Source organism: Natronorubrum halobium (assembly GCF_051351675.1).
In the GTDB taxonomy this organism is placed as follows: Archaea; Halobacteriota; Halobacteria; order Halobacteriales; family Natrialbaceae; genus Natronorubrum.
Genome location: NZ_CP195595.1, coordinates 4,167,912 through 4,223,602 on the forward strand (window position 1 = coordinate 4,167,912; position 55,691 = coordinate 4,223,602).

The window sequence follows — 55,691 nt, forward strand, 5'->3', positions numbered from 1 at the left end:
AGGATGACGGGGACCACCGAAAACCTCGGCGGGGGTGCCGCACCCACGGTCCTGATCGCTGCCGGGATTTTTCCTCATTGTTTCACCCGCAGGTGCAGAGATCGCTTAAAAGGTGGGGTTATACCAGAAGACCATTCTATGACTAAATCCTTGGAACGGTCGTACGAACAATGCCAGCATCAATTGCGTTGGACGACCGGCTATGGGAGACGCGAGGGGACGTTTCGGTTCGCGGGCGCGGCTTTTACAACGGTGAATATGTCGATACTACGAGCATCGCAGAACTAGTCGAATCCACGTCAGGTCGTACGGAACTTAAATCGCTCCTCTCCTCGATAAACGGCTTCTACGCGGTAGTCGTTGTTCGGAATCCGGAAACGATCCTCGCTACCGATCGGATGCGCTCGTGTCCGCTCTTTTACGCTATGCGTGGCGACACGATTCTCGTCTCAGACGATTGTGGATGGCTTATCAAGAAGACTGACGTTCAAAATCGGTCCAAACAATCCCAAATCGAATACGAAACTTCGCGATTCGTCATGGGTTCGAACACACTCTACGAAGACGTCTATCAAGTTCAGGCGGGAGAGTTGGTCACACACGATACATCGAGGGATGACCTCATAAGGGAGCCATATCGTTTACACACCGTGACCGAACAGCAGTACACTACTGATGGTCTCCGCAATCGCTTTTTGTCCGTCCTTGACGCGGCTTTCAAAAGATTGACCCAGGTCGCGGGGGGCCGACCGATCGCAGTCCCGCTAAGCGGAGGATACGACTCACGGTTGATCGCGGTTATGCTCAAACGAATCGGATACGATAAAGTCATCACCTACTCTGTCAATACCGGTGAGGACATTACCGTTGCGAGAGACGTCGCAGAGAACCTTGATTTACCGTGGGTCACGGCCGGGTTAACGCACGACGATTGGCGCTCCTTCTACGACTCGCCTCGCTGGAACCGCTACTTTGATCGGGCAGGGTGGATTGGAAGCCTTCCTAGTCCGACCCATGTCCTCGCGCTTAATCATCTCGTTGAGCAGGGCAACCTTCCAACAAACGCTCTGTACGTCCCTGGTGAATCCGCGCTCGACACGATGAAAGCCACGCCGACAGGCCTAGAGGGTGAACGCAAAATCGACCTGCAAACACTCACTTCACTCATCCTTGACCAACATTTCAAGTACAACGAATGGACGACGATTCCCCGCGACGAATTCACAGCACGAGTCGCGGAAACCATCGAACTCGGGTCGTCTGCTGAGCCTCAATCCATGGTCGAGGCGTTCGAACGTTGGCGATTGAAGGAACGACGGGCGAAATTAATCGTCAACGGTGTCCGTTCCTTCGACTTCTGCGGACACGGCTGGTGGCTACCCTTGGAGGATCACCGACTGTACGAATTCTGGCGTCGCGTCCCAATCGAACAAAAACGCCACCGTCACTTCTACGAATCATTTATCAAGGATCTGTACGCCACGGTCGCCGATGTAGACGAAACCACGGCAAGCACCGTCGCGGATACGACCTTTCGATCGAGAGTCGCGTCCCGCGTTCGCGGCCGGTATATTTGGCCTTACGCGAAGCGCGCCTACAAAGTCTGGGATCGAAGTTGGCTAAAACGACTGTACCTGCGGCGAGTTTGCGGCGACGATATTTACAACAAGGACCCGCGATTCGGCATTATGAGCAAGACGACATTTCGATCGGTGTACAAGGGGCAGTCGTATCCCTTCTTCTCGCTGCTCGCAGGTGAAACGACGGGATCAATCGAGTTCGAGACGTGATGACGGTATGACCACCATGAGAGGGTAGGACATCAGACGGCACCCGAGGTTACGGGACAGTGCTCCTCGCCCAACGGTACGATACGCCCTCAACTAAAGGTTCCCGGTCGCATTTATACCCGTGGCAAGCGCATCGGGAGATATGATCTCCGATCAAATTTCAGTTTGCGATGATACGAAAGGGACTTGTTTCGTCCTCTTTGAATCATCACGTTTGAGAGATTGGAATCTACATCAATTGAAATTTGTGATTATTATGACCGAAAATCTGTACGTTTGAGATGTCCCGGTTAATACTTGAAGGAGTATGACGGAATGAATCGCAGTTCTATGTTAGAATTCACCTACTTGGGTAGACCCGGTGTCAACATTCAGTTAGTCTTTGCAGGGTGCGAGCAGACACTGTGTGAACTTATGCGATCGAGTAATCAGCTATGCGGCTTCCCCTTTTGGAGATACTACCCTGGAAAGTTGAGCAATTCCTCTCACTAGAGGTAACCGAGTTGCTCGAGACGATCTTCAACCGACGCTGTATTCGAAACGGTCTCGAGACCGGGCGCTTCGGGATCGTACTCGCCTTGATCCTCCGACATCGTCTCCACCCACGGAACGCGACGCATACACGGGATCGGACACCCGATGACGTGCCTGTAGAAGCCGTACTCGCCGAACGCCTCCCCGTGGTCGGCGGTGATGACGACGTTATCCCGGTCGAGATTCTCGAGGAGAATCTCGACCTCGTCCAGCACGAACCGAAGGTTATCGAGGTAGGCCTCCCACACTGTGTCCCTGGAGACGGTTCCGTTCTTGAGCGCGTCGAACGGTTTCTGGAGTGGGCCATCCTCGAGCGGGAACGGATCGTGCGGGTACATGTAGTGGACGATCAATCGATCTACGTCGGTGGTGCGCCCGACGTCGATAGCGCGGTCCGTCGCGTATCGTGGGTGGACACGTCGCCCATCTCCACTCCCGACGGACCACTCTGCCGTGTCCTCGAAGTCCGCTCGCCACAGCTCCTCGAGGTAGCCGAAGTCGGCAGACGCTACGGTATCGTAACTGCTCGGACCGAACGGAATCGCGGCGTTACCGGTGTGACCGTCGTCGTCGAAAACCCGTTCCGTGTACCCGTTACCCGTCACGTATCCCGTTTGTTGGGTTTCCTCGAGGTATTCCGCAGAGAAGGTGTGGTTCAGCCACTCGAACGACGTGCTCCCGATAGAGGTAATCGAGTCGACCTCGCCGATGAATTCGTACTCGTCGGCCACTTCTTGCATCGCGTCGACGCGACAGGCATCGAGGATAACGAGTAGATCCCAGTCGCGCTCGAAGACGTTTGTTCCGTATGGGTACCGATGAGTCACAGTGAGGAATCCGCCGACGTATAGGTTGTATAGCGGACGGAGGAGACGTGCGGGCAGCGAGCGATCGCCGGATCTGAGCGTAGAGAGGCTCTCCGAGATCCACCCAGAGAAACTAATCGTCATGGTGGAAGGTGTCGCGAGTAATCACTTATATTTGCCGTCCCCGCTCGAGTCCGGTTTACGCGTAGCCGAGGGCCTCTAACCGTTTCTCGATGGCGACCTCGGCGTTCGATTCCGACTCCAGATCCGGCGTTCGCGTCTCCAAATCCTCCGCCGAGGCCTCGATCCATGGCACTTTCTTCACAACCGGGTGCGGGAATCCTTCGGGGTGGCCGTACGCGCCGAACTCTCCGAACGCCTCGCCGTGATCGGCCGTGATCGCGACGGTCTCGGCGTCGACGTTCTCGAGTAGGACCTCGATTTGATCCAGAACGACTCGCAAGTTGTCGAGGTACAACTCCCAGATCTCAGCCCTGCTCGCCTCGCCGTCCCGGAGACTACGCCAGGCGCCGGATTCGATCTCGTTCGGCTCCTCGCCAGTCTGGACGGCGTTCGCGATGTAGGGGCCGTGGGGTTGCATGTAGTGGGCGATGATTCTCGTGGCCTCATTCGAGCGTCTACGATCGATCACGTGATCGGTTACGGCGTGGGGTGGCGTCACGCCGAACGTGTCGTTGCGGTGAGTGTCCCAGACATCGACGACCTCTCGAAACGCGTCGCTGTCGACGACGTCCCAGTCCGTCCAGTAGAACGGTACGTCGATCCGGTCCGGCGGCAGTCGCCGATCGCGAAACACGAATCCGGAGTGGAAGTTTGCGGTAACGTACGTCGTCTCTGCAATTTCTTGAGACCACGCCTCCGAGAACGTCTGTGCAAGCCACTCGTGAGAGTTGCTCCCGACGGAGACGATGCTATCGACTTCAGTAATAAATTCGTACTCGTCAGCGATCTCGCGCATCGCGTCGACGCGACAAGCGTCGAGCACGACGAGGAGATCCCAATCGCGCTCGAAGACGTTCGTCCCGATCGGATACCGGGAGGTGGCGGTGTACCAAAGCCCTTGGTAAGGTCGAATGAGGGCTTCCTTGAGCGCCCGGGTCGGGTCCTCGAACAGGAGTCGGGCGCTCGAGCGGGAAGGCAGATTGAAACCGACGGCCATACTCGAGGTACAGATGATTACGTTATAAGTTAGTTGGATCAGAAAAGACGGCAACTACGAATGAGAATCGGCCAGACCTCAGCAATCCATTTCGCTTCCAACATGCTCGCGTCGGCGATTTCGTTCGTCGCCGTCATCTATTTCGCGCGCGAGGTCGGCGCAGATATCCTTGGACAGTACTATCTCGTTATCGCCCTGCTCGCCTGGCTCAAGATCGCCGGTAAACTGGGTGTCGGCACTGCGATCACTAAACGAGTGAGCGAAGAACGGGACCAGGAAGAGTTTATCGTGGCGGGCGGAACTCTCATCGCCGCGCTCTTCATTGTCATGGCGATCGGGTTGTTCGTCTTTCGCGGCTACGTCGACCGATACGTGGGCGCGGACGTAACCGAGTTCGTCGTCCTGCTGCTGTTCACGTCGCTGTTCTACTCGTTCTTTACGTCGGTTCTCAACGGGAAACACCTCGTCCACGTCGCCGGAATGCTCTCGCCGGTCCGAATCACGACCCGGAGCCTCTTCCAGATCGGCGCGGTGTTCGCGGGTCTGGGGCTAACCGGGATGCTGACCGGCTACGCGATGGGGTGGATTCTTGTCGCCCTCGTCGCGGTCTTCGTCGCCGGTTTCACGATTACTCGGCCGCGAAAGCGCCACTTCGTGAGCCTAATCGAGTACGCGAAGTACTCTTGGCTCGGGAGTGTCCAGTCGAAAACGTTCAACTGGATCGACGTCGTCGTCCTCGGATTCTTCGTTCCGTCGGGGTTGATCGGCATCTACTCGGTCGCCTGGAGCATCGCGATCTTTTTTCTGCAGTTCAGCCACTCGGTCAGCGCCAGCATCTTCCCCGAAATCAGTCGAACCGCCGTCGACGAAAATCGAGAACAAATTTCCAACCTCGTCACCGACGCGTCCGGTTACACAGGCGTTATCTTGATCCCCGGATTCGTCGGAGGTTCAATTCTCGCTGATCGCGTGTTACGGATCTACGGCGAGGAGTTCGTCGAAGGTGGCGTCGTTCTCATGATCTTGATCGCCGCGGTCCTCGTCTACAGCTACCAAAAACCGCTACTGATGACCCTCAACGCGCTTGATCGTCCAGATCTTGCCTTCCGCGTAAACGGGGCGTTCATCCTCACCAACGTCGTCCTCAACGTCGTGCTCGTCTATTTGCTCGGGTGGCTCGGTGCCGCCGTCGCGACGGGGATCTCGGCCATTGTCGGTCTGGCCGCTGCGTACGTGTACCTCTCGAGCCTACTCGAGTTCTCGATCCCATACCGGGAAATCGTTTGCCAGTGGATCGCAGCAGCCCTCATGGGAGGTGTCGTCTACGGCGGCCTTCGGATCGAGGAAACGCAACGAATCCTTGGCCACAACTCCGCTACCGTCCTTACCTTGGTTGGAATCGGAACCGGGATCTACTTCGGCACATACCTCGTCATCTCGAGCACATTCCGAACAACAGTAACCAATAACCTCCCGTTCGACATTCCATTCCTCGCCAACTAATCTCGTAATCGCTCACAAAGTATATGTCGCCCCACCAGAACCATTGCAGACATGCAAGCAGTCGTCCTAGCAGCCGGAAAGGGGACCCGGCTTCGCCCACTCACCGAAGACAAACCGAAGGTGCTCGTCGAGGTCGACGGCAAGCCACTCATCGAGGACGTCTTCGACAACCTCCTCGAGATCGGCGTCACCGAACTGATCGTCGTCGTCGGCTACCAGAAAGAACAGATCATCGAGCGCTACGGCGACAAGTATGAAGGTGTGCCGATCACCTACGCCCACCAGCGAGAACAGCTCGGACTCGCCCACGCGATTCTGCAGGCCGAGCCACACATCGAGGACGATTTCGTGCTCATGCTCGGGGACAACGTCTTCCGCGGGAACCTCGGCGACGTGATCAACCGTCAGCGAGAGGATCGCGCGGACGCCGCGTTCCTCGTCGAGGAGGTGCCCTACGAGGAGGCCTCCCGGTACGGCGTCCTCGATACGAACGAGTACGGCGAGATCGTCGAGGTCGTCGAGAAACCCGACGAGCCGCCGTCGAATCTCGTCATGACCGGCTTCTACACCTTCACGCCCGCGATCTTCCACGCCTGTCACCTCGTGCAACCGTCCGACCGCGGCGAGTTCGAACTCCCGGACGCGATCGACCTGCTGATCCAGTCGGGCCGGACGATCGACGCGATCCGCATGGACGGCTGGCGCATCGACGTCGGTTATCCCGAGGACCGAGACAGGGCCGAAGAACGGCTCGCCGACGACGAATCCGCCACCACAGAACAGAAGGCGTAGGCCGCTACGGTGAGTCCCCGGAGGAAGAACGTTCTCCATGGGGATATCGTCTGGAGAGGGCGAACTATCGATACTCAGAGTACATTGCAGCAGTTCGTCTCCGGAGGAAGAACTCGTCGCGGTGCTCTCGCGTCGGTGAGTTACGGCCCGAGCGTCTCTGCCGCCCATCGAGACAGTCGCGCCCATCCCGAGTCGCGCTCCGTGCGTTCGATGTAGCGCTCGAGAGTCATCTCCGGGTTTCGAACCCACTCGGATGGGATCGCACCGGCGAGACCGTAGTCGTACTGCGTTTCGGGTTCTCGAAAGACGGTATCGGTCGTCTCGTCGTAGTAGTCGAGATAGCCGTCCGCACGAGTACCGATGAGTCGGAGTTCGGAGTCGTCGGTCGCGGTCATTTCAGACCATCGCTCCGTCGGGTCCAGTCGTGTCTGCCATGAGCGTTGTCTCCCGTCTGGTGTAATCTCTCAAAGGCTTTCTGGAACGGAACGCCGAGGGAGGCGGACCGAGGTCGTGAGCGACGGACGAAAGGAGAGAGGGTTTCAGGATGGTTGCAGTGTCTCAGCGAACGATCGATCCGTTCGCTCACTAATTCTCCGAAGAAACATCTCTGCAGGTGAAGAGCAACAGATCGTATGCAAGCAGCGTGCTGGCCGCGGGCAAGGGCACCCGTCTCCGTCCGCTGACCACCAACAAGCCGAAGGCGCTCGTCGAAGTCGTCGAGAAGCCCGACGACCCGGCATCGAACCTCGTCATGACCGGCTTCTACACGTTCACGCCCGCGACCTTTCACGACTGTCACCTCGTTCAGCCGAGCGACCGCGGAGAGTACGAACTCCCGGACGCTATCGACCTGCTGATCCAGTCCGGCCGGACCATCGATGCGATCCGGATGGACGGCTGGCGGATCGACGTGGACTACCCCGAGGACCGCGACGCTGCGGAGGAGCGACTGCAGGACGAAGCCGAGGCCGTCGCCGAACAGTAGACCGACTTCGGTACGGACGAGCGTAATTCTCGACGAGACGTTGGAACTGACTGACTGGAACGAGTTACTCGAGTCCGTTTACTACCGGATCAATTCCATCGAGCCCGGAAACGAAGAAACCCTCCTAAACCGTCGAATCAGCCCTACCAGGGCTCGTTCTTCAAGCCGAGTTTGTAGGCGATCATGTTCGTCGCCACGTGTAGAATCGGCGTCAGAATAACGACGACGGCGATGACCTCCCACGTGAACACGTCGAAGAACCACTCGCTTGCCAGCAGTGCAGTCAGTGGCAGCGAGACGACGACGAAGTCGAGCTGATCGAGTCCGGGGAACATCGCTCCGCGCTGCCGACCGGTCCGTCGCTTCAGGAACGACGCGAGGATATCGCCGAGCATCGCTCCGGCGGCGAGACCGAGCGCAGCGAGCAGTGTGAATTCGGGGACGTCCACACCGGTTGCGGACCTCACCTCGCCGGCGAAGAGACTCAGAAAACCGGCGAGCGCGAGCCCAGTGACGATCCCGGCGGCGGTGCCGCGCCAGGTCTTGCCGTCGCCCAGCATGCGCTTATCGCCCCACGTTCGACCGCCGTCGATCGGCCGGCCGCCGCCGGCCAGCACCGCGGCATTGTTGGGCACGTATGCGGGTAACATCGCCCAGAACGCGATCACGATCGTCTCGAGTATTGCCATATCCGCGGCAACGAACCCCCGTGTCTTAACCGCCGGTGGTTCGGAACGAGGATCCAGCAGCCGCGATCGGAGAGTCGCGAACGCCGTTCGAACGGGTCTGGAGTCGATATCACATGCCGCTGTACTCGACTACTCGGTCGCTCGAGCACCCGTCCTATCTGTAAACAGTATCTGTATCTACTATACACGAAAAACTTTTAGCACTCCTGATCGATTTCCTTCGCAGGGCCTGTTATCATGTCACGAGATGTCTTCGACGAGGCGGAGTACGAACGCCGGGTCGCTCGGGCGAAAGAGCGATTGCACGAGGCGGACCTCGACGCGATCGTCGTGTCCGATCCGGCCAACATGAACTACCTGACGGGGTACGACGGCTGGTCGTTCTACGTCCACCAGGCCGTCGTGGTCACGGCCGAACGGGACGAACCCGTCTGGGTCGGCCGCGAGATGGACGCGGGCGGCGCGCGGGCGACGACCACCCTCTCCGAGGAGAGCATCCGCTTCTACAGCGACGATCACGTCCACTCGCCGCACGACCTTCACCCGATGGATTACGTCGCGGGCGTCCTCGAGGATCTCGAGGTCGCGGACGGCCGCATCGGCCTCGAGATGGACGCCGCTTACTTCACCGCGAAGTCCTACACCCGACTCCAGCAGAACCTCCCCGACGCCGAGTTCGAGGACGCGACGCTGCTGGTCGGCTGGGTCCGGATCAAGAAGTCCGAGCAGGAACTCGAGTACATGCGCGAGGCCGCCCGCATCTCGGAGAACGCGATGCGGGCCGGTCTCGACGCGATCGAAGAGGGCGTGCCGGAGTACGAGGCCGCGGCCGCGATCTACGAGCAACTGATCCGCGGAACCGACGAGTACGGCGGCGACTACCCGTCGATCGTGCCGCTGATGCCGTCCGGCGACCACACGGACACGCCCCACCTGACCTGGACCGACCGCCCGTTCGAGGACGGCGACCCGGTCATCATCGAACTCTCGGGCTGTCGCCACCGGTATCACTCCCCGCTGGCGCGGACGACGTTCGTCGGCGATCCGCCCGAAGAACTCGAGCGCACCGCCGATATCGTCGTCGAGGGAATCGAAGCCGCGCTCGACGCCGTCGAACCGGGCGTCACCTGCGAGTCCGTCGAGAAGGCCTGGCGCGATACCATCGCACAATACGGTCTCGAGAAGGAGGACCGCATCGGCTACTCGATGGGACTCGGCTACCCGCCGGACTGGGGCGAGCACACCGCGAGCATCCGTCCCGGCGACGAGACTATCCTCGAGGAGAACATGACCTTCCACATGATCCCCGGCATCTGGACCGAGGCGGTCGGCATGGAGATCAGCGAAACGTTCCACGTCACGAGCAGCGGCGCGGAGACGCTGGCCGACTTCCCCCGGAAGCTGTTTACGGCGTAGTCCACGATTCACGTCCACACCCAATTCACAATGGCTACGACACCGACCCAGGAAGAAGCCGAACCCGAAACAGAGTACGACTCAGCGCTCGTCACCGCTCGACGCCAACTCGAGCGCGCGGCGACCCACGTCGACGTCGACGAGGGCGTCATCGAACGGCTGAAACACCCGACCAAGGTCCAGCAGGTCTCGGTTCCGCTCGAGCGCGACGACGGCGAGGTCGAGGTCTTCACCGGCTACCGCGCTCAGCACGACGACGTCCGCGGGCCGTACAAGGGCGGTCTCCGCTACCACCCCGAGGTCACCGCCGAGGAGTGTACCGGGCTCTCGATGTGGATGACCTGGAAGTGCGCCGTAATGGATCTCCCGTTCGGCGGCGGGAAAGGCGGCATCGCCATCGATCCCAAGTCCCTCTCCGCGGACGAAACCGAACGGCTCACGCGCCGGTTCGCCGAGGAACTGCGCGACGTCGTCGGCCCGACGAAGGACGTTCCGGCACCGGACATGGGTACCGACGCTCAGACGATGGCGTGGTTCATGGACGCCTACTCGATGCAACAGGGTGAGACTATCCCCGGCGTCGTCACCGGCAAGCCCCCCGTCATCGGCGGCTCCTACGGTCGCGAGGAGGCACCCGGTCGCTCGACCGCGATCGCGGCACGGGAGGCGATTCAGCACTACGGCAACGAGGTCTCCGAGATGACCGTCGCCGTCCAGGGCTTCGGCAGCGTCGGCGCGAACGCCGCCCGCCTGCTCGAGGATTGGGGAGCCACCGTCGTCGCCGTCAGCGACGTCAACGGCGCGATCTACGACCCCGAGGGACTCGAGACCCACGAGGTCCCGACTCACGAAGAGGAACCGGAGGCCGTCCTCGAGCAGGACGCCCCCGAAACGATCTCCAACGCGGACGTGCTCGAACTCGACGTCGACGTGCTGATCCCGGCCGCCGTCGGCAACGTCATCACCGCTGACAACGCGGACGCCATCGAGGCCGACATCGTCGTCGAGGGCGCGAACGGGCCGACCACGTTCGCCGCGGACACGATCCTCGAGGAACGCGACGTGACAGTCATCCCGGACATCCTCGCCAACGCCGGCGGCGTGACGGTGAGCTACTTCGAGTGGCTCCAGGACATCAACCGTCGCCAGTGGACCTTAGAGGAGGTCAACGAGGAACTCGAGGACAAGATGCTTTCGGCCTGGGCCGACGTTCGCGAGGAGGTCGAGTCGAAGGAGCTGACCTGGCGCGACGCCGCCTACGTCGTCGCGCTCTCGCGAATCGCCGAGGCGAAGGCGACGCGCGGGCTCTGGCCGTAGGTTAGCGGCAGTTTTCCGTTTTGCGTTCAGTTCGTCGAACGTTCCCCGAGTTACTCGTCGTCTGTATCGGATTCCGCCGCTGCAGCCAGCCATTCTTCGCGATCTTCGTAGCCGACTCTCTCGTTGAGAGACTGGACCGTCGAGTGGAAGGCGAACGCATCCCGAACCCGCTCGAGAGTACCGATCCTCCAAGTGGATTCCTCCTGCCGGACGAGACCAGACGATCGAAGTCGATCGAGAACCGGCCGAACGGAATTCTCGTCGAGATCCGTGTTGTCGGCGATTTCAATCGCTTCGAACGCCTGATCACGGTTCTCGGCGAGGAACAGAAGAATCCGTTCCGCATCCGTTTCGTGGTCCTTTGGCATATTCCTGTGATCGGACTCGTCGTGGTCGGTCGGCATGGGAGACTTCCGATGACAGACAGTAACGATCGGTGTCGGTATAATCCTTCACAATGATCAGTAGAGATGCGAATTGAGCAGTATGTTCGAGACGAGGTGCGTGAACCGAAGCAAAGCGTCCTGCTAGCGTGGCAACAGGGAATCGCCACGTCCTCCCCAGCCGATTCGCTCGCTCCGCTCGCTCATCCCTCGCGTGAGTTCGTGCCGCGGTTCGCTCTGCGCTCACCCCGGCACAGCACGCGCCACCGTACGCCGGTTGCTCGGCCGAGCGGTAGGTAGATCGCCTGTATGGATCATTTCGAAGTTCGTGCGAAGACTTCTCTGACCCGCTCCTACATGCGGTGGCGTGCGCTGTCGGCTGGGGAGGACGTGGCAATTCCTAGTGGCCACGTGAGCAGGACACGCTTCTTGAACAATCCGACTTTACAATCCGAAGACCGTTTCACTCAACCGAAATTCGAGTCGATACAATAGCGAAAAGAACCTACCACCTTACTCCGACGAAAGCGCCGCAGCAACCTTCTCGATCGGATGCGGCGGATCGTCGCAGCCGTCGTATTCCGACAGCTGTGACCGACAGGACGCACCGGGCGCAACGACTGTCTCTCCGTCACTCCCCTCGACCTGATCGAACAGCACGTCCCCGATCTTTCGGCTCAGCGAGTAGTGTTCGGCCTCGTAGCCGAACGAACCGGCCATTCCGCAACAGCCCGAGTCCAGCGCGTCGACCTCGTAGCCGACGGCCTCGAGCACCGTCGCCGCGTGGCCGTCCTTCTTCGTCGCCTTCTGGTGGCAGTGGCCGTGGTAGGTCAGCCGCTCCTCGGTGCCGTCGGACCCGCCAGTCGGCAGTCCACCGGCCAGATCGAACTGATCGAGGTACTCGCAGACGCTGTAGGTGTTCGCGGCGACGCGCTCGACGTCGCGACCCGAGAGCAGGTCCAGATAGTCCGACTGGAACATGACGGCGTCGGAGGGCTCCACGAGCACGACCTCCCAGTCGTCCTCGAGTTCGGGCGCGAGGGCGTCGACGTTCGTCCGCGCTCGTTCGCGCGAGCGGTCGAGGAACCCCTTCGAGTGCGCCGGCCGTCCCGTCGACGTCACGCCCTCGGGAATCCGGACGTGGACGCCGGCCGTTTCGAGGACCTGCACGGCCGCCTTCCCGGCCCGCGGGTGGTTGTAGTTCGTGTAGGTGTCGGGGAACAGCAGGACCTTCCGGTCGGCCTCCGCTTCCGAAACCCGCGGCCCGCGCGTTGCGAACCAGTCTTCGAAGCTCTCGTTCGCGAACGTCGGCAGATCGCGCTCGCGGGCGATCCCCACGGTCTTCTCCGCCATCGTCCCTGATCCGGGCAGCGACGCGGCCCAGTTCGAGAGCGGCGCGAGCGCGGAGCCGACGGCGTTCAGCCGGTCGACGTTCGCGAACAGCTTGTCGCGGAGGCTCGAGCCGTTCTCCTGGTGGTTCGCGTGCTCCACTTCGGCCTTGAGCTTCGCCATGTCGACCTCGCTCGGGCAGTCCCGCGCACAGCCCTTGCAGCCGATACAGAGGTCCATGATCTCCGCTAAGAACTCCTCGTCGGTGGCCTCGGCCTCGAGTTCGCCGTTCATGGCGCTCCGGAGCATGTTCGCCCGGCCGCGAGTGCTCAAACTCTCCTCCTCGGCCGCGCGGAAGGTCGGACACATCACGCCGCCGGTCGTCTCCTGATCGCCGCGACAGCCGCCGCAGCCGTGACAGAGTTCGGCCATGCCCTGGAAGCCGTTCTCGGTTTGCCACTCGAGGGCGGGCTCGAAACCGGCCTCGAATTCATAGCTGGGATCGAACCGGAGGTTCTCGGTCATGTCGTGGTCGCCGCAAACGTTCCCCGGATTCAGGAGCCAGTCCGGATCGAAGACCGTCTTCAGCTCCCGGAAGAGTTCCCAGACGTCGTCGCCGTAGAGTTTGTGGTTCCACTGGGTGCGGGCGCGGCCGTCGCCGTGTTCACCCGAGACGCTCCCGCCGTACCGGACGACGAGGTCCGTGACGGCGTCCGAAATCCCCTCGAACTCCTCGAGTCCCGCCTCGCTCTTCGTGTCCACCAGCGGCCGCATGTGCATACAGCCCGGCCCGGCGTGAGCGTAGAAGCTGGCGAAGGTGTCGTACTCCTCGAGGACCGCCTGAAAGTCCGCGACGTAGTCCGCGAGGTTCTCGGTCGGGACGGCCGTGTCCTCGATGAACGAGATGTGTTTGGCGTCCGAGGTTCGCGAGAGAAGGATCGGCGCCGCGCTCTTGCGGAGTTTCCAGAGTTCGGCGATGCCTTCTGGGTCGTGGGCCTCGAGGGCGTCGAACGCGCGGACGGGGTCGGTCTCGCCCCCGGACGCAGTTACGTTGCCGTCTTCGTCCGCCTCGGCCGCGTCGGCCGTCGGATCCGGCACCTCTTCGTCCGGCAATCGGTCGGCGAGCAGGTCCGCGACCTGCTCGCGGCCGTGGTCGTCGTCCTCGGCGTAGAACTCGACGAGCAGCGCGGTTTCGGTGCCCGCAGGCAGTCGTTCGACGAGTTCGGCGAACTCTTCGGTGTTCTCCGCGAGTTCGATCAGGACGTCGTCGATCGCTTCGACCGCTGCCGCGTCGTGATTTCTGACGATGGTGTCGACGTCGGCCATCGCCTCGAGCAGGTCGTGGTAGGTCAGGAGGACGACGGACGTCGTTTCCGGCACGGGCTCGAGCGAGACGGTCGCCTCCGTCACCACGCCGAGGGTCCCTTCGCTGCCGGCGAAGACGCGCGCGAGGTTGACCGTCGCGTCGGGATCGGGCTCGGCGCCGTCGTCGATCGCGGCCGAGTCGCCCGCGTTCTCGTCGAATGCGTCGGGCTTCCCGTGGGCCTCCGCGACCAGCCGATCGAGGTTGTAGCCCGAGACGTTGCGCTTCAGTTGGGGGAAGACCTCGCTGATCGCCTCGGCTTCCTCGTCGACGACGCGGCGCAGGGCGTCGTAGATTCGCTCGAGCAACTCCCCCTCCGGATCGGCCCGCTCGCGAAGCTCTCTAACCGTCATCTCGCCGAAGCGTTCGACGGAGCCGTCGGCGAGGACGACCTCGCAGGCCTCGACGTAGGCGTCGGTCTTCCCGTACTGCAGCGAGTGTGCGCCGGTCGAGTTGTTCCCGATGGCGCCGCCGATCGTGCTGCGATTGCCGGCGGCGGGGTCCGGTGCGAACTTCAGTTCGTGCGGCGAGAGTTCGTCGTTGAGGTCGGCGAGCACCGTCCCCGCCTCGACGGTCGCCTGCCGCTCGTCGGGGTCGACGGAGAGCAGATCGCCCATGTGCGTCGTGAAATCGAGGACGACGGCCTCGTTGACCGCCTGCCCGGCGAGACTGGTGCCGCCGCCGCGCGGGAGCACCGGGATCTCGTTGTCCGCACAGTATTCGACGACGCTCGCGACGTCGGCCGTCGAGCGCGGTAACACGACCCCGATCGGGGTCATCTCGTAGGCGCTGGCGTCGGTCGCGTACAGCCGACGGGAGTACTCGTCGAACCGGACCTCGCCGTCGATTCGCTCCCGGAGCGCGGAGACGAGTGCCGGTCGGTCGACGTCGCCGCCGACGTAGTCGTAGGTGGCTCGCGAATCCGCTGCTGGATCACCCTCGCGCGGATCGTCTGGCGGCCCGAGATGGGCTTCGTCCGGGGTCGACGTCTGGTCGCTGTGGTCGGTCGTGGACCGCGAGTCGTCGGTCGCGGACGGCGGGTTGTCGGTAGCCATCGGTCTCGTCAGTTCGACTCCGGCCGATAGACGGCGTTCTCGAGGTCACTCCCCGTGCCCTCGTCGAGCACGCCGACGTTGTGCGCGACGATGTCGGACAGCCGATCCCAGTGTTTCGGCGTGTGGCCGCCCGTGTGGGGCGTGATGAGGCAGTTCTCGAGATCCCAGAGCTCGTGATCGTTCGGGAGCGGTTCGGGATCGGTGACGTCGAGTGCGGCGCCGCGGATGCCGTTGAACTGCAGGGCGGAGACGAGCGCGTCGGTGTCGACGATGCCGCCCCGGGCCGCGTTGACGACCACGGCGTTCGGCGGCAGCGTCGCTAGCGCGTCCTCGTCGACGAGGTTGCGCGTCAGATCGTTGAGCGGACAGGCGAGGACGACGTACTCGCTCCGCGAAAAGGCCTCGTGAATGTCTTCCTCCTCGAAGCTCAGGACCTCGTCGGTCGGGCCGCCCTTCGAGGGCGTGTAGCGAATTCCGATCGTCTCGACCTCGAAACCCTCGAGCCGCTGGACGATCTCCTGGCCGATGGAGCCGAGGCCGACGATCGTGACGGTGCTGTCCGTGAACTCGTGGGACTGGAAGTGGCGCCACTCGCCGTTCGACTTGCGCCGCCAGCCCTCGTGGAGGTTCCGCGCGAAGACGAGCATGTTGGCGATCGACTGCTCGGCGATACCGGGGGCGTGGATGCCGCCCGCGTTCGTCACGGCCACGCCGTGGTCGGCCAGCGCGTCCATCGGGACGTGATCGGTGCCGGCGAACGTACACGCGAACAGTTCGAGTCGGTCGGCGGCCTCGAGGAGGTCCTCCTCGATCGTGATGCCGGTCACGACCCGCGCCTGCGGGACGAGTTCGCGCTCCTCTTCCGGCGTCCGCGCGAGCGCGACGGTGTGATCCGGGAGCCGTTCGCGCAGCGCGTCTGCGTACGATTCCATCGACAGCCCTTCCGTTCCCTCTCGCAGAACGACGACGTCTGGATTCGTGCTCATTGTGATGAATGTGCGCGTTACCGCGGCCTGTCGCCGTTGCAACGCAGCTATACCCTACGGTTGTCATCGTCTCTCTTATCTTTTTTGTGTAGTCGGCGTCAACACTGATTGTGTATAATTAAGTCGCTGGGGCGCGTCAGTGACTGGCATGAGCGAGCCGATACGGGACCGCCTCGTGTCCCTCCGTCGCAGTTTGCACCGCCACCCCGAGCCGGCGTGGCGCGAGTTCTACACGACCGCGCGGATCGTCGAGGAGATCCGAGCCATCGGCGTCGACGAGTTGGCCGTCGGCCCGGACTCCTACGATCCCGCGGACCGGATGGCCGTCCCCGAGGACCACCGACTCGCGTCGTGGGACAAACGGGCGCGCGAGCGCGGCGCCGATCCCGACCTCCTAGAACGGATGGCCGGCGGCAACACCGGCGCGGTCGCCGTTCTCGAGCGCGGTGAGGGCCCCGCCATCGGGCTGCGGGTCGACATCGACGCGCTGTTCATCGAGGAGTCGGACGAGAAGGGGCACGATCCGGCCGCCGAGGGCTTTCGATCGGAGATCGACGGGACGATGCACGCCTGCGGCCACGACGTCCACATGACCTGGGGGCTGGCCGTCCTCGAGGCGATCAAGGAGAGCGACTTCTCGGGCCGGCTGGTCGTCTTCTTCCAGCCCGCCGAGGAGACCAGCGGCGGCGGCTGTCCGATGGCGAAGAGCGACTTCGCCGCCGATCTGGACTACCTGCTCGCCGTCCACGTCGGCCTCGATCACCCGACGGGAGAAGTCGTGGCAGGGATCGAAAAGCCCCTCGCGATGTGCCACGTCGACGCGACGATTCACGGCACCTCCGCACACGCCGGCAAGGCGCCCAACGAGGGCGACAACGCGATGCACGCGATGGGTGCGGCGATCGAGAACGCCTACGGCATCCCCCGCCACAGCGACGGGATGACCCGCGTGAACATCGGCTACGCCGAGGCCGGCTCCGCGAGCAACGTCATCGCCGAAGAGGCTCACATGGAGGCCGAAGCGCGCGGCGAGACCACCGAACTGATGGAGTACATGAAGGAGAAACTCGAGCGGACGGTCAAATCCGCCGCGACGATGCACGGCTGTCAGGCCGACGTCGAGGTGGTCAGCGAGTCGCCACGGGCCGACAGCGACCCCGAGTTGCAGGCGCTCGTCAGCGAAGTCGCGAGCGGCGTCCGCGGGGTCGATCACGTCCTCCCGGCCGCCGACTTCGGCGCGAGCGAGGACGCCACGTTCCTGATGGAGCGCGTCCAGCGGGACGGCGGGCTGGCGACGTACATGATCGTCGGTACCGACCACCCCACCAGCCACCACACGCCGACGTTCGACGTGGACGAGGATAGCCTCGAGCACGGCGTCGATGTCCTCGTCGAGTCGATCCGGGAACTCGAGCGCCGGCATCCGGTTCCGCACGTCGAGGACGAACGGACGGACGTCGAAGACGAACGGACGGAGGCCGACGAATGAGCAGGGACCACCGGACGGACGCCCTCGTCACCCTCGAGGACGTCGAGGACGCGCGCGAACGGATCGACGACGTCGTCCACCGGACGCCGCTGGACACCTCGCGGACCTTCGCGGAACTGAGCGGTGCCGCCTCGGTCGGGCTCAAGCTCGAGAACGTCCAGCGCACGGGCTCGTTCAAGATCCGCGGCGCGTACAACCGGATGGCCCAGCTATCGGAGGCGGAACGCGAGGTGGGCGTCATCTCCTCGAGCGCGGGCAACCACGCCCAGGGCGTCGCGCTGGCCGGGCAACTGCTCGATATCGACACGACGATCGTGGTCCCCGAGGTCACGCCCGCCGCCAAGATCGAGGCCACGCGGGGCTACGGCGCCGAGGTCGTCGTCGAGGGCGACATCTACGAGCGATCCTACGAGTACGCCCTCGAGCGCGCCGAGGAGACCGGCGAAACGTTCGTCCACCCCTTCGACGACGAGGCGATCATCGCCGGCCAGGGGACGATCGGGTTCGAGTTGCTCGAGCAGTATTCGGAACTCGATACGGTCCTCGTGGCGATCGGCGGCGGCGGACTCATTTCGGGGATCGGAACGGTACTGAAGGCTCAGGACTCGGATATCCGTGTGATCGGCGTCCAGCCGGCGGGAGCGTATCACGCGAAACCATCGCTCGAGGCCGACGAGATTCGGGAACTCGAGGACGTCGACACCGTCGCGGAGGGCATCGCGGACACGCGACTGCTCGAGACCACCTTCCTGAACGCTCGCGAGGTCGTCGACGACGTGGTGAGCGTCAGCGACCGCGAGATTGCGACCGCGGTGACGCTGCTCGCCGAGCGCGCGAAGACCGTCGTAGAGAGCGCCGGGGCTGCGCCGCTGGCCGCCGCGCTGTCGGACGAGAGCGGGCTGGACCTCGAGGGAGAACACGTCGGCGTCGTCGTCTCCGGCGGGAACGTCAACCTCACCGAGCACGCCGAACTGACCCGGACGGGGCTGCACGAACTCGAGCGCTACGCCGACGCCAGACTGGCCGTCGCGGGCTGGCCGACGACGGTGGGAGACGTGGTGGAGACCGTCGAATCGGAGGGAGCCGAACTGGACGTCCTCGAGCGCGCGCGTCGGGGTCCCGTCGACGAGCCGAATCGGATTCCGGTGACCGTCGGGCTCGAGGGGAGCGGACGGGAGCATCTGGATGGGGTACTCGAGGCGTTATCTGCGCTCGATGGCGTTTCGGTGGTCGAATGCTCGCTCGAGTAACCGCTCCGAGCACACTGTTGGCGCGCTGAACCGCGACGAGCGAAAGCGAGGCGCGGTTCGAATACCGCGAGGGATGAGCGAGTGAACCTGTGAACGAGCGAATCGGTTGGGGAGGACGTGGAAACCCTAGTTGCCAGTGTGAGCAGGACACTCTGTCTTGTTTCCGCCACCACTGCCAACAAACACTCTCTAATCGTGGCAACGGGGATTCCCACGTCCTCCCCAGCCGATTCGTTCAGTCGCACCCTCCTTCACTCACCCCTCGCACGCCTTCGGACCGCGCCTCGCTATTCCGAGGCCGTCACTACGTTCAGGCCTCGCACCGCTCGTCGCGGCCCAGCGCGCGCCACCGCACGAGGATAGTCCGAACTGGGCGAACAGCGGACCAAAACCAACTCGAGAATACAAAACCCGATTACGCGGCCTTCGCGCTCGGACCGACCGCCTCGATCGCCTCGAGGAAGATCCCGATCCCCAGTTCGATCTCGCGCTCGCTCGAGTCCAGCGGCGGCAGCAGCCGGATCGTCTGCTTGCCACAGCCGAGGGTGAGCATGCCGCGTTTCAGCGACTCCTTCACCACGGCGGCCCGCCGCTCGGGCGTGTCGAAGGTGACCGCGAGCATCAGGCCCTTGCCGCGGACGTCCTCGACGTAGTCGGGCGAGTCGTCGCGTAGCAGTTCCTTCGCCTGCTCGCCGCGCCGCGTGGCGTTATCGAGCAGGTCGTGTTCCTGGATCGCCTCGAGCGTGAACGTGCCCATCATCGAGCCCAAGAGATCCCCGCCGCCGAACGTCGACCCCAGCCGGTTCTTCTCGCTGGGGAAGATCTCGGATCGGGAAATCGTCGCGCCGACGCGGAGGGCCTTCGCGCTGGCGATAACGTCGGGTTCGATCGGGTAGTGATCGGACGCCCAGATCTCGCCGGTGCGGCCGACGCCGGCCTGAATCTCGTCGACGACCAGCGGGATGTCGTACTCGGCGGTGACGTCCGCGACCTCCTGCATGAACGCCTCGCTGGGGAAGCGGTAGCCGCCGACGCCCTGGATGGGCTCGAGGGTGAGAAACGCGATCTCGTCGGGGTTGATGTGCCCGCCCTCGGGCGACAGCGAGTTCCGGAGCTGCGAGCCGGCGCCGGTGAAGAAGCCGCAGTCACAACTCGCGGCGTCACAGCCGCGATCCGCACAGAACGGTACCGTCTCGATCCCGCTGATTTCGGGGTAGTGGCGCGTGTAGACCTCCTTGGACTTCGTGATCGAGAGCGTCCCGAAGGTGCGGCCGTGGAAGCTGCCCGCGAAGGCGACGCCGTACTTCGACGGCGCGCGGTAGTCGTTGGTGATCTTCATCGCGTTCTCCATGGCCTCCGCACCGGAGTTCGAGAGGAAGACGGTGTCCATGCCGTACTGACTCGAGACCTCGGTCAGCTTGTCCATCAGGTGACTCGAGCCCGGTACGTCCGACTCCTCGGGGGTCGGGCCGGCGCCGAAGTACATATCCTGGCCGGCGATCTTCATCGGTTCGACGAGGTCGAACTCCCGAAGCTTGTCGGTGACCTTCGGGTTGTTGTAGCCGAGGGGTGCCGCACCGATGTGACACGTAAAGTCCAGCAGTACGTTGCCGTCGACGTCGGTCACGAACGGGCCGTCGGCCTCGCGCGTAACGTCCCAGACGAACTCGTGTGAGTACTCGCTCGGGGCCGCGTTCGCGCCGTGGAACTCGACCCACTCCTGAGCGTTGGGCCCGGGGAAGGCGTCCACGTTCGGTTCCGCTGTGTCCCTATCCATACACAGATAATGTGTACGTCATACATTAAATCTTGTTATAGATGGGCACGATAGTCGGCGGCGTTGCTGTCATCTTCGCAGCGTGGTACCGTACTCTCGAGTACAACGATACGAGAACAATACCGAGAAGAGGATATTCGGATCGATCCCAGCGTCTTAGTCGTCGTCGTCGCTGGGCTGGACCGCCCCGCCGACGGTCGGTGCTTCGTCACTCGAGCCGTAAATCTTCGTTTCGTCCTGAAGGAGGACGCGCCCGTGCGTCGAGCTGAAGTGTTTGATCAGCCCGAGCATGGCGAGGAAGCAGACGAACGCGAACGGACCGCCAGTGATGATTGCCGCCGACTGCAGGGCGTCGACGCCGCCGAGGATCATGAGGATCGCTGCGGTCATACCGAGGACCACACCCCAAAAGATTCGATTGATGTTCGACGGTTTCGCTTTGCCGCCGGTCGTCATCATCGAGACGGCGAGCGTCGAGGAGTCCGCAGACGTAATGAAGAACGTCGTGACGAGCAGCATGAACGCGATCATGAACACCGTCCCGAGCGGGAACGCGTCGAACATGATGAAACCGGTCGTTTCGGCTCCGAGTTCGAACGCCATGACCTCACTGAAGTCGGCGACATTGTTGTGTTGCATCCAGACGGCCGTTCCGCCGAGCGAGATGAACCACGGAATCGTCGCCGCCGAGGTCGCGACGATGCCGGTGAACGCGACCTCGCGGACGCTTCGGCCGCGGGAGATTCGTGCGATAAACAGTCCTGCGAACGGAGACCACGAGAGCGCCCACGCCCAGTAGAAGACGGTCCAGGTATTGGCCCACTCGGTGCCACCCTCGACACCGGCCCCGGTGAAGAGACTCATCGAAACGAAGTCCGTGAGCATCCCACCGATAGCCTGCGTTCCGAGCAGGACCAGGAAGATCGTCGGACCGACGATGAAGGTCACGACCAGGAGGATGAAAAAGAGGACCATGTTGAAGTTCGAGAGTCGACGGATCCCCTTGTCGACCCCGAGCACCATCGAGATGGTAAACAGCAGTGTCATCATCGTTACCACGAGGATGATTCCGGTGTTGCCCAGATCGATTCCCCACTGGTAATCGAGGCCGCTGACGAACTGGCTCCCGATGAATCCGAGCGAGGTCGCGACGCCGCCGATGGTCGCGAACACGGCGAGGATGTCGATGACCTTCGCGGCCGGTCCGTCGAGGTTCTCCTTCCCCAGGATCGGCGTGAGCGCCGACGAGACCCGGAGCGGGACGTTCTCGTAGTTGTACGCGAAGTAGCCGATCGCGATCCCCATGATCGTGAACACGGCCAACTGGGGTAGCGCCCAATGGAAGAGCGTCTGTTGGACGGCGATGCTCATCGCTTCACCTGACTGGCTACCGACGTCGAACAGTGGCGATGGATCGTCGTAGTAGAACAGCGCCTCGGTCGGCCCCCAGAACACCACACCTGCGGCGAACCCTGCGGAGTACAGCATCGCGAAAAACGACAGGAAACTGTACTCCGGCGGTTCGTCACCGAATCTGATCTTCCCCCACGGGCTGAGGATCAGGAACAGGAGGAAGAGCACGATCATAAAGACGATTGCGAGCAGTGCCCAGTTCAGGTACTCGAGCATCGACTCGTTGAGTGTCGCGATCGTGTTCTCGACGGTCGTCGGACTGATGAAGAACATCGCGATCACGCCGACCGTGATTCCGGCACCGAACAGGAACACGATCGGATCCAGTTCGTCGGAGAACCGACCGAACGCCCCCTTCTCGTCGCTGCTCATGCTCCACCACCCCTCGCACTCGGGCAACCGGTTAGCGTTTGCACACACCGTCCCCGTATCGCATCTCCCATGCTTCGCGATAGCATACCGAACCAATTGTCAGTATCTCGCATAAATATTTCCTTTTTGTATCTAACATACACAGATTACGTTTATTGGAACCGTCCGTTATGCAGAGCCTCAACGATATATTATAGTGACCGTTCGTCTGCCTATCAGCTACTCATTCTACAATTGTTTCATAACACCTAAAAACACAACAGAATAATGTTAGGGGTGGCGCAGTATACGCACGGTTGCGTGAAAGTGTTGGAATGGATGACAATCACATACTGTAGTCGCCGCGGACGACAAGAACGGGCCGACGGGACGACGAGAACGAGCCAGCGGGCGGCAATGACGGTACAGCAACAATAGTAACGCAAGGGAAGACGTATCGACGGTCCGGCCTCGAGAAGACCCTAGACCGTCACACGGCCGTCAGTTCGTGAGGTCCTCGAGTTTCCGCTCGCGTTCCGCGGCGCTTTCGCTGACCTGATTGGTGTACTCGTCGACCCGGTCTTTGATCTCCTCGCGTGCCGACTCGGGCGAGAACTCGTCGGACATGGTCAACAGTCGGACGAACGCCCGGAGTTCCTCGTCGGTAAGCTGGGCGAACTCCTCGTTCTCGAGTTTTTCGATGACTTCGTCGACGTCGATCTGGCCGACCGGTTCCACGTTGAACTCGACGTTGACCATCCGGTAGTTCGAGCCGGCGAGCCGCTGTTCGGCCTGTCCGACGCCCTCCGAAAGCATGTCCTTGAACGGCGTGTGATAGCCGATCGTGCCGAGGTGCAGAAAGGCGAGCATATCGGTGATGCCCTGCGTGTAGGCGTCACGTTCGTCGTCGTCGGGATCGAAGACGGTCTTGCGGTCCCGCTCTTCCATATACTCGAAGAGAATGCTGAAATCGAGAACGGCGTTTCGGACGCGGCGGCGAATCCGGTTCCGTTTCTGTTTTTTCGAGTGGTCGGTGTAGTCCGTCTTTCGCCCGAGGAGGAAGTCGCGATCGGAGGGCGTGAGAATACCGCGCGGTCGGTCGGCATCGGCTGCGGTCTCTAGTGACGCCGGCACGTCATCCTGACTCATACAGGGTACACGGGTATCCCGCGAATTAACTTTTCTGATTCATCAAACATGTGTTTTGAAATACAATTAGGCGATAGTGACCCGATCGAGAATCGAAATTGCGGTACACGAATGCTGTGTATCGGACGAGCCACCTTCGCAGTCAGATGCTGCGGCGCACACGACGTCCATTCGTGCAACCGAGAACCGCGGGGCGCACACTACGCAGCCGAAAGCCACGGGACGCATACCGCGCAGCCGAAAGCCACGGGACGCATACCGCGCAGCCGAAAGCTGCGGGGCGCACTCCGCACAGCCACGATCAGGGTCGTCGGCGCGCACACTCGAGGACGGCGTCGGTCAGCACCGAGACGCCGATTCCGAGACTCTCCTCGTCGATGTCGAAGGTGGGCGTCTGATGGTTGGTCGGCTGATCCGTCCCGACGAGGACGTACGACGCCAGTCCGCCCGACTCCTGGACGCGTTCCATCAGGTAGGTCGCGTCCTCGCTCGCGCCCAACTCGGCGGTCTCGAGGACCTCGTGGACCCCGTTGGTCGTCCGCGCGACGTCGCCGACGAGATCCCGAAGCGCGGGGTCGCTGTCGACGCTCGGCGATTCGCTGATCATCCGCGGCGTCACGTCACAGTCGTGCATCTCCGCGGCGGCGTAGAGGACGCGCTCGAGTTCCGTTCGCGTGTACTCCATCAGCGCCGTGGTCTCCCCGCGGACCTCGCCCTCGAGGGTGATCTCCTCGGCGATGACGTTGCTCGCGGTGCCGCCCTCGATACAGCCGAAGTTCACGCGCGTCATGCCCTCGTCGTGGCGGGGGATCGCGTAGCCGTTCTGAATCGCGGTCGCGACCGCCTGCATCGCGTTGGCCCCCTCGTTCGGTGCCTTCCCGGCGTGTGCGCTCGCGCCCTCGAAGGTCACCGTGATGTGGGCCATCGCCAGCGGCTTCTCGACGCCGGCGACGACGGTCCCCGTCGGGTTGTCCAGCCCCAGATGGACGGCGAACAGGTAGTCGACGTCGTCGAGATAGCCCCCTTCGGCCATCGCCTTTCCGCCGCCGGAGATCTCCTCGGCGGGCTGGAAGAACACCGTAAACGTCCCCGTAAACTCGCTCGCCTTGACCGCCTCGAGCGTTCCGAGCCCCATCGCGACGTGTGCATCGTGGCCGCAGGCGTGCATGTAGCCGTCGTGTTCCGAGCGAAAGTTCTCGTCGGCCGGGCGATGGCCGGGTTCGTCGGATTCGCCGATCGCGGTGGCGTCCATGTCGACGCGCAGGCCGACCGACGGCCCCTCGCCGCGCTCGAGGACGGCGACGACACCGGTGTGTCCGTCGGCCGTCCGTTCCAGGACGTCCTCGCGAACCCCGGCGTCCCGGGCGCGCTCGAGCCAGGGTTCGATCGCCTCGTCGTCGGGGACGGCCATCCGCGCGTCGCTCGCGAGACAGTCCCGGCCGATCGCGATCTCGTCGACGCCGATCCGCTCGAGTTCCTGGACGATTCGCCCGGTCGTCCGGAACTCGCGCCAGCCGGGTTCGGGATAGCGATGGAACTCCCGCCGGAGATCGGCCAGTCTGTTTCGTACGTCGTAGGCCATTCTTGCCGGTTGTAGGCGGGGGAGCTACTTAATCGTGATCGATACTCGGAGCCGAATCGTAGCGCTCGACGGGACGGTCCCGATACCCCTCGCCGAGGACTCCTTGAAGTCGTTTCGCGGGTCCCAATTTGCGTTTGGCGTCCACCAAATCCGCCCCGGGGTTTAATTTATCCCCCTCCGACTGCTGAGATAGTGATGACGACCCTCCCCGCGTGGATCGAAGACCGCATCGATCCCACGCTCGAAAAGAAACTCACGCAGCGCCACGTCGTCGAGGTGATGCTCGAGGCCGAAGCCCGTTCTTCTCCATCCAGCAACTGCAGGCGCTGGTGGGGCCGACGGTGAGCAAGGGGGCGGTGCGAAACCGGCTCAACGAACTCCGCGAGATCGACATCGTGGCCGCCGAAACCTACCCCGAGACGATCACGCTCTACTACGTCAACCATCCGGAGTCGAACTGGCCGCTCTCTCCCGAGGGCCAGCGGGCGCTCGCGTACGATTCGCCGCTCGATACGCTGTCGCTGCGTGACTTCCTGCGGCTTCGGAACTCGGCCGGGATCAGAACGCTGGTGCTCGCGGGCTTCCAGCTCAGCCTCGTGCTGTTCTGTACCGGAATCGTCACGGCCGTGTTCGGAATCGACGCGCCGGTATCGGCGACTTCCGCGATGGTGGGGCCACCGGCAACCTCTTCGTCGTCTGTCTGGTCCTCCTCGTCGCGGAACGGATCGCTCGACGGATTCGCGATGGCGGTCGCGGCGGCCCCGTCTCGACTGCCCAGCGGTTCGCGCCGAAGTGACGAACTGAGGGTACCACACACGAGAACGCGGCAGTAGATTACACCGATACGATGTCCACGAACACGTCACCGACCGACTCGCCGTCGAACGAACCGTCTCCGTCCGAACAGTCGACGCCACCCGGCCCGACACTCTTAGCCGAGCGATCGCTTCTCGGCATCTTCGTCCACTTCTTCCCGATCGTTCCGCTGTGGGGCGTTATCGTCGCCGGACTGGTGTACCGGTTCTCGAGTCACGAGTTCACTCGAGCCAACGCGCGAAACGCCTTCAACTGGCAACTGCTCGTCACGGGATCGATCGCGGCGGCGTTGCTCGGATTGTTCGGCCTGTCGGCACTGGTCGACCGAGTCGCTCTGCCCGGATCGATCGAAACCCTCGTCTCCCTTCCAGTGCTCGCCGTCGTGATCCTCATGTTCGCGCTCACGTGGTTGAACTTCGTCTTCCCGTTCGTCGCGATGGGAAAGGCCATCTTCGGCGGCGCGTGGGACTACCTGTTCGTCCCGGACTTCCTCCGACTCGTCGCGACGCGCACGCGGTTCGGACAGGAATAGTGTGCAGGTGGTCCTAGCCGAGGTAGGCGGTCGCGTCCAGTTCGACGCGCACGTCCTCCGGCAGGCGCGAGACCTCCACGCAGACGCGTGCCGGCGGTTCCTCGCCGAACTTCGCGCCGTAGGCCTCGTTGACCGCGTCGTAGTCCTCGAGGTCGGTCAGGTAGACGGTGACTTTGACGACGTCGTCGAGGCCGTCGCCGCCGGCCTCGTCGACGACCGCTGCGATGTTTTCAAGCACGCGGTCGGTCTGCTCCTGAATGTCGCCCTCGACGACCTCGTCGGTCTCGGGATCGACGGGGCCGTAGCCGGAGACGTAGAGCGTATCGCCGGCCCGGACGCCCTGCGAGTAGGGGTTGTCGTTGCTCGGTGCGCCGTCGGTTTCGATGGGATCAGTGTCGGACATGGGTTCGGTCGAAATCGTCTACAGAATCGATGTTGCGTGTGCTGGTCGGTCGTTACGCGTCGTCGACCGCGTGCTCGATTCCGTCGACGACGACGTCCAGTGCCGTCTCCGCCAGATCGTGGGTGAGCACGAGCGGCGGGAGGAATCGCAGGATGTTGCCGTGGCGGCCGGCCGTCCAGACGAGGACGCCGTGTTCGAAGCAGTACTGCTGAATGTCGTCCACGAGGTCGCCGTCCGGCTTGCCGTCGCTATCGACGAACTCGGCGCCGATGAACAGCCCCTTGCCGCGGATTTCGGCGAGGCGCTCGGTCTCGTCGGCGGCCTCCTGCAAGCGGCCCTGAATATAGCCGCCGAGGTCGCGGGCGTGGGCGAGCAGGTCGTGTTCCTGAATGTACTCGATGGCGCGGGTGCCGGCGCGCATGCCGACGACGTGGCCGCGGTAGGTGCCGGCGTGATCGCCCGACCCCCACGTGTCGAGTTCCTCCTTGTACATCGTCGCGGAGAGCGGGAAGCCCACGCCGCCCAGCGCCTTCGCGGAGGTCATCACGTCGGGCGTGACGCCCTCCCAGTCGCTGGCCCACCACTCGCCGGTGCGGCCGAGGCCGCTCTGGATCTCGTCGAAGACGAGCGTGATGTCGTTGTCGGTGGCGATGTCGCGCACGCCCTGCAGGAATCCCTCCGGCGGCGTGACGATGCCGCCCTCGCCCTGGATCGGTTCGACGATGATTCCGGCCGGATTCGCGAGTCCGCCGTAGGGATCCTCGACGATGGACTGAACCTCCTCTAAGGCGTGATCGACCGCTTCCTGCGGCGACTTGTCCTGGCGGAACGGGTACGGGTACGGCGCGTGGACGACATCGGAGAGCAGCGGCGTGTAGTGGCCCTTGAACTTCTTGTTCGAGGTGACGCTCATCGCGCCCGTCGTCGCGCCGTGGTAGGCGCCGCGGAACGCGATGAGGCCGTCGCCGCCCGTGTTGTATTTCGCCAACTTGATCGACGCTTCGATCGCGTCGCTGCCGGTCGGACCGCCGAATACGACCCGGTTGTTCCCCTGCAGGCCGGCGGGTGCGATCTCGTCGAGCTTCTCGATCAACTCGAGTCGCGCTTCCGTCGGGAAGTCGACCGTGTGGACGAACTTGTCGGCCTGCTCGTGGACGGCCTCCAGGACGTAAGGGTTCGAGTGACCGACGTTGAGCACGCCGATCCCGGCGAACATGTCGATGTAGGTGTTGCCGTCGGCGTCGCGAACCGTCGCACCCTTGCCTTCCTCGAAGGCGATCGGAATGTCGTTGGGGTACGCGACCGCGCTACTGTCGATCTCCTCCTGCTTCTCGAGCAGCGCTCGCGTGTTCGGTCCCGGGACGGAGTCGACGTTCGGTGCGTCATCGAAGTGTACGTCGTCGATCGGCGGTCCTGCCGTCATACGTGATCCCAGGTGAAACAGATATTAATAACTTGTCCACAGTATCCATACAGAGCATATACAGATTTTGAATACACATCTCCCGAGGAACGAGGTCGACCGTCGAACGAGGTCCCGAAAGCGATGAAATTAACGAGCGTCCTCGAGTCGACGATCCGCTCGAGAAGAGCGGGTTCGACGGGAATCAAACGCGAGTCGGTTCGGCCGATCGCCGCGGCATCCACAGGGCGTAGAGGATCGCCGCCAGTCCCGAAACCTGGCAGAGCTGGCTGACGATCACGACGGCCGTGACCGGGATCGTCGGCACCGCGGCGTACACCAGAAAGACGATGAACGGAACCGCCAGCACGAGGAGGAACCCGACGGCGATGAACAGCATCGGACGACTGTCGTTTCGTCGGTAGCCGCGATACGCCTGATACGCGATGAACAGGCCGAGGACGACGCTGAGTACCTGGGTCGAGAACTGAAAACTGACGACCCAGTCCGGCGGCACTTCGGGTTCCCAGAGCTGCAGTAGTTGCGACCGCATCTCAGATCCCCTCGATCAGTCGCGTGAATCGATCGGCGATGTCTTCGCGGCGGTCGATCTGGAGCCGGAGTTCGCCGTCTCGAAGCTCGACGGTGATCCGATCGAGATTCGTCGCGTACACCGATCGGTGGTGGCCGCGGTCCGTGTCGAGTTTCGTTCGCTCGACGAGCAGCCCGCACTCCCGGAGCTCCTCGAGCCGCCGGTACACCGTCGGTTTGGAGACGTCACAGCGCTCGCTCAGTGTGTTCGCAGACATGGGTTCCTGACTCGTTTCGGTGAGGATCGTCCGCGCTGTCGAGTCTTCCAGCACGGTCGCGATACGCTCGATCTCGCTCTCCTCACTCACGGTAGCCATATCTTCAGAGAACGGATGTAAAGAGATTACCACGGTTACACGAGCTGAAGTCGTGCTCGAGCCGTTTTGCCCGTCGGGGGAGAGTGGACAACCGTGATGGGATCACAGCACACCACCCGCCCGATGGCACGAGTTCGCCCGACGTCGATCGGCGGCCTTCTCGTCGTGTTCGCGAGCGCCGTCGTGAGCATCGTCTCCTACGGCGCTCTCGCGGAAACGATACGCATTCGCTGGACCGTCGGTACCCACTACCAGTACGGTCCCGAACACGCCCCGGCGATAGCAGTGCTCGTGGCGTTTCCGGTCGCGTTGCTCGGGCTGTACGTCGGCTTCCGGTGGCTCGAGCGAACCCTCGAACGGACCGACGAATTCGAGGGACTCGGGATTCTCATCGAGATCACCGCGGTAGCCGTCCTCGCCACGGTACTGGCCGCCCAGTTCCTGATCGTCGCGCTCAACCTCTGGCTGTAGCGCGAATCGAGCGCTCATCCGACACTGATCGGTGGGTTCGGAGCGGTTGCGGGGGTCGGTCGCCGACTGCTATCGGCGCGACGAATCGTTTCGTACACAAACTCCCTTAGGACTGGCAGTCCAACTACCGAACATGATTCCGCCGATCGCGAACCGCTTCGTCGCGGGGGAGTCCCCGGCAGAGGCGCTCGATCACGTCCGGCGACTCAACGACAGCAACGTTCGAGCGATCGTCAACCTGCTCGGCGAACACTACGACGAACGCCCGCCCGTTCGCTCCGACGCCGCGGAGTACCGTGCGCTGGCCGGCGACATCGCAAACTCGAACCTCGAGGGCACGATCTCGGTCAAACCGTCGCAACTGGGTCTCGACCTCGGCGAGGACGTCTTCCGCGAGGAACTCGAGGGCGTCGTCGCGGCGGCGGCCGACCACGGCGTCTTCGTCTGGATCGACATGGAAGACCACACGACGACCGACGTGACCCTGAACGCGTTCGAGGACCTCGCTCGCGAGTACGGGACCGACGACCGGTATCGGGTCGGCGTCTGCGTGCAGGCGAACCTGAAACGGACCCGCGCGGACGTCGAACGGCTCGCGGACGTCCCCGGGAAGGTCCGGTTCGTCAAGGGAGCGTACGACGAACCCAACGATATCGCGTACACGAGCTCCGAGCGAGTCAACTACGAGTACGAGGCGCTACTCGAGTACGCGTTCGAACACTACGACGGCGGCATCGCGGTCGGCAGTCACGATCCGGCGATGATCGAACGCGCGATCCACCTCCACGAGGAGCACGGCACCGAGTTCGAGATTCAGATGCTCATGGGCGTCCGAAACGACGCCCAGCACGAACTCGCCGCGGAGTATCCGGTCTATCAGTACGTCCCCTACGGCGACCGGTGGAAGTCGTACATGTATCGTCGCGTCACCGAACGCAAGGAAAACCTCTGGTTCGCCCTCCGCGCCATTCTCGGGCGCTAAAGGGAAGGGCTCATAATCCCCTAGTGTGAGTTGGTGTACATGGCTTCGTGGAAGCGAGATTTCGCGAGCGGGCTGATCGTCCTCGGCCCGATTCTCGTCACCCTCTACGTTATCTACTGGCTCTACGGGCTCGTCGCCGGCCTCACTCCCGGCCTCATCCTCGAGCCGGACGCCCTCGAGCCGCTGATCCCGGGGGACGGCACGCAGGCCGAGCAGACTCGCGAACAGCTCGCGCAGTTTCTCCGCGTCATCGTCGCACTGACCGTCTTCACCATTCTCACCTTCTCCGTCGGCTACCTCATGCGGACGACCGTCGGCGGCCTCGTCGAACGCGTCGTCGACAACGTCGCGAATCGCGTTCCAGTCATGCGAGTCGTCTACAACGCCTCGAAGATGGCCGCCGAAACGGCCTTCGGCGAGCAAGAGACCCTCCAGAAACCCGTCAAACTCGAGACCTGGAACGGGCTGCGGATGACGGCGTTCAAGACGGGCAAAGTCACCGACGACGGACGAGAAGTGCTCTTCCTGCCGACCTCACCGAACATCACCACCGGATTCGTCGTCGAGGTCGAATCCGACCGGATCACCGAACTCGACGAGGACGTCGAGGACGCCCTCACCCGCGTGCTGAGCGCCGGGTTCGGCGACGCGAACCGGAACCGCGGGATGGAGGCCGGCGTCTCGATCGACGTCGTCGACGAGGCGAAAGCCGGCTCGCTCGAGGAGTCGAAGACGGGTTCCAACGAGGGCGCGACGGCCGAGAACGACGACGACTGACGGCGACGCTGACCTCGCGACTGTCGATCGCGGTACACTTATCAGTTGGACGGCTGTCATCCCCCACTAACGATGTTTCCGGTAGCCTCCACCGAATCGATCTTCAGCGGCGACATGAACCCGCTCACGCGCGCCTATCGAGACGTCGTCATCTACGACGAGGCCGGCGGGGATGCGGAGCTACTCTACGAGGGACCGATCGTCGTCCACGGGAACGGCTGGCTCGAACTCGAGGGCGGCCGACTCCTCTCGCCGAGCGCGGTCCACCACGTCGACATCTATGACAATATCGACGAGAGCGGGGACCGGAACGCCGACGACGACACCGGCGACGACTACCGGACCGGCCGATTCAGTCCTCGCTGACGTCCGGTGAGTACCAGTAGTCGGTAATGCGGTTTCGGTATTTGAAATTAGATCGGAAATAAAACACTCGGTTCGGCGACTGTAGATCCGAATGTAGCACGAGGTTCGACTCGAGTTGCGAAGATGGTGATCTCTCAGTACGGACGTAGTCAGCGGGGGATCCGAAATGGAGTTCGGGCAAGATACGCACCCCCTATGTAGGAGCGACGAGTATACGGTGGTGCGTGGCAGGTTGCTGATGGTCAGTCTTTATGCCGGTAGAACGCTTCCTAAACCCCGGTTGAAACGATGAAGACCCAATACTACACGGCAACGAGCATCAACGGGTATCTCGCCGATGAAGATCACTCGCTCGACTGGCTCTTCCAGTTCGGAGATATCGAGGAGATCGAGGGTGTACAGGACGACTACCCGCCGTTCATAGATCAGGTTGGTGCCTTGGCCATGGGCTCGACGACCTACGAGTGGCTCATCGAGCATGAAAACCTACTGGAGGAGCCGGAAAAGTGGCCGTATGAGGTTCCGGCCTGGGTGTTTAGCAGTCGGGAGTTACCGGCGGTTGATGGTGCGGACATCCGCTTCGTGCGGGGAGACGTTGCGCCAATCCATGCGGACATGGTAGAGGCCGCAGGCGGCAAGAACGTCTGGCTTGTCGGTGGCGGTGACCTTGTAGGACAATTCCACGACCACGGTTTACTCGACGAGATTATCCTCACCGTTGCCCCCGTTATGCTCGCTTCGGGTGCGCCACTATTGCCACGCACGATCACTACCCCGCCACTGAAACTAGTTAATGTGCAACAATATGGCGATATTTTTGCGGCTCTAACCTATGAAGTGTGACGGCTCAGTCCGGACTCCTCAAAGGATACCTTCAGCAGACCGGTATCGGCAGGACGTATTTTCAAAATATTGGCTGTATCGAAACATTCCATAGATGATGTGTTTTAGTCGTCGTGCTGAATACACAGCGCGAATGTCGCACGAGGTTCGGTTCAATTTTCGACGGTAGTGATCGGTCAATACAGGTGGTGTAGATATCGTCCCCCGGAATTAATTCGAGAGAACGTTTACAGTATATCATGGGCTCAACGTTAATCCGCGACGCAGATTCTGACGATATCGCGGGGATCTTGCGAGTCACGGAGCGTTCGTGGAACTCGGCGTATAGCGAAATCCTTTCGACGGAGACAATCGATCAGACGATATCGGAATTACACGAAGGGGACGCAACGCTCCAACTAATAGAGCGTGAGGATGTCGCGTCCTTCGTTGCAGAACGTGGCGAAGACATCGTCGGTTACCTCAGTGGCGGACCAAGTACCGACGAGACCGTGGCGCGACTCGGGGCGCTCTACGTCGATCCTGACGTCTGGAACGACGGGATCGGAACCGAACTGCTGCAGACGTTCGAGGAGCACTGTCGTCAACAAGGCGTTGAATTGATTCAGTTTTCCGTCCTCGACGAGAACGAGATCGGGCTCTCGTTTTATCGAAAGCACGGATATACGGAGACCGAGGAGCGAACGACGGATCGGTTCGGCGAACCGATCACCGAGCGAGTGTTCCGTGGCGAGGTCGAGTGACGTCCATCCCTTCGTTCAGTGATCCGCCCTCATCCGCTCGATATGCAGGTGTACTGTGCAGATGGTTCACTGCTTCCGGCGTGAAACAAATGAAATCGACGTGCTGCACTGATGCTCTGGATGTTGCACGCCGCTTGTGACACTTGAGACATGGGTCGAGCAAGACGTGTAAGATACAGGGCGCGTGTGTGTCAACACACCTTCGGAGAGGTCGATACCGGGGCACAACTATATCGTTCTGTTCAGAGTATGCACATCCGTAATGCCAACTTACGTGTTCTTGACGTCTTTCACTCAGCAAGGCGTCGAAAACGTGCGAGACAGCCCCGAGCGGACGGAACACGCGAAAGAGATGTTCGAATCACTGGGTGGGACGTGGAAGGAATTTTTCGTCACGATGGGTCGATATGACGGCGTCGTCATTGCTGATTTCCCGGACGACACGACGGCAGCACAAGGAGCGCTCATGCTTGCGGAAAGCGGCAACGTGACGACCGAAACGCTCCGAGCGTTCACCCTCGATGAGGTCCGCGACATCGTTGAAGCGATGTCGTGATGGATCCGCCTTGTCCGCAGATAGCGCACCGATCCAACCCGCAATGGTGCTGCATCTATTCTCTGTATTCAGCACGCGACTCTTAGCAGCTAGCAGATAGATTGGTAGCCCTACTGGTAACGCTTTCACCTGTACATACCGCGAGTTTCACGGATAATTCGGAATACCGAAACCGCACTCCTATCGAATCGAGTTTCGGAGAGCAGCGAACCGTAGCCGGACGGCCCCTCGAACGCCCCGCGACGTCAGCTACACGCCCTGACTCATCAGGTGACTGCGCAGCACGTCGCCCTCCTTGTTCCCCGAGGCGGTGTTGACGACGACGACCGTTTCGCTCCCGTCGAATTCGCCCCGCTCGGCGAGTTCCCAGACGCCGCTGGCCGCCGCGGCCGGACTCGGGGCCATCTCGAGGCCCTCGTGCTGAGCCACCTGCACCGCGGCCTCGAGGATATCCGGGTCCTCGGTGGCGACCGCGCCGCCGTCGGTCTCGTGCAGCGCCTCGAGAACTTGTGCACTCGCCGGCGGATCCGCGATCTCGATCTCCCCGCAGATCGTGTCCGGCGTTTCGACCGGCTCGTGTTCGTCGCGGTCGGTCTCGAACGCGTCGACGATGGGGGCGCAGCCGGCGGCCTGCGCGGCGTACAGTCCGGGGAGATCGTCGACCAATCCGAGCTCCCGAAGCTCCGTCGCGGCCTTGTACGCGCCGACGAGGCCGACGCCGACGCCGGTCGGATACGCGACCACGTCGGGGACCTCCCACTCGAGTCCCTCGACGATTTCGTACAGCGTCGTCTTGGCCCCTTCGTGGCGATACGGCGTGACGAAGGAGTGGACGGAGTACCAGTCGTCGTGCTCGGCTAGCCCCTCCTCGAACGCGCCGACGGCGTCGTCGTACCGGCCGCCGACGACGTTCATGTCGCCGCCGTGGACGTTGATCATCGCCTTGTTCGAGAAACTCGAGCGAGAAGGAACGTAGGAGTGGGAGTCGAGTCCCGCTCGGCCGGCGTACGCGGCGGCGGCCTGTCCGCCGTTGCCCGTCGTGGCGAGCGCGACGTCGCTCGCGCCGTGCTGGCTGGCGGCCGTCAGGGCGACCGACTGGCCGCGATCCCTCGTCGCCCCCGTCGGATTCCGCCCGTCGTCCTTGATCAGTAGCCGCTCGACGCCCAACTCGTCGGCCAGGGCGGGACAGTCGACCAGCGCCGTCCCGCCCTCGTTCGTCGTCACCGCGGACTCGCGCGTGAACGGCAGCAGTTCCTCGTAGCGCCACAGCGAGTCGAACGGCCGGCCGGCGAGCGTCTCGCGATCCAGTTCGATCGCGTCGTAGTCGTAGGTCGCGTCGAGCAACCCGCCGCAGTCCGGACAGGTGTGGTGCTCCTCCGCAGCGTCGTGGGAAGCCCCGCAGTCGACGCATGCGAGGCCGGTAAACGCGTCCGTCGTCTCCATAGAAGAGTGTTCGCGGCCCGGGACTTGTAGCCACTGAAAGGCGATACGCGCCGACGCCGTGTTCGCGGCCGGCTATAGTAGCCACTGAAAGTCAATGCACACCTGATCGCACGACGGCTGTGCGATCAGTGTGTAAATCGTTCAGTTGTTACGATAACTCCCGTGACTGCCGTTGCACTCGGTGCTCGAGTACGCCGAGCACGGGAGTCGGACACCACCGACCCCGGAATTCCGAAGTCGGGACTGGAGGGCAGTGGAAACAGAAGCGAAGACGGCAGAATCGTCAGCAGTTAGTTGTCGCCGGTCTTCTTCTGCCACTCGTAGCCGCGGCGTTTGGCGGATTTGCCGAAGCCGCACGACGAGCACTCTTTCTTCTTGGTGTGGTAAGACTTCTCTCCGCACCGACGGCACTTCGTGTGTGTCGTCTTGTTCTTCTTTCCTTGGCTCGGGGTTCCTGCGCCAGTCATGGAGTGATCGAAACGACGTTATCGCCGCGTATAATGGTTGTGTCTTCGGCCGGCGTCTCTGCGTCGACTTCGCCCTCGAGGGGGATCGTCGCGTCCTCGAGCACGAGATTCATGTGCTGATCGTAGCCAGCGAGGTCGCCGTCGTACTCGTCGCCACTCTTGAGTCGTACCGTGACACGTTCGCCGAGCGACGCCTCGAGGACATCCAGCGGTCGTCCACTCATACGAAAGAGCGCAGGTGACGGACACTTAATCGTACCGGTCCTGACTCCATCGAATCCCATTTCAGGGGGGACTAGCCGCTCGTTTTCCGATCCGGAGGGGTGGACGCTCCGTGATGAACGATACCGATGTACGCGGTTCGGCGGTGCAACGGGTCCGATCTGTGACGTCCGGCAAACAGTATAAGTGTCCACTCGTTGAACCACGGCGTATGGGCGACACGAAATTCACCCTCATCGAGTTGCATCTTGACGGCGACACCCAGTTCGGCCTGGGTGCGCTCGACACCGCACTGCCGTTCGGCTCCACCGAGGAGTCGACGGAGACACCGGAGTACGAAACCGAAACGGAGACCGAGGACGACGCCGAGGAGGACGGCTCCGGCGGCAAGGCCATCGGCGCGGTTGTCGCGCTCGTCCTGTTGGTCGCCGCCGGCGTCGCCGCCAAGAAGTTCCGCGGCGACGACGACGAGTCCGAACTCGAGGAGGAGGAGCAGCCGGACGTCATCGTCAACTAACGCGACCGACCGCTCGCGTCAGCCGATTCGGCCGAACGCTTTTGCGCGTGCTTCCCGTACCGACTGTCGTGAATCTCTATCGTAGCGCCCGGGCCGTTGCCGGGGCGTCCGGTGACGACGTGATCGACTGGGAGTCGGCCGCTGACGCCGCGAAGGCGGTGACCGATCCCGGCTCGCTCGAGCTCGAGCCGGGCGAGCGCGAGGCCTACGCGCGTGACGTTCGCGACGCGCGGGAGGCCGTTCGAACGGTGGCGGACGTCGAGTTCGACGTCCCCGACACCGTCGAAATCCAGAACCGCCACCACTGGATCGACGCCAACATCGCGACCTTCGAGCGCGTCATGGGGACCCTCGAGAGCCAGTTCCAGACCGGTGCCTTCCCCGGCGTCGCCCGGACCGTCAACACGGGCACGATGACCGTCCTGCTCGCGTTCCTCGGTCGGAACGTCCTCGGCCAGTACGATCCGCTCCTCCTCGCGGAGAACCCCGAGGAGAGCCACGCGCTGTACTTCGTCCGACCGAACATTCTCAACGCCGCCGAGAAACTCGACGTCGACGCCGACCGGTTCCGCCGCTGGATCGCCTTCCACGAGGTCACCCACGCCGCGGAGTTCGGCGCCGCACCGTGGCTATCGGACCACCTCGAGACGCGCATGGAAGACGGCATCGCGGCCCTCTCTGACGGCTCGTTCGACCGGAACGCGTTCCGCGACCTCGACGCCGCGATGACCGTCGTCGAGGGCTACGCGGAACTCCTGATGGATCACGCCTTCGACGACGAGTACGAGGATCTGCGCCGGAAACTCGACGCTCGACGACAGGGCCGCGGCCCGATCCAGAAGCTGTTCCGCCGACTGCTCGGGCTCGGACTCAAGGAGCGACAGTACGAACGCGGGAAGAACTTCTTCGAGACGGTCGTCACGGGCCACGGCCTCGAGACGGCGACGCTCGTCTGGGAAGGCCCCGAGATGCTGCCGACGCAGGACGAACTCGACGATCCGACGCTCTGGCTCCAGCGCATCGATCGCTAGCTGAATCGGTTCGGCCTCGGGTTCGACCGTCGGTCGCTCGTTTCCCTTGTGACGACCTGATTACGAGCGTTGTACAGTTGCTATGCGAGCGATCGCGTCACTCGAGGATCCACAGCAGGTACCAGAGCAACGCGCCGCCGGCGGCGATGCCGCCGATCGTCGTCAGACCGACGACGGCCAACGAGGCCCCGCCCTGCAGCGCCATCGTGCCACCGGAGAGGCCGACGAGCAGGACGAACACCCCTTTGAGTCGGTCGGAGGGGGTCGTGAGTGCACTCGAACGGGCGGGACCGCGTCCGTCCGGGCCACGACCGGACCCGCGTCCGCCGTCGCCACTCGAGTCACGCCCCGGGCCGCGGCTCATAGGTCGTCCGGCGTGCTGACGTGCATCGTCGTGAACAGCCACTCGTGATCGTCCGTCTGATCCGCCTCCGACGCTTCCGCAGCCCGGACGAGCGCCCCGCTCCAGCGCGTGTCGAAACGGCGTCGCTCACCGCTTTCGGTGTCCGTCCAGGCCATCGTCACCTCGTCGGCGAACGTGGCGACTTCGTCTCGGTCCGTCACGACGAGATTCTGGCTCTCGACCGACCACTCCGCCGTCGTCTCGGTCTGTTCCCGCAGGGCGTCGCTCACCTCGTCGTAGCCGAACAGCGCCTCGCTGATGCCGAACTTTACCGTCGACTCGTCCGCGCGGAAGAACGGCTCGAGGGGGTCGCCGTTCCGGAGCGCGTCGTAGTAGTCGCGAACAACGGTTTCGGGACCTTCGCTCATGGGCGGACTGTCGAGGGCGTCGGGCAAAGGCCCACCGGACGCAGACGCAGGTGGCGACTCGAGCGGTCGCTCGGTCCCGGAGCGTTGCAGTTGCAGCGCAAACATCCAATGGACGAGTTATCCGGATTACCTATCGGAGCCAAGAAACATGTCAGCCACCGACAGTCGTCGTCTGCGAGCTGTATCGATCAGCGTCGAACGCGAACAACAGCGGTCGATACCCTCTCACCGATGAGCACGGACACTCGAGAGAGCGATCTGGGGGAACAGCCGTGGGTGGAGTGGAGCTCGACCGATCAGTCCTCGCGGACGAACGTCGGCCGGTGGGAACGGGCGGCTTCCGCCGTCGTCGGCGGCGCGCTCCTGTGGCGCGGTCTCCGGCGCCGGTCGCTCGGTGCGACACTCGCCGGCGGTGCGCTGGTCGCCCGCGGTATCAGCGGCCGCAGTCGGCTCTACCGACTGTTCGACGTCGACACCGCGACCGATCGCGAGGGAGTGGACGCCGATTCGACGACCGACAAACCGACGATCAAACGATCGATTACGGTCGATAAACCGCCCGAGGAACTCGAGACGTTCTGGCGCGATCCGGAGCAGTTGAGCCGGATCGTCGGCGAGTTCGCCGACGTCTCCTCGACGATGAGGGACGGGGACCACCACCACTGGCGGGTCTCGGCCCCCGCCGGTCGACAGTTCGAGTGGCAGACGCGACTCGTCGAGGAGCAGTCCGGCGACCGCCTGCGGTGGGAGACCATCGGGGGAGCACCGGTTTCCTACGAGGCGACGGTCCAGTTCCGCCCGGCCCCCGGTGACCACGGAACGGAGGTCACGCTCGAGATTCAGTACGACCCACCCGGTGGATCGCTCACCGACGGTGCGATGCACCGTCTCGGGATCGTTCCGGAGAGTCTCGCGGGCACCGTCCTCGACCGGTTCAAAAGCCTCGCGGAGACGGGCGAAATTCCGTCGCTCGAGACAAACCCCTCCGATCGCGGGAAGGGAGACCGTCTCTGAGATCAGTCGGTCGGCCGTTCCTCCGGACTATCGAAGCGCTCGGGCCGGTCGCGTCTAGCGGGTCGTTCCTCCGGCCGCTCGAGCGACCACCCCGAGTTCGGGCTGCGTTCGCGCGGTCGGCTGGCGCCGGCGTCGGAGCCGGTATCGGGCGAGTTCACGTCCACCCCCACCCGACCACTCGTCTCGTCGAAGACGTGGTGCGTGTGCGGATAGGCGATCTCGACGTCCTCTTCGTCGAACGCGTCCCACGTTCGCCGGTGGATGGCGGAGCGAACTTTCAGGGGGAGATACGGGGCCTCGATCCAGCACTTGAGGTCGATCAGAACGCCGTGGTCGGCGAACTCGCGGACGAACGCCCTCGGACCCGCGGGGAACTTCGATCGACCGACGCGGATCGGCGGGCCGCCCCCGATGACGCCGTCGACCCCTCGAGCGGAGCGCTCGAGGAGTTCGCACGCACGCTCGAGGTCGCCCTCGTAGGTGACGCAGACCTCGAGCGAGAGCCTGCTGCGTTCGTCCTCGGCCGAGAGGTTGCGCACGTCGCGTTCGCGCATGGTCTCGTTGGGGATGACCAGAAACGAGTTCTCGAGGGTGTAGACTCGCGTGTAGCCCAGCGTGATGTCGTCGACGTAGCCGCGTTCCTCCCGGTCGACGAGTTCGATCATGTCGCCGACCTCGTAGGGCCGGTGGACGAGGATGAACAGCCCGCTGATGTAGCTGCGGCCGACGGGGGCCAACACGGCACCGAGGACGAGCGAGATGACGGTAAACGAGAGGAAAACGTTCTGCGGTCGGAAGCCGAGCAGACCGGCGATGGGGACGAACGCGTAGGCGACGACGGCGATGCGAGCGCCCAGCAGGACCGCGTTGGCGGTCGACGGCCGGAGCACCCGCTCCTCGAGTCGCGGTCGGAGCCGCTCGGAGAGCAGCCGCGAGCCGAACCACGCGGCGACCACCGCGAAAATTGCGAGCAGCCAGGAGACGTCCACGAGATCGGCAACACCTCCGAGAATCGCGACCCCGCCGGGGTCGGAGAGCGACAGTAGTAGCGAGGACACTACCGCTTCTATCGTCGGCGGCTGAAAAAAGACGAGCGTGGCAACAGCCGGGGTCCGCTCGTCGACCGCGTTCCGACCCGCCGCTCACATGAAGCCGCGATCGACTTCGTCGGTCTCGATCAGGTCCTCGAGTTCCGCGCCGAGTAACTCGTCGGCTTCCTCGAACCGGTCGGCGAGGTCCTCGAGTTCGTCGGGTCGGTCGTACTGGTCGTACTCCATCGGACCGAACGCGGGGCTCTCGATGGCCTCCATGACGTCGTCGAAGAGGTCTTGCGGTCGGGTCGGAGCGTCCGCGTGGGTCTGGAGGACGGTCTCGAGGCGCTTCGAGACGGTCTCGACCTGGGCTTCGTCTTCCGGCGGTGATTGAACGGCGAAGCGACCGCCCGCGTCCTCTCTGGGGAGGAACGAGCCGATCTCGTCGTCCAGGTTGCGGGCGACCCGCGTGCCGACCCCGCGGACCTGGAACGGGTTCTTCGCGTAGGTCTTCAGGAAGAAGACGCCGGCGCGTGGATGGGCGAGATACATGTCCTCGCCGACGCCGCCGGCTCGGTCGCCGGCGACCGCACGCCAGCCTTCGGGATCGACGTCCCGCTCCGTGACGTCCTCGAGTACGTCCTGCCACTCGCGAATCCGCATACGCGACCATTGTGACGCGGAGAGAATGAACGTATCGGTCGCGACGAACGATGCCGGCCGACTGACTCGTATCCACCGAAACTGACTCAAATCGAACCAAAAGGAATACGATGATTCCCCCGACAGGGTGAGTAACCGACGTTTGATTATGTCTGTTGGCCGATCACTCTCGCTCGTCGAACTGTTTCGGGCCACACCAGCGACGAGTAGCCTTCTCGCGCTGGGGCCGCTCGCGCTGGCAGTCGGACAGCTAGCGAACAGCTACGTCAACGGCGTCTCTCCGGCCGTCTCGGTCGGATTCGCCGCCGTCATGGTCGCGTTCGCCGTCGTCGCGATGCGCCACCACGCGTCCGAGTACCGACTGCGCCGGCTCGAGACCGACCTGGACGACGACCGCGAGTCAGCGGCTGATTCGACGCGGTAACCTGTCGCCTCACGTTTCGAACTGCGCGGACGGCCCGCTAGCAAACGGATCCCGCTGACCACGGTCTATCCTCAAGCGCGCGTGGATTCGGTCGCGACGCGCCGCGCGTCTCGAGCGTCGTACGCGTTGTAGCCGGCCAGTGCCGCGACGAGCAGCCCGGAGACGAGCGTGCTCCAGAACGGACTCGTGGTCATCCCCAGCCCCGCCTGCATCTCGAGGAGTGCGGGCGAGACGATCAGCCAGATTCCCAGCAGCGCGACCAGTCCCGAGACGCCGACGCTGAGCGGGATGTCGTTGACGACCCGGTAGTAGTTGTAGCCGGCCGCGAGGAAGACGAGACTCCCGACGAGGACGTTGTTCCAGAACGCCGCCTGCGAGACGTCGTAGAGAGCGACCACGGAGAGCGCGACCCACGCCCCGATAACCGCGACGATCGCGCTGATGACCGAGACCTTGCGCCGCCGTTCCTCGTTCGCGATCTGTGTCGCGTCGTCGCGCGGGTCGCGGCCGGGATCGTCCCGATCTCCGACGCCGGTTCCGGAGTCGACGTCGTCGGCCGGGCCCCGAGCGCGCTCCTCGCGCCCGGTTCCGCCGTGGGTTCCGCTCGCCGTTTCCGGATCGCGGTCGTCTCTGTTCGAGTCACTCATGACGGTCTGTGGCTTCCGCTTCGCCGTCAAAAAACGGCAGCGACCGTTCCACCACACGGCGGGGAAACTCGTCGGTAATCGGTCGTTACACTGATCCGTCTCCCGATTCGACTCTCTACTGTCGTTCGAGCGGCGCACTCGTACGCGACCGATAGCGTTTTTGACGGCTCGCCCCTGACGAACACTCGTGCACGTACGCGGAACCGTCGCTGGCGAGGTCGAAGTGAAGTCGGTGTCGACGAGCTACGGCGAGAGCGATCTCGCCGAAGTGCCGCTACGACTCGCGAGCGACGGCGACGATTCGACGCGATCAGAGACGGCGTCTCGAGACGCCGCGCCCGACGTCGCGGACGGCCACGACGTCACGACGGTGACGCTGTGGAACAAGTGGACGGAGTCGGCGGAGTACCTCGAGCCCGGGCTGGAACTGCTCGTCACGAACGCCGAAGAGAAGGAGTACCAGGGCGAGACGCAGTACTCGACGACGGGCGACTCCTACGTCGTCGTCGAGCCGACCTTTCTGGTGAACGTGACGTCGATTCGCAACTGGGTCGAGTGTCCCCGACTCTACTTCCTGAACAAGCTCTCCGGCGTGCCGCTGAACTACCCCGTCGTGAAGGGGACGCTGGTCCACGAGGTCTTCGGCGACCTCCTCCGCGGGCGGGACCTCGAGGAGTCCATCGACGCCCGCGTCGACGAACGCGGTCTCGAACTCGGCCTGCTCGGCGAGACGGCCGAGTCCGTCACCGAGGACGTCCGGGAGAACGCGAAAGCGATCGAGGGCTGGCTCGAGCAGGGCCGGCTGACCGAGGAAGACAGCTGGCGATCCGAACAGTTGCTCATCAGCGAGACGTTCGGCATCCGCGGGCGGGCCGACGCCATCCGGCGGGGCGCGCCGGTCGAACTCAAGACGGGGAAGAACCTCAAGAAAGAACCGCGGTTCAAGGACAAGGTGCAGGCCGCCTGCTACGCGCTCTTGCTCGAGGAACACGGCGGGAGCGTCGACACCGGCACCCTGCTCTACACCAAGAACTCGGCGCTCGACAGGAACGAGGAGACCGGCGATCTCACCCCCGCGAAGGACTTCTCGATGGGCGACGGCCTGCTGAAGTTCGTCGTTCGGCTGCGCAACGAACTCGCGGCCATGGAGATCAAGGGCGAGATTCCGACGGGCTACGAGGGCTCGGCGAAGTGCGAGTACTGCTTCGAACAGGACACCTGTATGGTCGTCTCGGGGCGACTCGATCAGGAGTCCAAGGCCGGCCAGATCGGACAGGCCCTCCCCGAGGAGGAACGCGAGTACTTCGACCGCTTCTATCACGCCATCGAGGAGGAACGCCGGGAGGTCCACCGCGAGTACGCCAAACTCTGGGAGCAGGACGCCCAGGAGCGGGCCGACGACGACCGCGCGTTGATCGACCTCGAGTTCGTCGACAAACGGCCGCTCGAGGGCGGCCGCTGGGAACTGCGCGCGCGTCGAACGAGCGGCGCGAACTCGAAGATCAGGGAGGGAGACTTCGTACTGGCGAGCGACGGTCATCCGGTGCGCGGAAGTTCGGAACTCGCGATAATCGAGCGACTGGACGACGAGGTCGTGCTCACGGCCGACGAGCCGGTCGAAGTGACTCGGCTGGACGTCTATCCATCGGAACTGACGACGGACCGGCTGCTCGCCGCGATGCACGACGCGCTCCTCAAGGGCGACGAGCGTCGGAAAGACGTGCTGTTCGGCCGGACCGAGCCCGAATTCGAGACGATCGAGGAGACGTTCATCGACAACAACGCGGCCCAAAACGAGGCCGTCACGAAGGCCGTCGGCGCGCGAGACTGCGCGCTGATACACGGCCCGCCGGGCACCGGGAAGACCTACACCATCGCTCGCACCATCCGCGCCATGGTCGAACGCGGCGAGCGCGTCCTGCTCTCGGCGTTTACGAACCGGGCCGTCGACAACGCCCTCGAGGCGCTGCTCGAGCAACTGGAAGACGTAATCGAGGAAGACCGCGTCGTCCGCGTCGGCTCCGAGAGCGGCGTCCGCGAGGACATGCAGCCCTACCGCCTCGAGCGCGCCGGCGACCCCGAGGACCGACTCGCCGAACTCCAGAACGCGCAGGTGGTCGCCGCGACGACGGCGACCTGCGGCTCGCGGGTCATGAAGGAACAGCAGTTCGACGTCGCGCTGGTCGACGAGGCCGCCCAGCTCACGGAGCCGGGGACCTGTGCGGCGATCAACCTCGCCGAGCGGTTCGTCCTCGTCGGCGACCACGAGCAGTTACCGCCGGTCGTCCGGGCGGAGAACGACCTCACCGAGTCGCTGTTCGAGCGCCTCGTCGACCTCCATCCCGACGCCGGCGTCATGCTCGATCGGCAGTACCGCATGAACCAGCGCATTCAGGCGTTCGCCTCGACGGAGTTCTACGACGGCGAACTCCGTCCCGCCGAACCCGAGGTCGCGGCCCGCACGCTCGACGATCTCGAGGGCGTCTCCCGCGACGATCTCCCCGGCGAGCTACGTGACCCGGTCGCGTTCGTCGACGTCGAGGGCGACGGCAGCCAGTACACCGACAGCGAGGAGGCCGCACGCATCGCCGACCTCGTCGAAACGTACGAGGCGGCGGGGGTCGACCGGACCGACATCGGCGTCATCGCCCCCTTCCGCGCGCAGGTGTCCGAAATCTCGAGTCACGTCCCGGACGACGTCTCCGTCGACACAGTCGACCGGTTCCAGGGCTCGAGTCAGGAGGTCATCGTCGTCTCGTTTACCGCGACGGGGTCGCTCGAGGGGCCGATCTTCGACGATTACCGGCGAATCAACGTCGCGCTGACCAGGCCCAAGCGCGCACTGGTGCTGGTCGGCGACTCGGCGGCGTTGGCGTCGGATCCGGTGTACGAGCGGATGCTCGAGTGGGCGCGGCAGTGAACGCAACAGTACCGCCGTAGCGACGACGATACCGCTTCGAGCGCCCGATACACCTTCGCTTTATCGACGAATTTGACCACCCGCTAGTTCGGTTCGTGAACCGTGATTTCGCCCGTATCGTGTACGTGAACGTAGTAGCCGCGCACAGTGAAGGTGATCTCGGTACTCCCGGTACCCTCGTGTTCGATCAATTGATCGAGTGCTTCGGGATTCACGTAGTCGTACAGCGTGATCTCGAGTTCGGTCGGATCGACGTTCTCGATCGCGGCGATAGATCGGATGATGGCGATACTGATCGACGATGTATCGTCGGGAGTGTGTTCAACCACGATCGGCCCGTCTCTCCCGGGGCGGTTCTGATGATCGACGCTCATTGTTTTCGTGAGTGTGTTCGTGACTCCCGGGTTTCACGCTATCATGTGGACAGCAAGGTGTTTTAAGTGGTCACCTCTCAGTGATGCGACCGGTCGGTCGCTGCGCGTCGTGAGCGTCCCGAACCAGTTCGCCAGAGAGACGGTGACTATTGCTGACGTCGGCACGACGGCAACGGCGTCTCGGTCTGACCGACGCGTCATTCGTTCGATAGTGAATCGTGACCGGCGATATCGCTCTCACCGGAACTCAGCGAGAACCGCGTCACCTGTCTTCGTTCTGGGAGCGCGCGTCTTTCACGTTCAGTTCCGTGGACAGAACCGTCGAGGAAGCGCGTCTGAGGCGTTCGGATACCGATTGATTCGAGATATCGAATTCGTCGGCCAATTCCTGTATCGAAACTTGCCGGGGAATCTCGAAGTATCCGCGATCGACCGCCGTTACGAGCGCCTCGTACTGTTCGGGTGTTAACCCGGGTTGATTCGGATTCTTGTCGCGACACTGTCGAAGGCTCACAACATTGACGTCGACGTCTCGCTCGACGAGTCGATGATAGCTCCGAGTTGCACTCTCGTGATCCGGAAAGCGGAGTTGAATCGACCACGTCCCGTCGTCTGCCGATGCTGCGAGAATCGTTCCGTTCTCCTCGAAAATGAGGGAGACGATTTCGCAAACCTCGTCTACGAACCTGATCCTGTACAACCACTCGTCGATACCGGCGCGCACATGTGAGTACGTCTCGACGGATGGGTCGTCATCGAGAGCGGTCTCTATGTCCGACCGTTCACTACCGGCGAGCCACAGGCCGGGAAACTCGCTCGCGGCCGCCTGTTCCATCCTGCAGTGAAACGATGGAATCCGATCGAATACCCTGCCCAGTGCAGTATCAGTTGCGGACAACGCTAACTCCACGAACGTCGCCATCCTCGTTCCTGTCTCCCCATACAGCACTGTATAAAGACAGTGCTTACCCTTTGATTCTCAGACGTAATTGACACTATACTAATAACTATACAGGACTGATCTCGGATGAGACGAGCAATCAGCCGACCGTCGCGGACTCGAATACGGCAAGACGAACGTTTTTCTTTCAGAAATCTATACAAGAAGACGACATGCGACTCGAGGAGGAGAGCGAGATCGTCCGCGACGCTATTTCGGCCGAGTACGCCGATATCGTCGTCGCCGTCACCGAACTCGGCAGTCCGGCGACGTTGATGGTGTTACTCGCAGTGCTGTTCTGGTGTGGGGGCCGCCGCCGGAGCGCGCTCGTGATCAGCTACGCCGTCGCCGGACTCGGGTTTATCCTGGCCCTCGAGACGCTGCTCGGACTCCCGCGACCGCCGGAAGCGGTCTATCTCACGTCGATCGACGTCGAGGGCTACGGCTTCCCGAGCGGCCACGCCTTCGCGTCGGCGGTCGTCTACGGCGGTCTCGTCTCGGTGTACGACCGACTTCGAGATCCGGTCGCACTCCTCGGTGCCGGAACGCTCGTCGTAGCCGTCTCGCTCTCGAGGGTCGTACTCGGCGTCCACTACCTCGGTGACGTGATCGTCGGCGCGATACTCGGCGTCGCGTTCGTCGCCGCGATGAATCGGCTCAGTCGCGGGATGCCGACCGTCGGCTTCGCGGTCGCGGTCGCCCTCGCGATTCCCGCGGTCTACGTCACCGGCGCGGCCGTCTACGCGGTCCTCTCGCTCGGCGGCGCGATCGGCGGCCTGCTCACCGCCGGCTGGATCGATCGGCTGCCGCCGCTGCGCTCCCGACTCGAGGGGGCCGTCCTCGTCGTCGTCGGGAGTGGGGTCCTCGTCGCCCTCCAACTCGCCGAAGCGGTCGTCGACCTCACGCCCCTCCTCGCCGCACTCTACGCCGCGCTCGTCGCGTGGATCGTGTTCGCCCCGGCCGTCGTCGGCTGGTTCCGGACCGGTATCCTCGAGGTGGCACGGACGGAGTCGTAACCGGAGCGTAGATCGTCCCGTCTTCGAACTGAATGGGGGCTGAATCGCCGACGTTTTTCTCGTCCGCGGCCGAACGAGGAGTATGAACATCCCGCTGGGGACCGGAACGACGGCCGTCTCGCTCCCGGACTGCGACGTCACGGTCGCCGAACCGGCCGGCGGTTCACCCGTCGACGTCCGCGAGGCCGCCGAACGCGCGCTCGAGGATCCCCTCGGCCCCTCGCTCGCGTCCCGCGTCGATCCCGACGACGACGTCGCCCTCGTCGTCACCGATATCACCCGCAACGCGCCGGACGACGTGTTGCTCGACGTCTTACTCGAGCGGCTCGCGGACGTCGGCCTCGAGCGCGAGCAGGTGACGGTCGTCATCGGACTCGGACTGCACCGACCGATGACGGACGACGAAATCGAAGCGATGCTGGGGCCGCACGCCGATCTGGCGGTCAACCACGATCTGGACGCGGTCGTGGAGGTCGGAACGGTCAGTCGCGACGACGAAGACGTTCCGGTCGAGATCGGCGAACCGGCCGCGAACGCCGACGCGGTGCTCTCGACCGGCGTGGTCGAACCCCACCAGTACGCGGGCTTCAGCGGCGGCGCGAAGACGGTCGTCATCGGTGCGGGTAGCGAGTCGCTCATCCGGTACACGCACGGTCCCGAAATGCTCGCCCGCGACGGCGTCCGACTCGGCCGCGTCGAGGGCAACCCCTTCCGCGAGACGGTCGACGAGGCCGGCGACCTCGCCGGCGTCGACTTCTCGATCAACCTGTCCTACGGCCCTGCGGGCGTGCTCGGCGTCCGGGCCGGGGAGGGCCGACGGGTCGTCCGCGAACTCGCCGAAATCGCTCGAGACGCCCTCTCGGTGCCGATCGACCGCGCGTACGACGCCGTCGTCTGCGGGGTCGGCGCGCCGAAGGACGCCAACCTCTATCAGGCGACTCGCGGTGCGACCTACGTCGCGCTCGGCGATCGAAATCCGCTTTGGGAGGACGGGCGCCTCGTCGTGCCTGCGGAACTCCCCGAGGGTGCCGGCAACGGAACCGGCGAGCAGCGGTTTTACCGTCGATTGAGCGACGCTACGGACGCCGATTCACTCTACCGTGAGATGCGCAAGGGGTACGAACCCGGCGCACAGCGCGCGTTCGTCGTCGCTCGAGTGCTACGCGACCACGACCTGTACGTGACGAACAGCGAGGCGGCCGAGGTCGTCGACGACTGTCTCATGCACGCTCGAGACGACGTCTCCGATGCGCTCGAGGCGGGCAGCGAGGTGCTCGTGGTGCCGGACACGATGAACACGCTGCTCGTCGAGAAGTGAGGATCGCAGAGCGGGTACGCCGCAGGGACACACCCGGACGAAGCGTCAGTTTTGCGCCGAGGGAAGGGTCATCGTAAACGTCGCTCCCTCGCCGGGCTCGGACTCGACACCGATTTCGCCGCCGTGACGCTCGACGATCCGTCGACAGAGCGCGAGACCGATCCCGGTTCCCTCGTGTTCCTCGCGACTGTGGAGTCGCTGGAAGACCTCGAAGACGCGGTCCTGTTCCGCGGGATCGATTCCGATTCCCTCGTCCCGGATCGACACCGCCCACGTTCGCCCGTTCCGTTCGGCCGAAACGTGAATGCGGGGCGGTTCGTCGCCGCTGTACGTGATCGCGTTCGACAGCAGATTCTGAAACACCTGCCGTAACTGGCTGGGGTCACCCGCGACGCGCGGCAGTCGGTCGGCCGTAACCTCGGCGTTCGTCTCCTCGATCTGCAGCGAGAGGTCCTCGAGCACGTCGTCGAGGAGACACTCGAGGTCCACCGGCTCGAACGGATCGCCGCGCGTCTCGACGCGCGAGTACTCGAGTAACCCATCGATCATCTCGCGCATCCGGTCGGCGCCGTCGATGGCGTACTCGATGAACTCCTCGCCGTCGTCGTCGAGTTCGTCGGCGTAGCGGCTCTCGACGAGCTGGAGGTAGCTGGAGACCATCCGCAGGGGCTCCCGGAGGTCGTGGGAGGCCGCGTAGGCGAACTGTTCGAGCCGCTCGTTCGACTCCTCGAGTTCTCGTTCTCGCTTCCGTCGCTCGGTGATGTCGCGCGCGATCCCGATCATGTACGCGCGATCCAGTTCCACGTGAGCGACGTTGACCTCCGCCGGATAGGTGGTCCCGTCCTTCCGCTCGTGTTCGCCGGTAATCGTCACGGCGCCCTCGGCTTTCACCTCCTCGACGTGGGATCGCCACTCCTCGACGTCGTCGAATCGCCGTTCCATGTCGGGGACCGTCAGATCGAGCAGTTCGTCCCGGTCGTAGCCGAGCCGGCGACAGGCCGTCTCGTTGACGTCGATGAACTGGCCCGTCTCCGGCTCGATCACCAACACGCTGTCGTTGGAGTAATCGAGCAGCGTCCGGAACAGTTCGCGTTCACGGTCGCGCTCCTTGCGCTCGGTGATGTCCCGGAAGTAGACCGAGAGCCCGGTGTCGGAGGGGTAGGCACGGACCTCGAACCACTTGTCGAGCGGCTCCGGATAGTAGCCCTCGAACGAGACGGTCTCCTGTTCGTACATCGCTCGCTCGTACTGCTGTTCGAACTGCTGTCGGATCGCCGCCGGAAACTCCTCCCATATCGTCTTTCCGAGCAGTTCCCGATCCTCGGGGTTGATCAACTCGTGTGCGCGCTCGTTGAAGTACGTGAAGTTCCAGTCCTCGTCGAGGGCGAAGAACGCGTCCGAGATGCGGCCGTAACTCTCCTCGAGTCTGCGCCGCGTCTGGACGCTCTCGATCGCCGTCGCGAGGATGTTCGCGATACTCCGGACGAAGGTGGCGTCGTGGTCCGTGAACTCGCGTCGGTCGGTCGTATACGCGCCCAGCACGCCCCACGGGTCGTCGACCGAGCCGATTCTGACGCTGATCCCGCTGACGACGTCGTGGTCGGTGAGCAACGCCGGTTCGGAGAGTCGCTCTTCGCTCCGGAGATCGCCGACGATGATCGGATGTTCGGTGAGCAGCGTGTATCCCGCCTGCGAGTCCTCGTTTGCGGGAACCGTCGTCGACCCGATCAGTCCGTCTCGCCACCCGACGCCGTCCCGGAGAAAGAGCGTCTCACCGTCGGGGAGCAACTCGAGCGTCTCCACGTACTCGGTGTCGAGCGTTTCTGCGACGGCAACCGAGGCGTCGTGCAGTAACCCGTCGAGGTCGTCGGTCTCGAGTGCGTGTTGTCCGAGTTCGGCGACGACTTCCTGCTGGCGGACCCGTTTGCGGAGTTCTGCGTCGGCCTCGGAAGTCGAATCCATTCTATCCTTGATAGCCAAGAATGACGTGTAAATGCTTCTATTTATTATCACGTCAGAATGACGTTCTCTGAAGCGATAATGAGGCTGCAAACACGGCGTCTCCGATTCGGTCCCAGCGCGACCGATCGACCGTCGGGTAGACCGTGACCGCTACGCAAAACGCACCGAGACCGCTGCGCGAAAACGGATCGGAACCCCTACGCGGACGAGTAGTCGGCTTTCCCCTCGTCTTCGCTCATCCGAACCCAGTAAACGCGGGTGTACGGCAGGTGGATGTAACTCTCGTCCTCGAGTTTGATCCGGAGACCCTGTACCTTGCCCGAATCCGTGATGTTCCCGGCGTCGACTGCTTCCTCGGCGGTCCCGTCGGGTGCCTCGTACGCGACTTTCGCCATGGTGTGATGACCGTACTCGCGTCAATAAGAGGCATGCACGCGAATTCGGGCACACGGTCGGATCCCGCAGACTCGAATCGAGACGCCGGAACGGTCAGTCCTCGCTATCGGCCGCCGCCCAGAGGGGATAGAGGTCGTCCTCGACGGGATCGGTGATCGACTCCCCGTCGAGACCGAGTGCGAACGCCCCTTCGTGCACCGAGCCGATCTCGGCACCCTCGAGTCCCGCGTCCGAGAGGGCCGCGAGACAGTCGTCCACCGCGTCGCTCGGAACGGTCGCGAGCAACGCTCCGGAGCCGAAGATTCGGAGCGGATCGACGTCGGCCGCCTCGCACAGCCGTTTCGTCTCGTCGCGAACCGGGACGGCCTCGCGATCGATCTCGAGTCGGACGCCCGAGGCGCGGGCGATCTCGAGCAGGCCGGCCGCGACGCCGCCCTCCGTGGGATCGTGCATCGCGGTCGCGCGGTCCCGGATCGCTCGAGCGTCGGGGGCGACGCTGATCTCCTCGAAGAACGTCTGGGCGCGCTCGCGGGTGTCGTCGTCGACCCCGAGATCGTCCCCGAAGTCGGCCGCGAGGATGGCCGTCCCCTCGATTCCCGCCGCCTTCGTGAGGAGAACGCTGTCGCCGGGTTCTGCGCCGCCCGTCGGGACGAACGACTCGGCCGTTCCCATCGCCGTCAGCGAGAGAATCGGTCGCTCGAGTTGGTCGACGTACTCCGAGTGACCGCCGACGATCGACGCGCCGATATCTCTCGCGGCGGCGTCGAGATCGCGCGTAATCGTCTCGAGGGACGTCGCCTCGTCGGGGAGCATGATCACGGCGGTCAGCCAGCGCGGATCGGCTCCGGAGGCCGCAACGTCGTTACAGGCGACGGGGACGGCCAGCGTGCCGACCCCCTCGGCCGCGAGCGAGATCGGGTCGGAGCTGACGACGAGCGTGTCGTCGCCGGAGAGTGCGATCGCGGCGGCGTCCTCGCCGTCCGCCGGTCCCTGCAGGACCGTCTCGTCGTCGGCGGCCGTTCCCGTCCGACCGAAGACGTGTGCGAGCAAGTCGTCCGGGCTCACCTTGCCGGGCATAGCAGGAACTGGGACGGTTCGAGGTTTGTAGCTGTCGGGAGCGTGTCGGCTCGCGGCCGGTGGAGGAGAGAACGAATAGCGGTTGGGCGGCGTATCGAGCAACGACGCTCAGGCGCGATCGGGAGCAACGGCCTTCATCGTCCGTCGAACCTCGTCCTCGTCGGCGCCGCGCGGGAAACTGATCGCGACGGCATCGAGCCCGTCGACGGCCTCGTAGGCCTCGAGTTGCTCGCGCGTCTCTTCGGGCGTTCCGAAGGCACAGAGATCGTCGAGGATGCTCTCGTCGACCAGTTCGAGCGCGCGCCCGCGGTCGCCCGCCTGCCAGGCGTCGTGGATTTCGGGCGCCTCGTCGTACCCCTGCCGTTCGAGCGCGTCGCGGTAGAACGTGCCCATGCCGCCGATATAGAACCCGATGTGCTGGCGGGTGAGTTCGCGCGCACGCTCGGGATCGTCCAGCGCACAGCAGGTGACGCCGGTCGTGACGTGGACGTCGTCGGGATCTCGGTCGCCGAGTTCGGCCCCACGTTCGATGTCCTCGAGGCGGTCGGCCATTCCCTCGGGGGTGAGCATGATGCCGTGCCAGCCGTCGGCGAAGCGACCGGCGAGTTCGACGGCCTTGGGACCCATCCCGGTGACCTCGATCGGCGGGGACGGCTCCGGCGCCTCACAGCGCAGGCGGAAGCCCGAGAGCTGGAAGTCGTCGCCGTCGTAGTTGACCGGCTCTCCGGAGAGCACCTCGCGGACGATCTCGACGGTTTCGCGGGTTCGTCGAAGCGGGTTGCCGTACTCCATGCCGTGCCAGTTCTCGATCACGACGGGGCCGCTCGGGCCGAGTCCGAGGCGGAACCGGCCGTCGGAGATCTCCTGCATCGTCGCCGCCGTCTGGCCCAGCAGGGCCGGCGAGCGCGAGTAGGTGTTGAGGATGCTCGAGCCGAGATCGATCGACTCGGTCCGTTCGGCCATTGCGGTCAGGACGACCACGCCGTCTCGACCCCAGGTTTCGGGGAGCCAGGCGCAGTCGTAGCCGCCCTCCTCCGCCAATTTGGTGTAGTCGACGATCGAGTCGACGGTCGGTTGGGCCGCGACCGGGAGGTGAACGTCTCTGTCTGTCATCGTTGTGCACAGAGAAGAGCCGCCCTTTTGGATGTATGGGAACCGGTGGCGCAGGGTGAATCGTTTACGCTGGACCCGAGTGAAAGCAGCGTCGACGGATCCCGAAAGCCGAAATCCCGTCGCGTGCGACCGGTTCGGTCACTCGTCGTCGCCGTCGGCTGCCGGGAGCGTCACCGAGAACGTCGTTCCCTCGCCGGGCTCGGAGTCGACGGTGATCTCGCCGCCGTGGCGCTCGACGATGCGTCGACAGAGCGCGAGTCCGATCCCCGTTCCGGCGTGTTCCTCCTGACTGTGGAGTCGCTGAAACACCTCGAAGATTCGATCGGCGTCGTCGGGATCGATGCCGATCCCCTCGTCGCGCACCGATATCTCCCACTCGCGGCCCCGGGGCTCCACCGATATCTCCCACTCGCGGCCCCGGGGCTCCGCGGTCACGTGCACGCGCGGCGGCTCGTCGCCGCTGTACTCGATCGCGTTGTCCAAGAGGTTCTGGACCACCTGCCGCAACTGGCTGGGGTCTCCCGCGACGCGCGGGAGCGGCTCCGCGGTGATCTCGGCCCCGCTCTCCTCGATCTGTATCTGGAGATCGTTCCGGACGTCGTCGAGGACGGACTCGAGGTCGACCGGTTCGAACGGATCGCCCCGCGTCTCGACGCGCGAGTACTCGAGTAACCCGTCGATCATATCGCGCATTCGTTCGGCGCCGTCGACCGCGAACGCGAGGAACTCGCGGCCGTCCTCGTCGAGCGTCTCATCGTAGCGTTGTTCGATCAACTGGAGGTAGCTCGTGACCATCCGCAGGGGCTCCTGGAGATCGTGGCTGGCAGCGTAGGCGAACTGCTCGAGTCGTTCGTTGGATTCCTCGAGCTTTCGCTCGTACTCCCGGCGTTCGGTGATATCCTGCGACATTCCCAGCGCGGCGAAGACGTCGCCGTCGTCGTCCCGAATCGGGACCGTCTGGAACTCGTAGACCTGACTGCCGAGTTCGATCTCGAACGAGTCGGACTCCCCCTCGAGTGCGGCTTCGTACCGCGGGACGAGTTCATCGTCTAACGGCGGTGAGAGCGCTTCTTCGACGAACACTCCGTCTTGAGAGCCGACCGTGACGTCGGCCTCGTCGAGCGGCGTCCCGCCGATCGTCTGGTAGCGGAGCTCCTCGTCGACCAGCGCGACGGCTCCGTTCGGGAAGTGTTCGATGAGGGTTCGGTACCGCCGCTCGGACTCCTCGAGTTGCCGCTCGCGCTCGACGCGTTCGGTGACGTCCCGGAAGTAGACCGAGAGGCCGGTCTCCGACGGATACGCGTGGATCTCGAGCCACGAGTCCAGCGGGTCGGGATAGTAGAACTCGAACGACGTCGGTTCCTGCGTCTCCATCGCTCGTTCGTACTCCTCGCGGAGCCGCGTATTTGCGACCCAGTCGAAAACGTCCCAGACGTACTCGCCGACCAGTCCCTGGTTCTGGAAGTCGATCAGTTCCTCGGCGCGCTCGTTGACGTGCGTGAACCGCCAGTTGTCGTCGAGCGCGTAGAACGCGTCGGTGATCCGTCCGAGGATTTCGCTCAACTCGGTCTCGAGCTCCGTCTTTCGCTGCTCGAGCTGTCGCTCGCGGTCCTTGAGTTCCGTGATGTCTTCGCCGGCCACGATGACCCGCTCGACCTCGCCGTCGTGGCCGAAAAGCGGCGCCGCGTTCAGGTGGAACTGCATCCGGTCGCCGTTCGGCGGATCGATGACGATCTCTTCGTTCCGTAGCGTGACGCCCGTCCCTGCGGCGCGGGCCGACGGCGTGTCGCTCGGGGCGAGCGGGTTCCCGTCCGCGTCGTAGAGGTCCCACTCGCCCGCGTCGTCGGGTTCGTCGATGAACTCCCGCTCGGAGAGACCCAGGGCCTCCTGCGCTCGCTGGTTCGCCATCACCGTGTCGCCGTCGGCGTTCTGGACGGCGATCGCGATCGGCGCCGTTCGCAACAACTTCTCGGTCTGTTCGGACTCGCGGCGGAGCTGGTGCTCGCGTTCTTTCTGCTCGGTGATGTCGGCGACGGAGAAGACGATGCGTTCGTCCCCGTACCGGCTGTCGTCGATCGACGCCGCATTGATCGAGAGCCACCGGCGGCCGACTCCCGGGATGTCGGCCTGACACTGATAGTCGATCACCGACTCTCCGGTCTCCGCGACGCGCATCCACGGCCACTCCTCGAGGGGAATCAGTTCGTCGTCGCCGTCGTAGAGATCCCATGACGCGAGATCGTAGTCGGAGAGCGCCGACTCGCCGACGTTGAGGCGATCGAGCAGTTCCTGATTCGCACGGATGACCTCGCCGTCGACCGTACTCACGAGGATACTGACCGGAACGGTCTCGAGGATCTGCTCGACTAAATCGCGCTCCTGCCGGAGTTGCTGTTCGTTCTCGCGG

The 55,691-nt window shown here is 63.6% G+C and carries 54 protein-coding genes and 1 pseudogene (2 of these 55 cut by a window edge); 24 read left to right on the forward strand and 31 right to left on the reverse strand.

Annotated features, from left to right (window positions below):
• Positions 1–78, reverse strand: partial view of a PLP-dependent cysteine synthase family protein gene (locus tag ACSFC7_RS20810; RefSeq protein ID WP_436344719.1) — the beginning only. 969 nt of this gene lie to the left of the window's left edge; the window shows 78 of its 1,047 coding nt (coding positions 1–78); it begins with the start codon at positions 76–78; the stop codon falls past the left edge of the window.
• 92 nt (positions 79–170) lie between these two features.
• On the opposite strand from ACSFC7_RS20810, the gene ACSFC7_RS20815 reads away from it, so the two are divergent.
• Positions 171–1,790 carry an asparagine synthase-related protein gene (locus ACSFC7_RS20815; RefSeq protein WP_436344720.1) on the forward strand — a complete coding sequence of 540 codons (1,620 nt, stop codon included), beginning with the start codon at positions 171–173 and terminating at the stop codon, positions 1,788–1,790.
• Between the two features lie 488 nt (positions 1,791–2,278).
• Here the strand turns inward: ACSFC7_RS20815 and ACSFC7_RS20820 are convergent, their stop codons facing one another.
• A complete protein-coding gene (locus ACSFC7_RS20820) occupies positions 2,279–3,151 on the reverse strand; it encodes a hypothetical protein (protein ID WP_436344721.1) in 873 nt (290 codons plus the stop codon).
• 178 nt (positions 3,152–3,329) lie between these two features.
• The gene (locus tag ACSFC7_RS20825) at positions 3,330–4,310 is read right to left on the reverse strand and encodes a hypothetical protein (RefSeq protein ID WP_436344722.1); all 981 of its coding nucleotides are present in this window, start codon (positions 4,308–4,310) and stop codon (positions 3,330–3,332) included.
• Between the two features lie 60 nt (positions 4,311–4,370).
• On the opposite strand from ACSFC7_RS20825, the gene ACSFC7_RS20830 reads away from it, so the two are divergent.
• Complete coding sequence (locus ACSFC7_RS20830; RefSeq protein WP_436344723.1) at positions 4,371–5,813, forward strand: oligosaccharide flippase family protein; 1,443 nt, start codon at positions 4,371–4,373, stop codon at positions 5,811–5,813.
• 51 nt (positions 5,814–5,864) lie between these two features.
• Positions 5,865–6,605, forward strand: coding sequence for a UTP--glucose-1-phosphate uridylyltransferase AglF (aglF, locus tag ACSFC7_RS20835; RefSeq protein WP_436344724.1), 741 nt, complete (start codon positions 5,865–5,867; stop codon positions 6,603–6,605).
• 140 nt (positions 6,606–6,745) lie between these two features.
• Here aglF and ACSFC7_RS20840 read toward each other — a convergent pair whose 3' ends face one another.
• Positions 6,746–7,000: a hypothetical protein gene (locus ACSFC7_RS20840; RefSeq protein WP_436344725.1), complete on the reverse strand. Its 255-nt coding sequence runs from the start codon at positions 6,998–7,000 to the stop codon at positions 6,746–6,748.
• Between the two features lie 251 nt (positions 7,001–7,251).
• On the opposite strand from ACSFC7_RS20840, the gene ACSFC7_RS20845 reads away from it, so the two are divergent.
• A complete protein-coding gene (locus tag ACSFC7_RS20845) occupies positions 7,252–7,590 on the forward strand; it encodes a sugar phosphate nucleotidyltransferase (protein ID WP_436347998.1) in 339 nt (112 codons plus the stop codon).
• Positions 7,591–7,733: 143 nt separating this feature from the next.
• Here the strand turns inward: ACSFC7_RS20845 and ACSFC7_RS20850 are convergent, their stop codons facing one another.
• Positions 7,734–8,279 (reverse strand): CDP-2,3-bis-(O-geranylgeranyl)-sn-glycerol synthase, encoded by a 546-nt coding sequence (locus ACSFC7_RS20850; RefSeq protein ID WP_436344726.1) that lies wholly within the window; start codon positions 8,277–8,279, stop codon positions 7,734–7,736.
• A gap of 237 nt (positions 8,280–8,516) precedes the next feature.
• Here ACSFC7_RS20850 and ACSFC7_RS20855 point away from each other — a divergent pair, with 237 nt between their 5' ends.
• Together ACSFC7_RS20855 and gdhB are read left to right on the forward strand one after the other, a co-directional pair.
• The gene (locus ACSFC7_RS20855) at positions 8,517–9,695 is read left to right on the forward strand and encodes a M24 family metallopeptidase (protein WP_436344727.1); all 1,179 of its coding nucleotides are present in this window, start codon (positions 8,517–8,519) and stop codon (positions 9,693–9,695) included.
• Between the two features lie 30 nt (positions 9,696–9,725).
• Positions 9,726–11,012, forward strand: coding sequence for a glutamate dehydrogenase GdhB (gdhB, locus tag ACSFC7_RS20860; protein WP_436344728.1), 1,287 nt, complete (start codon positions 9,726–9,728; stop codon positions 11,010–11,012).
• Positions 11,013–11,062: 50 nt separating this feature from the next.
• Here gdhB and ACSFC7_RS20865 read toward each other — a convergent pair whose 3' ends face one another.
• The 3 genes from ACSFC7_RS20865 to ACSFC7_RS20875 form a co-directional block, all read right to left on the reverse strand.
• Positions 11,063–11,380 carry a TrmB family transcriptional regulator gene (locus ACSFC7_RS20865; RefSeq protein WP_436344729.1) on the reverse strand — a complete coding sequence of 106 codons (318 nt, stop codon included), beginning with the start codon at positions 11,378–11,380 and terminating at the stop codon, positions 11,063–11,065.
• Positions 11,381–11,908: 528 nt separating this feature from the next.
• On the reverse strand, positions 11,909–15,142 hold the full coding sequence (locus tag ACSFC7_RS20870) for an FAD-linked oxidase C-terminal domain-containing protein (protein ID WP_436344730.1): 3,234 nt from the start codon (positions 15,140–15,142) through the stop codon (positions 11,909–11,911).
• A gap of 8 nt (positions 15,143–15,150) precedes the next feature.
• Positions 15,151–16,128 (reverse strand): NAD(P)-dependent oxidoreductase, encoded by a 978-nt coding sequence (locus ACSFC7_RS20875; protein ID WP_436344731.1) that lies wholly within the window; start codon positions 16,126–16,128, stop codon positions 15,151–15,153.
• Between the two features lie 148 nt (positions 16,129–16,276).
• Here ACSFC7_RS20875 and ACSFC7_RS20880 point away from each other — a divergent pair, with 148 nt between their 5' ends.
• Positions 16,277–17,617 (forward strand): amidohydrolase, encoded by a 1,341-nt coding sequence (locus ACSFC7_RS20880; RefSeq protein ID WP_436344732.1) that lies wholly within the window; start codon positions 16,277–16,279, stop codon positions 17,615–17,617.
• Positions 17,614–18,867, forward strand: coding sequence for a threonine ammonia-lyase (gene ilvA / locus ACSFC7_RS20885; protein WP_436344733.1), 1,254 nt, complete (start codon positions 17,614–17,616; stop codon positions 18,865–18,867). Before ACSFC7_RS20880 ends, ilvA begins: the two co-directional genes overlap by 4 nt.
• A gap of 415 nt (positions 18,868–19,282) precedes the next feature.
• On the opposite strand, the gene ACSFC7_RS20890 is transcribed toward ilvA, so the two are convergent.
• From ACSFC7_RS20890 to ACSFC7_RS20905, 4 genes are all read right to left on the reverse strand, one after another.
• Positions 19,283–20,644 carry an aminotransferase class III-fold pyridoxal phosphate-dependent enzyme gene (locus tag ACSFC7_RS20890; protein WP_436344734.1) on the reverse strand — a complete coding sequence of 454 codons (1,362 nt, stop codon included), beginning with the start codon at positions 20,642–20,644 and terminating at the stop codon, positions 19,283–19,285.
• A gap of 156 nt (positions 20,645–20,800) precedes the next feature.
• Entirely contained in the window at positions 20,801–22,429 is a 1,629-nt protein-coding gene (locus tag ACSFC7_RS20895; RefSeq protein WP_436344735.1) for a BCCT family transporter, read from the reverse strand.
• A 480-nt stretch (positions 22,430–22,909) separates the two neighbouring features.
• Positions 22,910–23,557, reverse strand: coding sequence for a hypothetical protein (locus tag ACSFC7_RS20900; protein WP_436344736.1), 648 nt, complete (start codon positions 23,555–23,557; stop codon positions 22,910–22,912).
• Positions 23,558–23,858: 301 nt separating this feature from the next.
• Complete coding sequence (locus ACSFC7_RS20905) at positions 23,859–25,139, reverse strand: amidohydrolase (protein ID WP_436344737.1); 1,281 nt, start codon at positions 25,137–25,139, stop codon at positions 23,859–23,861.
• 195 nt (positions 25,140–25,334) lie between these two features.
• Between ACSFC7_RS20905 and ACSFC7_RS20910 the strand changes: the two are divergent.
• Positions 25,335–25,935: pseudogene (locus ACSFC7_RS20910) on the forward strand (hypothetical protein).
• A 51-nt stretch (positions 25,936–25,986) separates the two neighbouring features.
• Positions 25,987–26,487: a DUF4870 domain-containing protein gene (locus ACSFC7_RS20915; protein WP_436344738.1), complete on the forward strand. Its 501-nt coding sequence runs from the start codon at positions 25,987–25,989 to the stop codon at positions 26,485–26,487.
• Between the two features lie 13 nt (positions 26,488–26,500).
• On the opposite strand, the gene ACSFC7_RS20920 is transcribed toward ACSFC7_RS20915, so the two are convergent.
• The 4 genes from ACSFC7_RS20920 to ACSFC7_RS20935 all read right to left on the reverse strand — a co-directional run bounded on the left by ACSFC7_RS20920 (position 26,501) and on the right by ACSFC7_RS20935 (position 29,191).
• Entirely contained in the window at positions 26,501–26,890 is a 390-nt protein-coding gene (locus ACSFC7_RS20920; RefSeq protein ID WP_436344739.1) for a Rid family detoxifying hydrolase, read from the reverse strand.
• Between the two features lie 52 nt (positions 26,891–26,942).
• Positions 26,943–28,313 carry an aspartate aminotransferase family protein gene (locus ACSFC7_RS20925; protein ID WP_436344740.1) on the reverse strand — a complete coding sequence of 457 codons (1,371 nt, stop codon included), beginning with the start codon at positions 28,311–28,313 and terminating at the stop codon, positions 26,943–26,945.
• A gap of 184 nt (positions 28,314–28,497) precedes the next feature.
• The gene (locus ACSFC7_RS20930) at positions 28,498–28,845 is read right to left on the reverse strand and encodes a DUF7521 family protein (RefSeq protein ID WP_436344741.1); all 348 of its coding nucleotides are present in this window, start codon (positions 28,843–28,845) and stop codon (positions 28,498–28,500) included.
• A 1-nt stretch (position 28,846) separates the two neighbouring features.
• Positions 28,847–29,191, reverse strand: a complete 345-nt coding sequence (locus ACSFC7_RS20935; protein ID WP_436347999.1) for a helix-turn-helix domain-containing protein — start codon at positions 29,189–29,191, stop codon at positions 28,847–28,849.
• 132 nt (positions 29,192–29,323) lie between these two features.
• On the opposite strand from ACSFC7_RS20935, the gene ACSFC7_RS20940 reads away from it, so the two are divergent.
• The 7 genes from ACSFC7_RS20940 (at position 29,324) to ACSFC7_RS20970 (ending at position 33,938) form a co-directional block, all read left to right on the forward strand.
• Positions 29,324–29,671 (forward strand): hypothetical protein, encoded by a 348-nt coding sequence (locus ACSFC7_RS20940; RefSeq protein ID WP_436344742.1) that lies wholly within the window; start codon positions 29,324–29,326, stop codon positions 29,669–29,671.
• 133 nt (positions 29,672–29,804) lie between these two features.
• A complete protein-coding gene (locus ACSFC7_RS20945; RefSeq protein WP_436344743.1) occupies positions 29,805–30,653 on the forward strand; it encodes a proline dehydrogenase family protein in 849 nt (282 codons plus the stop codon).
• Positions 30,654–30,692: 39 nt separating this feature from the next.
• Positions 30,693–31,430: a DUF502 domain-containing protein gene (locus tag ACSFC7_RS20950; protein WP_436344744.1), complete on the forward strand. Its 738-nt coding sequence runs from the start codon at positions 30,693–30,695 to the stop codon at positions 31,428–31,430.
• A gap of 72 nt (positions 31,431–31,502) precedes the next feature.
• A complete protein-coding gene (locus ACSFC7_RS20955; protein ID WP_436344745.1) occupies positions 31,503–31,796 on the forward strand; it encodes a hypothetical protein in 294 nt (97 codons plus the stop codon).
• A 288-nt stretch (positions 31,797–32,084) separates the two neighbouring features.
• Positions 32,085–32,639 carry a dihydrofolate reductase family protein gene (locus ACSFC7_RS20960; RefSeq protein ID WP_436344746.1) on the forward strand — a complete coding sequence of 185 codons (555 nt, stop codon included), beginning with the start codon at positions 32,085–32,087 and terminating at the stop codon, positions 32,637–32,639.
• Positions 32,640–32,878: 239 nt separating this feature from the next.
• Positions 32,879–33,382 carry an N-acetyltransferase family protein gene (locus ACSFC7_RS20965; protein WP_436344747.1) on the forward strand — a complete coding sequence of 168 codons (504 nt, stop codon included), beginning with the start codon at positions 32,879–32,881 and terminating at the stop codon, positions 33,380–33,382.
• 262 nt (positions 33,383–33,644) lie between these two features.
• Positions 33,645–33,938, forward strand: a complete 294-nt coding sequence (locus ACSFC7_RS20970) for a GYD domain-containing protein (RefSeq protein WP_436344748.1) — start codon at positions 33,645–33,647, stop codon at positions 33,936–33,938.
• 249 nt (positions 33,939–34,187) lie between these two features.
• Here ACSFC7_RS20970 and ACSFC7_RS20975 read toward each other — a convergent pair whose 3' ends face one another.
• From ACSFC7_RS20975 to ACSFC7_RS20985, 3 genes are all read right to left on the reverse strand, one after another.
• Positions 34,188–35,381 carry a threonine synthase gene (locus ACSFC7_RS20975; RefSeq protein WP_436344749.1) on the reverse strand — a complete coding sequence of 398 codons (1,194 nt, stop codon included), beginning with the start codon at positions 35,379–35,381 and terminating at the stop codon, positions 34,188–34,190.
• Between the two features lie 290 nt (positions 35,382–35,671).
• On the reverse strand, positions 35,672–35,848 hold the full coding sequence (locus tag ACSFC7_RS20980) for a 50S ribosomal protein L37e (RefSeq protein ID WP_436344750.1): 177 nt from the start codon (positions 35,846–35,848) through the stop codon (positions 35,672–35,674).
• Positions 35,845–36,072, reverse strand: a complete 228-nt coding sequence (locus ACSFC7_RS20985; protein WP_436344751.1) for an LSM domain-containing protein — start codon at positions 36,070–36,072, stop codon at positions 35,845–35,847. The genes ACSFC7_RS20980 and ACSFC7_RS20985 overlap by 4 nt, the downstream gene beginning before the upstream one ends.
• 209 nt (positions 36,073–36,281) lie before the next feature.
• On the opposite strand from ACSFC7_RS20985, the gene ACSFC7_RS20990 reads away from it, so the two are divergent.
• Both ACSFC7_RS20990 and ACSFC7_RS20995 read left to right on the forward strand, forming a co-directional pair.
• Entirely contained in the window at positions 36,282–36,587 is a 306-nt protein-coding gene (locus tag ACSFC7_RS20990; protein WP_436344752.1) for a hypothetical protein, read from the forward strand.
• Positions 36,588–36,655: 68 nt separating this feature from the next.
• Complete coding sequence (locus tag ACSFC7_RS20995; protein ID WP_436344753.1) at positions 36,656–37,618, forward strand: zinc-dependent metalloprotease; 963 nt, start codon at positions 36,656–36,658, stop codon at positions 37,616–37,618.
• Positions 37,619–37,715: 97 nt separating this feature from the next.
• Here ACSFC7_RS20995 and ACSFC7_RS21000 read toward each other — a convergent pair whose 3' ends face one another.
• Positions 37,716–37,982 (reverse strand): hypothetical protein, encoded by a 267-nt coding sequence (locus tag ACSFC7_RS21000; protein ID WP_436344754.1) that lies wholly within the window; start codon positions 37,980–37,982, stop codon positions 37,716–37,718.
• Positions 37,979–38,389 (reverse strand): nuclear transport factor 2 family protein, encoded by a 411-nt coding sequence (locus ACSFC7_RS21005; RefSeq protein WP_436344755.1) that lies wholly within the window; start codon positions 38,387–38,389, stop codon positions 37,979–37,981. The genes ACSFC7_RS21000 and ACSFC7_RS21005 overlap by 4 nt, the downstream gene beginning before the upstream one ends.
• Before the next feature lie 231 nt (positions 38,390–38,620).
• Between ACSFC7_RS21005 and ACSFC7_RS21010 the strand changes: the two genes are divergently transcribed.
• Entirely contained in the window at positions 38,621–39,403 is a 783-nt protein-coding gene (locus tag ACSFC7_RS21010; protein WP_436344756.1) for an SRPBCC family protein, read from the forward strand.
• A 2-nt stretch (positions 39,404–39,405) separates the two neighbouring features.
• On the opposite strand, the gene ACSFC7_RS21015 is transcribed toward ACSFC7_RS21010, so the two are convergent.
• Both ACSFC7_RS21015 and ACSFC7_RS21020 read right to left on the reverse strand, forming a co-directional pair.
• Positions 39,406–40,461, reverse strand: a complete 1,056-nt coding sequence (locus tag ACSFC7_RS21015; protein ID WP_436344757.1) for a mechanosensitive ion channel family protein — start codon at positions 40,459–40,461, stop codon at positions 39,406–39,408.
• 84 nt (positions 40,462–40,545) lie between these two features.
• A complete protein-coding gene (locus tag ACSFC7_RS21020; RefSeq protein WP_436344758.1) occupies positions 40,546–41,097 on the reverse strand; it encodes a hypothetical protein in 552 nt (183 codons plus the stop codon).
• A 148-nt stretch (positions 41,098–41,245) separates the two neighbouring features.
• Here ACSFC7_RS21020 and ACSFC7_RS21025 point away from each other — a divergent pair, with 148 nt between their 5' ends.
• Complete coding sequence (locus tag ACSFC7_RS21025; protein WP_436344759.1) at positions 41,246–41,521, forward strand: hypothetical protein; 276 nt, start codon at positions 41,246–41,248, stop codon at positions 41,519–41,521.
• Positions 41,522–41,592: 71 nt separating this feature from the next.
• Here ACSFC7_RS21025 and ACSFC7_RS21030 read toward each other — a convergent pair whose 3' ends face one another.
• Complete coding sequence (locus ACSFC7_RS21030) at positions 41,593–42,168, reverse strand: SPW repeat protein (RefSeq protein WP_436344760.1); 576 nt, start codon at positions 42,166–42,168, stop codon at positions 41,593–41,595.
• Positions 42,169–42,355: 187 nt separating this feature from the next.
• Between ACSFC7_RS21030 and ACSFC7_RS21035 the strand changes: the two genes are divergently transcribed.
• Positions 42,356–45,088: an AAA domain-containing protein gene (locus tag ACSFC7_RS21035; RefSeq protein ID WP_436344761.1), complete on the forward strand. Its 2,733-nt coding sequence runs from the start codon at positions 42,356–42,358 to the stop codon at positions 45,086–45,088.
• A gap of 83 nt (positions 45,089–45,171) precedes the next feature.
• On the opposite strand, the gene ACSFC7_RS21040 is transcribed toward ACSFC7_RS21035, so the two are convergent.
• Positions 45,172–45,417, reverse strand: coding sequence for a HalOD1 output domain-containing protein (locus tag ACSFC7_RS21040; RefSeq protein ID WP_436344762.1), 246 nt, complete (start codon positions 45,415–45,417; stop codon positions 45,172–45,174).
• 307 nt (positions 45,418–45,724) lie between these two features.
• Positions 45,725–46,297 carry a helix-turn-helix domain-containing protein gene (locus ACSFC7_RS21045; protein WP_436344763.1) on the reverse strand — a complete coding sequence of 191 codons (573 nt, stop codon included), beginning with the start codon at positions 46,295–46,297 and terminating at the stop codon, positions 45,725–45,727.
• 278 nt (positions 46,298–46,575) lie between these two features.
• On the opposite strand from ACSFC7_RS21045, the gene ACSFC7_RS21050 reads away from it, so the two are divergent.
• Entirely contained in the window at positions 46,576–47,418 is an 843-nt protein-coding gene (locus ACSFC7_RS21050; protein WP_436344764.1) for a phosphatase PAP2 family protein, read from the forward strand.
• Positions 47,419–47,500: 82 nt separating this feature from the next.
• Positions 47,501–48,736 (forward strand): lactate racemase domain-containing protein, encoded by a 1,236-nt coding sequence (locus tag ACSFC7_RS21055; protein ID WP_436344765.1) that lies wholly within the window; start codon positions 47,501–47,503, stop codon positions 48,734–48,736.
• Between the two features lie 45 nt (positions 48,737–48,781).
• Here ACSFC7_RS21055 and ACSFC7_RS21060 read toward each other — a convergent pair whose 3' ends face one another.
• The 5 genes from ACSFC7_RS21060 to ACSFC7_RS21080 all read right to left on the reverse strand — a co-directional run.
• The gene (locus ACSFC7_RS21060) at positions 48,782–50,698 is read right to left on the reverse strand and encodes an ATP-binding protein (protein WP_436344766.1); all 1,917 of its coding nucleotides are present in this window, start codon (positions 50,696–50,698) and stop codon (positions 48,782–48,784) included.
• A 197-nt stretch (positions 50,699–50,895) separates the two neighbouring features.
• Positions 50,896–51,093 (reverse strand): hypothetical protein, encoded by a 198-nt coding sequence (locus tag ACSFC7_RS21065; protein WP_436344767.1) that lies wholly within the window; start codon positions 51,091–51,093, stop codon positions 50,896–50,898.
• Positions 51,094–51,187: 94 nt separating this feature from the next.
• On the reverse strand, positions 51,188–52,171 hold the full coding sequence (locus tag ACSFC7_RS21070; protein WP_436344768.1) for an AIR synthase family protein: 984 nt from the start codon (positions 52,169–52,171) through the stop codon (positions 51,188–51,190).
• A gap of 108 nt (positions 52,172–52,279) precedes the next feature.
• Positions 52,280–53,284 (reverse strand): TIGR04024 family LLM class F420-dependent oxidoreductase, encoded by a 1,005-nt coding sequence (locus ACSFC7_RS21075; RefSeq protein WP_436344769.1) that lies wholly within the window; start codon positions 53,282–53,284, stop codon positions 52,280–52,282.
• A gap of 138 nt (positions 53,285–53,422) precedes the next feature.
• On the reverse strand, positions 53,423–55,691 hold the 3' portion of the coding sequence (locus ACSFC7_RS21080; RefSeq protein WP_436344770.1) for a PAS domain-containing protein. The gene runs 593 nt beyond the window's last position; 2,269 of the gene's 2,862 nt are visible here — the last part of the coding sequence; its start codon lies off the right edge, out of view; it ends in the stop codon at positions 53,423–53,425.

What these genes read in the sequence shown, in the direction of transcription:
- gdhB (WP_436344728.1), top strand. Translation starts at nt 9,726, where the DNA reads ATGGCTACGACACCGACCCAGGAAGAAGCCGAACCCGAAACAGAGTAC.
- ACSFC7_RS20950 (WP_436344744.1), top strand. Translation starts at nt 30,693, where the DNA reads ATGGCTTCGTGGAAGCGAGATTTCGCGAGCGGGCTGATCGTCCTCGGC.
- ACSFC7_RS20940 (WP_436344742.1), top strand. Translation starts at nt 29,324, where the DNA reads ATGGCACGAGTTCGCCCGACGTCGATCGGCGGCCTTCTCGTCGTGTTC.
- ACSFC7_RS20865 (WP_436344729.1), bottom strand. Translation starts at nt 11,380, where the DNA reads ATGCCAAAGGACCACGAAACGGATGCGGAACGGATTCTTCTGTTCCTC.
- ACSFC7_RS21045 (WP_436344763.1), bottom strand. Translation starts at nt 46,297, where the DNA reads ATGGAACAGGCGGCCGCGAGCGAGTTTCCCGGCCTGTGGCTCGCCGGT.
- ACSFC7_RS20875 (WP_436344731.1), bottom strand. Translation starts at nt 16,128, where the DNA reads ATGAGCACGAATCCAGACGTCGTCGTTCTGCGAGAGGGAACGGAAGGG.
- ACSFC7_RS20870 (WP_436344730.1), bottom strand. Translation starts at nt 15,142, where the DNA reads ATGGCTACCGACAACCCGCCGTCCGCGACCGACGACTCGCGGTCCACG.
- ACSFC7_RS20840 (WP_436344725.1), bottom strand. Translation starts at nt 7,000, where the DNA reads ATGACCGCGACCGACGACTCCGAACTCCGACTCATCGGTACTCGTGCG.
- ACSFC7_RS20880 (WP_436344732.1), top strand. Translation starts at nt 16,277, where the DNA reads ATGAGCGAGCCGATACGGGACCGCCTCGTGTCCCTCCGTCGCAGTTTG.
- ACSFC7_RS20970 (WP_436344748.1), top strand. Translation starts at nt 33,645, where the DNA reads ATGCCAACTTACGTGTTCTTGACGTCTTTCACTCAGCAAGGCGTCGAA.
- ACSFC7_RS21005 (WP_436344755.1), bottom strand. Translation starts at nt 38,389, where the DNA reads ATGAGCGAAGGTCCCGAAACCGTTGTTCGCGACTACTACGACGCGCTC.
- ACSFC7_RS20945 (WP_436344743.1), top strand. Translation starts at nt 29,805, where the DNA reads ATGATTCCGCCGATCGCGAACCGCTTCGTCGCGGGGGAGTCCCCGGCA.
- ACSFC7_RS20905 (WP_436344737.1), bottom strand. Translation starts at nt 25,139, where the DNA reads ATGGCCTACGACGTACGAAACAGACTGGCCGATCTCCGGCGGGAGTTC.
- ACSFC7_RS21070 (WP_436344768.1), bottom strand. Translation starts at nt 52,171, where the DNA reads ATGCCCGGCAAGGTGAGCCCGGACGACTTGCTCGCACACGTCTTCGGT.
- ACSFC7_RS21060 (WP_436344766.1), bottom strand. Translation starts at nt 50,698, where the DNA reads ATGGATTCGACTTCCGAGGCCGACGCAGAACTCCGCAAACGGGTCCGC.
- ACSFC7_RS21030 (WP_436344760.1), bottom strand. Translation starts at nt 42,168, where the DNA reads ATGAGTGACTCGAACAGAGACGACCGCGATCCGGAAACGGCGAGCGGA.
- ACSFC7_RS21020 (WP_436344758.1), bottom strand. Translation starts at nt 41,097, where the DNA reads ATGCGGATTCGCGAGTGGCAGGACGTACTCGAGGACGTCACGGAGCGG.
- ACSFC7_RS21065 (WP_436344767.1), bottom strand. Translation starts at nt 51,093, where the DNA reads ATGGCGAAAGTCGCGTACGAGGCACCCGACGGGACCGCCGAGGAAGCA.
- ACSFC7_RS20855 (WP_436344727.1), top strand. Translation starts at nt 8,517, where the DNA reads ATGTCACGAGATGTCTTCGACGAGGCGGAGTACGAACGCCGGGTCGCT.
- ACSFC7_RS20960 (WP_436344746.1), top strand. Translation starts at nt 32,085, where the DNA reads ATGAAGACCCAATACTACACGGCAACGAGCATCAACGGGTATCTCGCC.
- ACSFC7_RS20965 (WP_436344747.1), top strand. Translation starts at nt 32,879, where the DNA reads ATGGGCTCAACGTTAATCCGCGACGCAGATTCTGACGATATCGCGGGG.
- ACSFC7_RS20990 (WP_436344752.1), top strand. Translation starts at nt 36,282, where the DNA reads ATGGGCGACACGAAATTCACCCTCATCGAGTTGCATCTTGACGGCGAC.
- aglF (WP_436344724.1), top strand. Translation starts at nt 5,865, where the DNA reads ATGCAAGCAGTCGTCCTAGCAGCCGGAAAGGGGACCCGGCTTCGCCCA.
- ACSFC7_RS20830 (WP_436344723.1), top strand. Translation starts at nt 4,371, where the DNA reads ATGAGAATCGGCCAGACCTCAGCAATCCATTTCGCTTCCAACATGCTC.
- ACSFC7_RS21055 (WP_436344765.1), top strand. Translation starts at nt 47,501, where the DNA reads ATGAACATCCCGCTGGGGACCGGAACGACGGCCGTCTCGCTCCCGGAC.
- ACSFC7_RS21050 (WP_436344764.1), top strand. Translation starts at nt 46,576, where the DNA reads ATGCGACTCGAGGAGGAGAGCGAGATCGTCCGCGACGCTATTTCGGCC.
- ACSFC7_RS20975 (WP_436344749.1), bottom strand. Translation starts at nt 35,381, where the DNA reads ATGGAGACGACGGACGCGTTTACCGGCCTCGCATGCGTCGACTGCGGG.
- ACSFC7_RS20930 (WP_436344741.1), bottom strand. Translation starts at nt 28,845, where the DNA reads ATGCGGTCGCAACTACTGCAGCTCTGGGAACCCGAAGTGCCGCCGGAC.
- ACSFC7_RS20920 (WP_436344739.1), bottom strand. Translation starts at nt 26,890, where the DNA reads ATGTCCGACACTGATCCCATCGAAACCGACGGCGCACCGAGCAACGAC.
- ACSFC7_RS20825 (WP_436344722.1), bottom strand. Translation starts at nt 4,310, where the DNA reads ATGGCCGTCGGTTTCAATCTGCCTTCCCGCTCGAGCGCCCGACTCCTG.
- ACSFC7_RS20925 (WP_436344740.1), bottom strand. Translation starts at nt 28,313, where the DNA reads ATGACGGCAGGACCGCCGATCGACGACGTACACTTCGATGACGCACCG.
- ACSFC7_RS20900 (WP_436344736.1), bottom strand. Translation starts at nt 23,557, where the DNA reads ATGAGTCAGGATGACGTGCCGGCGTCACTAGAGACCGCAGCCGATGCC.
- ACSFC7_RS21025 (WP_436344759.1), top strand. Translation starts at nt 41,246, where the DNA reads ATGTCTGTTGGCCGATCACTCTCGCTCGTCGAACTGTTTCGGGCCACA.
- ACSFC7_RS20955 (WP_436344745.1), top strand. Translation starts at nt 31,503, where the DNA reads ATGTTTCCGGTAGCCTCCACCGAATCGATCTTCAGCGGCGACATGAAC.
- ACSFC7_RS21010 (WP_436344756.1), top strand. Translation starts at nt 38,621, where the DNA reads ATGAGCACGGACACTCGAGAGAGCGATCTGGGGGAACAGCCGTGGGTG.
- ACSFC7_RS20895 (WP_436344735.1), bottom strand. Translation starts at nt 22,429, where the DNA reads ATGAGCAGCGACGAGAAGGGGGCGTTCGGTCGGTTCTCCGACGAACTG.
- ACSFC7_RS20915 (WP_436344738.1), top strand. Translation starts at nt 25,987, where the DNA reads ATGTCCACGAACACGTCACCGACCGACTCGCCGTCGAACGAACCGTCT.
- ACSFC7_RS20985 (WP_436344751.1), bottom strand. Translation starts at nt 36,072, where the DNA reads ATGAGTGGACGACCGCTGGATGTCCTCGAGGCGTCGCTCGGCGAACGT.
- ilvA (WP_436344733.1), top strand. Translation starts at nt 17,614, where the DNA reads ATGAGCAGGGACCACCGGACGGACGCCCTCGTCACCCTCGAGGACGTC.
- ACSFC7_RS20980 (WP_436344750.1), bottom strand. Translation starts at nt 35,848, where the DNA reads ATGACTGGCGCAGGAACCCCGAGCCAAGGAAAGAAGAACAAGACGACA.
- ACSFC7_RS21000 (WP_436344754.1), bottom strand. Translation starts at nt 37,982, where the DNA reads ATGAGCCGCGGCCCGGGGCGTGACTCGAGTGGCGACGGCGGACGCGGG.
- ACSFC7_RS20815 (WP_436344720.1), top strand. Translation starts at nt 171, where the DNA reads ATGCCAGCATCAATTGCGTTGGACGACCGGCTATGGGAGACGCGAGGG.
- ACSFC7_RS21075 (WP_436344769.1), bottom strand. Translation starts at nt 53,284, where the DNA reads ATGACAGACAGAGACGTTCACCTCCCGGTCGCGGCCCAACCGACCGTC.
- ACSFC7_RS20890 (WP_436344734.1), bottom strand. Translation starts at nt 20,644, where the DNA reads ATGGATAGGGACACAGCGGAACCGAACGTGGACGCCTTCCCCGGGCCC.
- ACSFC7_RS20850 (WP_436344726.1), bottom strand. Translation starts at nt 8,279, where the DNA reads ATGGCAATACTCGAGACGATCGTGATCGCGTTCTGGGCGATGTTACCC.